Here is a 57,671-nt window from a genome sequence, read left to right on the forward strand (position 1 = left end):
AAGAAGAAGAGGAAAACCATCGAAATAAAAAAGAGATTACCACCAAATTTGACGAAGAACCGGCACATAAATTTCAATTCCGCCCCAACTGCAATCCAAGTCGATATATGTTTCTCCCGATGCAATATGGGTATGGCGCAAGTCAATAGTCGTTCCGCCGAATGAGGTACGTACTTCGGCTCCTTTGAAAAGTTCATCAAGCACTACGTGGCGTGCAGCACCCCACACATTTTCCGAACGCAAAAAGCCATCGACCGAATCGGACTGTTGTTGTTCACCCTCAATGTTAACATCGGAGCTGCTTTGTTTCATCTTCATCCCCATCAAATTCCGCTGGTGATGCATAGCATGATGACGTGCCCATTTCGCTCTCTTATCCCTGCTGGGTTTGAAGAAAAACAGAATACCCGCTATAATCAGCGCAAAAGGCCATACCATTGCCTGTGAATTCTCAGGCAACCATGAAAGTCCGCCTATCAAAAAATAAACACCTATTAATAAAAGGACGATTCCACCGATGAAATGACGCCGAATCATTGAATAGATACCTATTATAATAAGGAGGGAATGCCAGGAGACGATAATATCAAATACCTCATTAGTAATCCATCCCATATTACGGGCAAACAACAATACTCCGGAAATAATAAAAAGCGAAGCTATCAGTATTTTACCGGAAAAGCCTCTAGCAGGTGAAAATGTTTGTTTCTCTTCCATCGTCTTTATATTTAATTGATTGATGGTTCAAAGATACGCCATTTCCCAACGCTTCTACAGTCTTTTCTGCCGATTTAGGGTTAAAAAGCCGGTGAATACCGGATAAAAATCGATAAATTCAGCAATAATAATCTATCGTACTCAAAACATATTTCCACTAATATTCCCTCATCAGAAGCACCCACGGGTTATTTTAATCCCAAATTGTCTACCTGACGACACTAAAAAACAAAAAATACAAGGTGAAAAACAAATATTGCACATAACTATATCTACATTCTCATACTTTTGTAGCGATGAATAAACTCTTTTAAAAGATTTTAAAATAATAAATAATAACCATAAATTATAAACATTCAAAGTATGTCTAACAAAGTGAAAAACATGCGCTCTTTATTGCTCATATTATTCTCGGCAATATCGCTCAGCGTATCTGCGCAAACGATTACTGTCACAGGTAACGTGAAAGACACCAACGGAGAACCTATTATCGGAGCCTCTGTTGTAGAAAAGGGGAATACGACTAATGGTACGATTACAGACCTAGATGGCAACTTTTCTATCAAAGTCGATGGAAAAAAAACTCTTGTGATTTCATATATTGGTATGAAAACGCAAGAAATTGCTATCCAAGGAAAAAAATCTATTAATGTGACCATGCATGACGACTCACAAGCATTAGATGAAGTAGTCGTTATCGGTTATGGTACAGTAAACAAAAGAGATTTGACGGGGTCAGTAGCTTCAGTAAATTCTAAAGACCTAGCTGTGGTACCTGTGTCAAGTGCAACTGAAGCACTTACTGGTAAACTTGCTGGTGTCAATATCACGACAACGGAAGGTTCTCCTGATGCAGATATTAAAATCCGTGTACGCGGAGGTGGTTCTTTGTCACAAGACAACTCACCACTCTATATAGTAGACGGATTTCCAGTCTCAAGTATAAGTGATATAGCTCCGTCTGAAATTCAAAGTATCGACGTTTTGAAAGATGCATCTTCTACTGCAATTTATGGTGCCCGTGGCGCCAACGGTGTTATCATTGTTACTACCAAAAGTGGTAAGGAAGGCAAAACACAAGTAGATTTCAATGCATCTTTTGGTTTCAAAAAAGTAGCCAAAATGACTAAAATACTCAGTCCTTACGATTATGTGGCTTATCAACGTGAGATAGGCTCTACTGCAAATTACGGTAATTATGCAGACCTAGATCTTTGGAAATCTTTCCCGGGAGAAGACTTACAAGACGAGATATTCGGCCGTACTGGTAACCAGCAACAATACAATGTAAATATAAGTGGCGGTAGCAAACAAATTAAATATAGTGTAAGCTACGCTCACAATGAAGAAAAAAGCATTATGCTTGGTTCCGGTTTTAACAAGGATAATGTAAATGCTAAAATTAATGCAGAATTGAATCAATGGATGACTCTTGATTTCAATGCACGTTTCAGTTACTCTTCTATTGAAGGATTAAGCGGTGGTGCAGATACAAACGAAAGCAATGCCGCCAACTCAATTGTTGCAAATGCCATTACTTTTCGACCGATAGATGCTTTAAGCAATGGTGACTTGGAAGATGAAGAGAACAACTCAACAACAAGTGCAACACCATTAGAACGCTTATTAGCAACAGAGAAACAACGAAAGACATTCAACCAGAATTATAACATCGGTTTAAATTGGAAACCTTTCAAAAATTTCACATTCCGTTCTGAATTTGGTTATGGATGGAAATATGATGACACTGAGCAATACTGGGGTACAGATGCCGTATCAAATTCCAAATATGGATATAACGGACGCCCGCAAGCCTATTTATTGAGAGAGACATCTAAAAACTGGAGAAACGCAAACACCTTAACTTACGAAAATAAGAAACTTTTCAACGGTCGTGACCGCATGAATGTTCTGATTGGACATGAAGTAAGCAGTAGTTGGAAAAATTCCATTGAAAACGTATCAGTATCTTTTCCTACATCAATGGGGTTTGACGATATGAAAGCGAATATGGGTGCAGGTACTGCATTACCGACACAGTCGACTCTTGGTGCTAAAGAAAATATGCTCTCTTTTTTCGGACGTATCAATTATACCATGATGGACAAATACTTACTAACGGTTACAATGCGTGCTGACGGCTCCAGCAAATTTGGCAAAGGTAACCAATGGGGAATGTTCCCTTCTGCCGCTTTAGCATGGCGTTTATCAGATGAGACATTTATGGAAAGCACTAAAGATTGGCTTTCCGCATTAAAAATCCGTTTAAGTTTCGGTACTGCTGGTAATAATCGTATCAACTCGGGACTATTGGCTACTACTTTCTCTATGTCGGACAACTCTGCACGAGCCCCCTTCTTCGGTGAATCAATGGCTAACATGTTACAGCATACAACTACACTTTATAATCCTAATCTAAAATGGGAAACAACCGTTACGCGTAACTTGGGCGTTGACTATGGTTTTTGGAACAATCGCATTTCGGGTTCTCTGGATGTATATTGGAATACAACAAAAGATCTGTTGATGCAGGCGGAAGTACCCTCAAGTACTGGCTATTCATATCAATACCAAAACTTTGGTAAAACGTCCAACAAAGGTATCGAGTTCACAGCTAATGCCGTCCTGGTAGATCAAAAGAAATTTGGTTTGAACTTTAACTTTAATATCGCTTACAACCGTAGCCGTATCGATGAATTGAATACCGACAACCCGTGGCAAGATTATAAATGGGCAGGTAGCAATATTTCCAAATATGAAGTCTTCCGAGTGGAAGAAGGCGGACGATTAGGTGAAATCTGGGGATATCGTGCCAACGGTTTCTATACGGTGTATGACCCAAAAACCAATCCAAATGGTGATTTAGTGTGGAAAGGTGGAAACTGGGTACTACGAGACGGACTTAAAGACAACAGTGCTTCCGTAACAGGCGGTACTTACAAACCCGGGGGATTAAAGCTGAAATGTGATGAAGACGGTCAACCTATCAAAGAACGTCTGGGCAATACTATTGCTCCTGTTATGGGAGGATTCGGTTTTGACGGTCATATCGGAAATTTCGATTTCAACTTCTTCTTTAACTATTCGGTAGGTAATGTGATTCTGAATGGGACCAAACTTCTGTCATCTTTCCAGACGGGAAGCAAAAAAGGGTATAATCTGAATAATGATTTTGCTTTAGGCAATCGCTATTCCTGGATTGATCCTGCAACCGGATTAAATCTTTCAGCAGAAAGCACCGCCGTGAAAGAAGCATATGGTGACATGATGACTGCCGGATTACGTCTGAATGAACTGAACCGGAACGCACAAATCTACAACCCGGCTTCAATGACACAGGCACAAATATACGATTATGCAGTAGAAGATGCTTCTTTCCTACGAATCAACAATATAACAATAGGTTATACATTGCCCAAAACATGGGTGAAGAAAGCTTTCCTGCAAAATGTCAGAATATATCTGACAGGATACAACTTGTATTGTTGGACAAACTACAGCGGTTCAGATCCGGAAGTAGACACCATGAGCAAGAAAAATGCAATGAACCCCGGTATCGACTATGCAGCGTATCCTAAGAGCCGTACATTTGTTGGTGGCATTAACGTAACTTTCTAACTAAATCAAATTAACGAATTTATGAAACATATATATAAATCTGTATTTTTGGCTACCGGACTGTTGTCTTTGACTGCATGTTCCGATTTCCTTGACCAGTCATCTCCTTCTGAGATGAACGACAAAGTGGTATTCAACAACGAATACTACACAGAACTTACGTTGAATAAAGTATATGGCGGACTGACGCAAGACAAAACCTATTCTCAGTTCATGCCTATCCAAGCCGGACTAAACACCGACTGCGAATTAATAGACGGATTGGGGAGCGATGCTCAAAACACAACTCATCAACGTGGTGTGTTCAATTACAATGCTTCTCCCGGATTTGCAGATTTGGAAACCGTATGGAATAATATGTACGGAGTAATAGAAGATGCCAACCTAGTAATAAACGGAGTGGACAATAGCTCCCTTATTGAAGAGGGAAATGAATCAAGAGCTACCATGCTACGTTTCAGAGCAGAAGCCAAGACATTACGCGCAATGATTTACCTTGACTTGATCCGCTTGTTTGGAGACGTACCTTATAAAGTAGAAATCTCCAAATCCGACCTGAGTAATGCTTATTTAGGAAAAACGGATCGGGATGTTATTATGGAAAACTTGATTGCGGATCTGGAAGAATCTATTCCTGACCTGCCTTGGGCCGGCGAACAGACAACAGAACATGTCACACGTGGTTATGCACATGGTCTGTTAGCCAATATAGCATTAACACGTGCCGGCTGGTTTATCCGTGAGTCTGCTAAAGAGGGTTATATTACTGCGACAAAAAATTCGGATGACAACTATCCAACGCAACGTTGTGACGATGAAACCAGAAAGAAGATGTACGAATTGGCAGAGAAGCATTTATCTACTATTATCAATAGCGGAAAACATGCATTGACAAGTACTCCTGACCAATATTGGCTGGACATGAATGTGGGAAATTTACAAACCAGTACACCGGAAAATTTATTCGAGATTCCAATGGGTATTAATAAAAGCGGGGAATTAGGATATACTGTAGGTTTCCGCGTAAATGGTCCTACTCCCGATTATGGCAAGAAAGGAAATTCTACCGGTACTCTGAAACTGACAGCTCCCTATTTTTATTCTTTTGACAGAGACGACACACGCCGTGACTTAACTTGTGCCACTTATCAGTTAGAGAACAAAAGTTCATACACAGAAGCAATGTTAGGAAATGCCCCTTTCGGTATCTACTGTGGAAAATGGGATTATCGTAAGATGGCAGGTAACCCAACTTGGTTGGAAGCGGTGCTGGCCGGTGATGAAAAAGCTAAAATCAGCTCCGGAATCAATGTAGTAAAGATGCGTTATGCATACGTATTATTAATGTATGCAGAAGTAGTCAACGAGTTACATAAAACCCAGACTGCATACGGAACAGATTTAGACGGAAAGAATTGTACGTTATCTGCTTATGACGCTCTACTGCAAGTACATCAAAGAGCCTTTACCGACCAGAATGCAGCAGCAACAAAACTAAATCAACTGATTGCCGATAAAGGTTTCTTTGAAGCTATCGTACAGGAGAATGCCTGGGAACTGGCAGGTGAAGGAGTCCGCAAATTCGACTTGATTCGTTGGAATCTGTTAAGTGACAAGATTGATGAATTTAAATCAACTTATGAAGCCCACATCGGAAATGATGATGGAACAGGAACCAAGTGGCCGCAAAAGATTTACTTCAATTATAAGAAAAACAGTGATAAGGCTTATAAAGAAATCGACCTGTCTTCGATTACCTGGTATGAAACACCGGCAGATACAAAAGCTTACGAAGCCAACAAAGACAGTTTTGGTAAAATAGACACCAAACAAAAAGATACTAATCTGCCCTCTATCAGTAGCGGGTTGAATACACCGATAAAGAATCGTTATCTGTTGCCGCTTTATTCAAGAACCATATCTACATCAAACGGCACTTTGAAAAACTCCTACGGATATAACTAAAAAAGGAAAGAACATATGAAAAACTTAAAATATATCATTAGCGCAGGAACCTGTTTACTCCTGACAATATTCCTCTCTACATCTTGTACCGATGGTAACGACTGGGAGGTTATAGAAGCCAATCGACTGTTTGGTCCAACACAAGGCGATTTCAGCCTAACAGCCGATGACGAGATTGCCCAAATCGAAATAACGTGGAAAGGCGTAAAAGACGCACAAGGATACGTATTAGAAATCAGTACCGAACCATTGTCAAATGACATTGCATTGGGTGAAGCAGCCGGAAGTCAAGTTTTCGGCAATGATGGAGAAAAAATATCAAGTCCGTTAACGGTTAAGGAATTACTTCCGGAGACGAACTACTATGCCCGTATCAAAGCAGTAGGTTCAAATAAGGAATCCTATTGGGTTTACGCAGAAAAGTCCGTTAAAACAACAAAAGAGCAATTATTGGAAATACCGACTGAGGATGCGGGAGATATCACCAAGGAATCTATTCGCGTTTCTTGGACGGAAGGTTGTAATGTAACAGCATTACGCATCAGTTCAAACAGTGCCTCTGCTCCATACGAAGAAACTTTTATATTAGAAGAAGCTGACAAAGAGGCTTGTTCATTCCTTTTTGAAGGTTTATCATCTCTTACAGAATATACCATTGAATTGCTGAACAACGACATTATTCGTGGTACTATTAAAGTAACGACAGCACAAGGTGAAATGATTGAGGTCACAGTAGATGAACTCACTCATAATAGTGCTTCATTCTCATGGGCAGAAGCCGCAGATGCGTATACGCTTGTTCCGGGTGAAAGTCCGACGGCAGATGGTGCAGAAGCTTTCCCGGCAGGTTCGGCTACTACATTCACTGCTTCAAATCTGAAAGGTAGTACTACTTATACATTCTCGGTTATTAAAAATGGGGCGATTATCGGCTATGTTACTTTTGAAACAAGATATGAAGCTCCAGCAAATGCTATAGATATTGAATCTTTTGAAGCATTCAAAAACGCGATAACAAACGGAAACGGTGATATAGCTCTGAATCTCATTTCTGATATTACACTAAACGAAGAAGTTATCGTTCCTGCAACAACCACCTCGTTAACCATTTTCTGTACTAGTACAACTCCTATACGATACACAAAAGCAGATAAAGGAGACTTAGTTGTGGCAGCAGATGCTTCTTTGACAAAGATTGAGTTTTACAACATATACTGCATAGACGAAACGACTAGCGGTTATTTGTTGAATGTGAAAAACTCATTCCAAGTGAATGACATTACTGCCAATCGTTTAAGTTTGTCCAATTTCCGCGGCATTATCCGTACACAAACGACTGCTAATGCTACAAAATTCGGCACGATTACCTTTAACAATTGCGTTATCACCAATATCGGTAGTTATGGTATTCTTAATACAAAAGTGAGCGGAGTAGAACTGGCAAAAATCAGCATGGCTAACACAACAGTCAATCAAACATCTTCCGGTTCTATGTTTACATTACTACAAACACCAGAAATTACTATCGATCGTTGTACATTCTATAACTTAGCTAAAGGAAAAACTGTCATTGATACCAACAAAGTAAAGGCCGGTTCTATCACTATCACAAACACTCTTGTAGGTATGACTGAGGCTACTAAAGGATATGAAGGCCCAACTCTAAAATTCAGTGATTCTTTCACAACAAATGATTGCAGTTTTGGTTCTAAAAACACTTGGGGAACAGCCTTAGACATTTCATCTGCCGATCTGTTCACAGACCCAGCAAACGGTAACTTTACTGTGAAAGAGGCTAAATACAAAGTATACGGTGATCCCCGTTGGAATAAATAATAAACAAATTAATCTAAGAAAACATGAAAGATAATATATTTTCAATTTGTGAAAGTTTGGCAATAGGCGCATTTTTAATAACGTCTTGTGCTGACATAGATCCTAAAATGACAAATGATACATTACCACTACTTCCTAATGAAGTAGAACAAGGTACTATTGTCCAATTAGATTATGGTGAATTATTAGCTTTCCCTGGTGCAGAAGGACATGGAAAAAATACAGTAGGCGGACGTGACGGTTCGGTTTATCACGTAACCAAACTAACAGACGACGGAACAAAAGGCACATTCCGTTGGGCCGTTTCACAGAAAGACAAAAGGACAATTGTTTTCGATATAGCAGGTACCATCCATCTAACCAGTGAACTAAAGACAACAAACGATTATTTAACTATTGCCGGACAGACATCTCCAGGAGGTATTTGTATCGCAGGTTACCCGTTTATAATAAACTCAAATAATGTTATTATACGCTTTATCCGTTTCCGTCCGGGAAATGTCGACATTGACTGTGACGGTTTAGGAGGCAGTGACAAAGAAAACATTATTATTGACCACTGTTCCACCAGTTGGTGTACAGATGAATGCTTATCAGTATATGGTATGGTAAATTCTACCGTACAATGGTGTTTAGCTTCACAAGCTCTACGTGTCGTTCCCAGTAAGCAAGAAGGCGATAAAGTAAAAACACATGGATTTGGTGGAAACTGGGGTGGTCGTTTCGCTACTTACCATCACAATATGATTGCCCATTGTGAAAGCCGTGTTCCACGCCTTGGCCCGCGTCCTACCACATTGAAATTGGATGAAAAAGTAGACATCCGTAATAATGTATTCTACAATTGGGCAGGTGAAGGATGCTATGGTGGTGAGGCACAGAATGTAAACATCGTAAATAACTACTACAAACCGGGACCTGCAACAGCAAAAGCATCCGATAAAGTAAAATACCGTATTGCTAAAATTGGTATCTATGCAAAAGATTATGATAATGGAGCGGATTTTGAACCCTTCAAAGGAATATGGGGAACATTCTTTATTGATGGTAATCTCATGAATGGAAATGAAGAGGTTACAGCAGATAACTGGACAAACGGTGTCTACGCCCAACAACAATCAGACAAAAGTAACGACTTTTCATGGGATAATAACAAGGATAAAATCAGAAAAGAAACTCCCGTTACTAAGTCAAACGGTGTAACTACCCATAGTGCAGAAGTAGCCTATACCAAAGTACTATCGTATGTAGGAGCCTGTAACTATCGTGATGCAGTTGACAAACTAATCATAGATGACGTAAACAAAGGAGAAGCTACGCAAACATCAACAACTGACAGTAATGGAGAACCTACAGACAACAAACCGGGTTACATCAATGACCCGTATCAATTCTGGAATGGAAATCCATATCCTGCATTAACTATCGATACCAAACGTAGTATAACCGACACTGACGGTGACGGAATACCTGATGAATGGGAAATAGCCCACGGTCTAGATCCTAATTATGCTTTAGACGGAAATATGCGCACTATAGATATACATGGCAAATATTCTAATCTTGAAATGTATATGAACAGTCTGGTCAAAGATATTATGGACCAATGTATAGAAGGCGGTAATGTAGTTGAATAAACAACTAATGTCACCCCGTTAACATAAGACAAGAAGGAGAACCTTCGTCTGAAAAAGATGAAAAGAGAATGTGTTTACAGATTTACCACATTCTCTTTTCATTTTAAAGTAATTTTACAACAATTATATCATGAATAAAATATTACCAACAGTAATTCTAGGTCTTTTCGTAACAGCCTGTTCAAATACTGACCCAATAACGTCTCCCCTTCTGCCTGAACAAGAACCGGACAACAGCCAGCTAGAAAGTCAACTTCCCGACCGAAAACACACCCCAGCCTTTCCGGGAGCTGAAGGAGCAGGTAAATACACAACCGGCGGAGCAGGCGGAATTGTATACACCGTCACAAAACTCACCGATGATGGTTCAGAAGGAACATTACGTTGGGCGGTAGAAAAGAGTGGAACAAGAACAGTTGTATTTGCCGTAGGCGGAGTTATTCCGTTAAAAAAGAAATTATCTATTAAAAATGACAATATCACTATCGCTGGACAAACCGCACCCGGTGCAGGTATCTGCCTGAAAAACTATACACTTAATATTTCTGCAAACAATGTCATTATCCGGTTCATTCGTTCACGGATGGGGGCAGACATCCAGCAAAAAGGAGATGACGCAATGAACGGATTCCAGTCAAGCTACCCAGGCAAGCAAAACATTATTATAGATCATTGTTCCATGAGTTGGAGTACCGATGAATGTGCATCATTCTATGGAAATACCAATTTCACTCTCCAATGGTGTATCATCAGTGAAAGTCTTACGAACTCTATTCACGAAAAAGGAGCACATGGCTATGGAGGAATATGGGGAGGCACTCCGGCAACTTTTCATCACAATCTGATAGCCCATCACAGCAACCGCACTCCACGACTTTGTGGAAGCCGTTATTCCAACCGTGAAGACATGGAAAAAGTTGACATATGCAATAATGTCATCTATAACTGGACTAATGAAGGAGCTTATGGAGCACAAGGCGGCTCATACAATATTGTAAACAATTACTACAAACCCGGCCCTGTCAACGTAGCGGAGAAAGTACATTGCCGCATTTTCACAGCTTATATAGACGATGGAACAAATAATCAGAAAGCAGGAACCTACGGAAAATTTTACTTGAACGGAAACATATATGATTCTTCCCTAAGTGATTTATCAACCAGCCAATTAACAGAAATTAAGAATGCCAACAATGACAATACTTCTCCTACTGCTTTCTATGTAAAAGATAACGTATATAAAGTTCCGGCTGAAAAGTTGCTGGTTTCTTCCCGTTTTAATATTTTAGCAGATTATTCTTTCATTCAATCTGCTAACGAAGCTTATCAGGCTGTTTTAAAATATGCCGGTGCCTCTAATATCCCAGACATAATAGACAAACGAATTGTAAAAGAAGTGAAAGAAGGCAATTATACATATAAAGGTTCCAATGGTGGAATATACGGCCTGATAGACACTCCAGCTGATGTAGAAGGATGGAATGAATATGTAGAAACCCATTCACCGCTAAAAGATACTGACGGTGACGGAATACCCGATGAATGGGAAAAGAAGAATGGTTTAAATTTTAATGATAAAAAAGATGGTAACCAATGCGTTCTTCACGAAAAGTATACGAATCTGGAAGTATATCTTAATAGTTTAGTCAACACATTATACCCGACACCTAATAACTAAATTACAAAATGAGAAAATTCATTTTCAAGCCCTTATTATTAATTGCTCTATTTTTATCTCCTCAGATAATAAATAGTCAAAGTAAAGGTTATCCTACCCCCGACCGTTCTAAAATAATAGCTTTCCCTGGCGCAGACGGCGCCGGGAAATACACCACCGGCGGAGCTGGTGGTGCAGTCTACACAGTAACTTCACTAGCCGACGACGGTTCCGAAGGAACCTTTCGCTGGGCTATCGGTAAGGAAGGCTCCCGCACCATCGTCTTTGCCGTAAGCGGAACCATTGAACTTCAGCAACCATTAAGAGTCAATAATGGCGATGTCACCATAGCCGGACAAACCGCTCCGGGTGATGGCATCTGCCTGAAAAACTATACTTTCTCTATTCAGGCAGACAACGTAATTGTTCGTTTTATCCGATCACGTATGGGAGCCGACATCAAACAAAAAGGTGATGATGCAATGAATGGCACAAAAGCTCACAAGAATATTATCATCGACCATTGTTCTATGAGCTGGTGCACAGACGAATGTGCGACTTTCTACGGTAACAGCAACTTCACTCTTCAATGGTGTCTTATCAGCGAAAGTCTCGCCAACTCCATCCACGAAAAAGGAGCACACGGCTATGGTGGTATTTGGGGTGGACAGCCTGCCACTTTCCATCATAACTTATTGGCTCATCACACCAACCGCACTCCCCGCCTTTGCGGAAGCCGCTATACCGGCAGACCGAAAGATGAAAAGGTTGAATTATTCAACAATGTGATTTACAATTATGGCAGTGACGGTGCTTATGCTGGTGAAGGTGGTTCTTACAACTTCATCAATAATTACTATAAGCCCGGCCCTTTCAGTGCAACAAAAGCCTCTTTCAAACGTCTGTTCACTGCCTATGCAGACGATGGCAAGAACAAAAACGCAGCAGGTGTTCACGGTGTATTCTATTTCAACGGCAACTATATGGATCCAACTTGCTCAAAGCTGACGGACAAGCAAAAAGAAGCTCTATACAAAGTGAATATGGACAACTCTTACGGTCTGGTCATCAAAAAAGACTTTGCAACCGAAAAAGAAGTACTATCCAAAAAAGCATTTGATATAGCGGAACATACTTCCCTGCAACCGGCAAAGGAAGCCTACAAAGACATTCTCCTGTTTGCAGGCGCTTCCTATCGCCGTGACGCCGTAGACCGGCGTATTGTAGAAGAAACCCGTAAAGGAACTTATACCCATGAAGGTTCTCACGGAAGTACAAACGGAATGATCGACCAACCGTCCGATGTGGGCGGATGGCCTGAATACAAATCAGAACCGACTCCTCTAGATACAGATGGTGACGGCATACCCGACGAATGGGAAAAGAAACATAATCTGAATCCCAACGATTCGTCTGACGGTTCCAAATATACTTTAAGTCAAGAATATACAAACCTGGAAATATATATGAACAGTCTGGTCAATCATTTATATCCTAAAAAATAGAATAAACAAGCATATAAGAGGGGGAAACTTTTAACTGAGTTTCCCCTCTTCTTATACCATATATTATTATCTTCCCACCTTTTCCTTATACTCCGTCGGCGTCATCCCCACCTGCGCCTTAAAGCACTTACTGAAATAACGCGGGTCATTGATTCCGACCATATACGAAATCTGCGTCATATTAAACTCTCCGGTCTCAATCAGTTGCGTAGCACGTTTGATACGGATTTCCTTGATAAACTCAATAGGTGCCAGTCCGGTAAGCGTTTTCAGCTTTTTGAAAAACACCGAACGGCTGACAGCCAGTTCGCGCACCAAATCATCCACCACCAGTTCGCCATTATCCATGTTCTGCTCCATCAATTCCACCAGCTTATCCATAAACTTACGGTCATTGGGAGACATATCGGACACAGTCGGTTGAGCTTGCGATTGCGGTTGAGATGTCGGTTGCGGTTGAGCTTGCGATTGGGATTGCAGTTCCTGCCCCGTTCCAACTTTACTTTCTTCTCCAGATACTTCACTCGAAGATGCAGGCAATTCCTCGGAAGCGGCAGCCATATTGATATGCATCAGGCTCTCCCGATAGAAAGTTTGCAGCTTCTTCCGCTGCATCAGCAAGTTTTCCACACGGGCTTGCAGATACGTGGCGCTGAAAGGCTTCGTTATATAATCATCCGCGCCATACTCCAACCCTTCCAGTTTGCTTTCAATCGTTGTCTTGGCAGTAAGCAGAATAATAGGTATATGGCTCGTCGTCATATCCGCACGTAGTTCCCTAGTCATCTCGATACCGTCTTTCTCCGGCATCATCACGTCACTGATAATAATATCCGGCAAATACTTCAATGCCTTGCTCCAGCCTTCCAGTCCGTCGGCAGCCTCCACCACCCTGTACATCGGACTGAATATACTACGCAGGAATTGACGCAATTCCTGATTATCTTCCACCAGCAGCATTAACTCCTTGGAGTTATCTTCCGCCACCGGTTCCTCTACCGAAGACGATTCTTCAGTTCCCGGCCCGTCTGCCGACACCAAGGTTTCAGACTGAAGTGACGCATTGGCTATATCCACCACCTGCCCCATTCTAACCGGAGTTTCCGCATCCTCAAGGATAAATTCCACTTCTTCGTCATAATGCTCTTTCCCTTTCAGGAAATCAACCTTGAAACAACTTCCTTCCCCCAGACGGCTATCAACGGAAATTGTGGCTTTGTGCATCTCCACAAGCTCCTTCACCAGCGAAAGCCCGATTCCTGTGCTAGCCTGATTGAAAAGATTCCTGTCCACCAGATTCTCAAAACGGACAAACAACGATTTCTTCTTATTCTCCGCAATGCCGATACCCTGATCCTGCACACCGACAGAGACGGTATTCTCATCTTCGCGGATAAAAACCGTAATCATCTTCCCGTTCGGCGTATACTTAAAAGCATTGGAAAGCAGATTAAACACAATCTTCTCCAATTTATCCACATCCACCCAAAGATAAAGATGCTGTTTCTCCGTCTCGAACAGAAAATCAATCCGGTGTTCCTCGGCAACGGCTTCAAAGTTATCCATCACCTTACGAATAAAAGGCACCACATCCACACGCTGTACCTGCATCTTCATCTTCTTGTTCTGAATCTTGCGGAAATCCAGAATCTGATTGACAAGACGGAGCATACGGTTCGTGTTCCGCTCTACCACCACCAACTGCTCACGGGCATCCTCCGGCAGTCTGTCATTCTTCAGGATTTGTTCTACGGGGCCGGCTATCAGCGTAAGCGGAGTGCGGAGCTCATGAGAGATATTAGTAAAGAAACGCAGCTTTATATCCGAAATCTGTTGCTCTACGGACACCTCATGTTTCAACCGATAAATAGTAAACAGGATATAAACAGCCACAAGAATGATAATCAGAATAAACAACACATAAAGCACATAAGCCACCGGAGTTTCCCAGAAAGAGGGAAGAATGACAATACCCAGCGTACGCTCATTATCCACCCACACACCGTCGCTGTTCGTAGAACGGACACGAAGCACATACTCCCCTTTCGGAAGATTCGTATAAGCCACATTACGCTGCTTGTCGGCAAATGTCCACTGTTTTTCAAATCCGTCCAGAATATATGCATACTGCACATTCTGCGGGTTGGTATAATCGAGTGCCGCAAACTGAACGGAGAAGATATTCTCTTTGTGCGAAAGCACCAATTGTTCCGTATCATCAATATCCACCTGCAACAGCGATTGCCTGCCGGGCACAATTTCCTCATTGGATACCATCAATTTGGAAAACACGATAGGCGGGACATAACTGCTCTTACGAATAGAATCCGGATTGAAGATAAAGACTCCGCCACTGGCTCCGAAAAGCATACTGCCGTTCGTTATCAATGCGGAAGCCGCCTCGCTAAAGCGTACGGGGAAAGTAATACTACGTTCATCATAGCTCTCGAACCGTTCTTCGGACGGAATGAACTTACAGATGCCATTCTCCGTACTTATCCACAAGTTCTGTTTATTATCCTCGCGGATAGAAAGCAACACATCCGAAGGAAGTCCGTCCTGCACCGAATAAGATTTAAACGTTCCGTGACCGTCCTCACTGATAGAAACCAATTTGTTGAGTCCACCGCCAAAAGTAGCCAGATAAAGTTCTTTATTCTTAGTCGGAATAACCCAGTGCACATCATTATTACTCAGACTTAGCGTATCATTCGGCATACGGGAGAAGTGGTAGAACTGTACATCTTCCGGCTTCTTGAAATTCTCGTCGAAGGCGACAGCACCCGTCGTCGTTCCCACCCACAGGCGACCGTTATTGTCGGAAGTGATAAAACGAGCCTTGTAGCAAGGATCGATAGGATACCCTTTCAGGTTGTTCCGATGATTGATAAACAAGACCTTACCGTCCTCATTCTCCGTGATATAATTGATACCGCCTGCAAAAGTAGCCGCCCAGATTCGTCCGTTATGGTCTTCGTACACGCAATACACATTGTTGTCACTCAAACTATACACATCATCTTCATGGTGAAGATAACGGGTCAGCTTATACGACATTCCCGAAGGAGAAGTTGCATCGGCACGGATAAGCCCGTCCCCTTTTGTCGCAATCCAGATACTCCCTTTCGAATCCTGAATGACAAAATAGGCCGTTCCCTTCATGGGAGTGCCGGTAGTGGAGACAATGCCGCTTTCCGTCAGATATCCCTTATAGATTCTGTCGGCATCATACAAACGGAGTATACCGTCCTTCACACCTACCCAAAGATTTCCCAACTTGTCTTCACAAAGGGCACGTATCTCATTATGAATCGACTCGTATTCCTGCGGCACGGGAGTCATCATCGAAAAAGGTACATTGCGGTAAGTCACCTTTTCCAAACCTTTGGAATGGGTACAGAGCCACAGATTGCCTTGCTTGTCGGAGAAGGCCGAATGAATCTTATTGGAGAAACGCCAGTCACGGCTGCCCAGCCCGTTATAAAAAGGAACCAGCCGCTTCTTTTGAGGATCGAAATAAGAGAAACCACCCCCGTAAGGATGCACCCAAAGATAACCGTTCACATCTTCATGAATATGAAAAGCCGGACGGGAACGTTCGGGATTACTGTATTCGATAAGAATCCGCTCACACGTCACCACCCCGGTGGCCGGATTGAAATGAGCCACCACGCCCGGTTCTTCCTGCTCGAACCAGACTTCCGAGGAACGGTCTACATAAGCGGAGAGAATCGGTTTTGCCGGTAAATCCCTGCAAGTCAAAAATGAATAATGTACCGTTGCTTTCGTTTTCAGATTATAAGTAAAGAAACCGTCCGAATCGGTAGTGACCACCGACAGTTCCGGTGCAACCATATGAATGGAAGTGATCCGTCCTTTGGTTGGAAGCTCAAGCAGTGTAAATTCTCCGCTTCCTTTCCGGTATAGCCAGATACGACCGCGATCCGAAGCAAAGCAGATATCCTCATCACGCTCTTGTACGGCATAAAAGGCCTGGTTCATTCCGCCGAACTTTCCTTTAGTCTCCGTAAAATAAGAAACAGGTGTTTTTTCTCCGGGACAAATCATGCCGAGTCCGTTGTCTGTCAGCAACCAGTCATTACCGGCTTTATCCTGATGAACTTTAAAAACGTGTGAGGAAGGAAACAATTCCGTTTTACCGGAATAAATATCCCATGTCAGACGATTATTCTTGTCCGGATGGGTAAGGATACGAATCGCCCCGTCGTTTTCAGTCAACAGCCAGACGGTTCCATTCGGCATCACTTCGATAGTATGTATGTTGAATGCGCTCCCCTCCTCACCGGTAGCCGGCACTTGTTCGAAAGTTTCCGTTTTGGGGTCGAAACGATGGACACGATTATCATAAGTCAACAACCAGAGAAAACCGTAACAGTCCTCGTACATACGGTCTACACGATTATTGGTCAGACTGATGTAATTTCCCTGACGTGCCTTGTATGTCTTGAATGTATATCCGTTGAAACGGTTGATTCCATCCCAGGTGGCAAACCAAAGGTTGTCTTTATGATCCTGAAGGATATTCATCACCGTATTCTGTGACAATCCGTCTTCTGTGGAATAATGGGTAAAAAAACTGTTTGTCTGCGCCTGTACGGCCGTCCAGACTAGTAAACTCGAAATAGCCAGATATAAGATTCTTTTCATCATCGATTATGCCCTTAATAATTAATGGTGCTTATAACGAACGGACAAATATAAGAAAATAACAATAGTTTGGCATTATCTTTATCAGCTATTTAACAGAATCGGAGGAGATTACTTAGATGAGAAGCGCCTTCTCCATCCCCGTACTACCCAGTCAGTTATTCGGGATGCCAGCGACTCGTCCAAGTTTGAAATGATTACTCTCTCAATGGCATGAACCCGCTCCAGTTCTACATCAATCACTTCCGACATCTTTTCTAATTCGTTAATCCTTTCTTGTTGTTGATTGATTTGTATTTCCTGCAATTTGATGACTTCATGATATATTTTGTTCATTGCAGTCTGATTATAACTAAACATTTCCAAATCGTCCAGATAATCTGCCGAAATCCGACATGTCTTTCGCCAAATCAAATATTCTTCAAGTATCTTACCGTCTACCAAAACTTCGTCCCCTCTTTTACGAGTTCCTTCAAATTTTTCCAATTCTATCCAAAGGCGAATGGTTTCTTCCTTTATTCAAAAGTTTCGTGACAACTTCCGCAAGTGTGTATCCGATAAAACCCACACTTAAAGAAAAAAAGCAATAGAAAATAATATCCTTTCGGGTACAGTCAACGTTTTACATCCAGCAACTTATTTCCATCTTCCGCAGGATTCCAACCATCATCCCCTGCCAGAACTGTTTTTATCTCATATCCCTTCAGATTCTTCAACTGACGGGCGAAAGCAGCACGCGCTTTTGGATTGGCTCCCTCGCCACGGCTCTCATATTCGGCGTAAAAGGCAGTTTTCTCGTTCTCCTTTTTACCCCAGTTATTCCAACCTTCGGGAAGAATGTGTTTTCCCAGTTCGCAACGGATAAATACAGCCTGAGCATACGGACGCCAGGGACGGGAAAGATATACTTTTGTAGCTTCCGGTTCTGCGGTGAGCTTGCAGTCGTAAAAGACGTAACCATACTTTTTCCCTTTGTCGGTAGAAGGAGCAGTCACATAGCCGTCACGCTTGCTGTGAATATGGCAACGGTTGAACACAGCAGTAGACCAGCCGAAGATAAAATCGACGGTTCCTTCGATGTAGCAGTCCTCGTAATATTGGCGGCTTTGTTTGCTGTAAGTGTAGAGGGTATCCTGAAAACCTAAGAAGCGGCAATTCTTGAAATATGCACGGTCGGCAGAAACAAAGCAGGCAACGGCTTGCCCTACGGGACCGGATGAGTTTTCGAATGTGATATTCTCGGCATAAAAGTCCGGAGCATAGATATAGCAACCGGACGAACCGGAAGTTCCCATGTTTTCACCGAATATGTTTTTCTTATTGGCGAAATCGTCATTAGTCAGTACTGCGCCATCCTCTCCTATCAAGGAGATATTAATCTTGCTTTCAGGGATGATAATCTTTTCTTTGTAAGTGCCTTTGCGGACCAGAATCGTGGTACGGATATTTTTACGGAAGTCGGGGACGGCATTGATTGCTTCCTGCACGGTAAAGAAATCACCGCTGCCGTCTTGGGCTACCACATATTCGTAATGACGGATATATTTTGCCAGTTCGGGGATTTCCCTGCCGATGGCATCAACAGCCAAACCTGCGATGATTCGCGCTCCGTAGACATTCAAATGAGTATTGTCTTCGCGGCCTTTCGGGAAAGCCGGAACCTGATTGGGAGCGACAAACATAAACAGTTTTTTCGATTCTACCGGTCCAAGCTCTTGCACCAGGTCATGAGTGATTTTATTCATATCAACAAATACAACTCCGAGTTCTTTCGCAACATTACGGGGAGAATCCAGATAAGCACCATGAGTATCGAACAAGACCGTTCCTTCTTTGGGTTGCTCTTTTTCCCCCGGTGTCCGGCGGACATCTTTAGTGATGGAAGCATCTTGCGGTTGGACGAAGTTACGACGGACGATGGAATTGAACAATACGGGGATACCGCCTTTCGCACGGGTTTCGTTTACATAACGACGGAGATTGTCGTCGAAAGTAGTTCCCGGCTCGGTGTGACGGGTAGAGTCCGCTTTTTCATCGTTATGTCCGAACTGGATAAAGACATAATCGCCTTTTTTCACTTTGGAGATGACTTTTGCCCAACGTCCTTCGGTAATAAAACTCTTGGAACTGCGTCCGTTGGCGGCATGATTGTCTATTTTTATGTCTTCGGAGAAGAATCCGGGAAGTACCATTCCCCAGCCACGCTCAGGATTTCCGCCGTCCAACTTCTTGTTTGCCATAGTCGAATCCCCTATCATAAAGATAGTTACGACAGGTTTGTCCGCACGAAATGCAGAACAAAGAACAAAGGCAACCGCCAGTAATCCCAGCATTTTAGCCCTGAGTGTTTTCATATTCTTCATACCTTCTATAAGTTTTATTTTTCATTTTTATCTGCCATCTGCAACATTTTGCTTATATCTCACTTGCTATCAACCCATTGCAGTGTTGCAGATACCTGTTGCAGATACCGTTGCAGATGTTTATCTGCAACACTTCACGTCCGCCTGTTTTGCACGCATCCAATTCAGTTTCCACGTAGAGAAATTCCGGTTTCCACGTAGAGAAACGAGAGTATCCACGTAGAGAAACGCGAGTATCCACGTAGGGAAACTACAGTTCCCAGCCTGGAAACGGGAGTTCTGTGCCTGGAAACAGGAGTTTCGTGCTTAGCTACTGGAAAGTTCAAGCTACATAAGCAGTCGGTAACCTTATTTATTTCTACTTATAAGGATACCAGTTACTGTTTTCTTTAAAGATATTCTCCGGTGTGTACCTCAATGCTTCCTTTTTTGTGAGTTGTTTTCCCCATCCGACACGTCCCGATGTACCTGCACCTTCGCCAGTATTTCCAAATTCGGCATAACGGGCTGTCTTTTCATTCTCCGGATTCTTCCAATTATGCCATCCTTCGGGGCGGATATGACTGCCAAACTCACAATTAAAAAACACCGTAGCGGCGTAAGGACGCCAAGGGCGACCTAAATACACCTTTTTCACTCCCGGAGCAGCGGTCAGTTTACAGTTTTTGAAGACATAGCCGAACTCTTCATTTTGAGGAGTCGAAGCGGCGGTAATATACGAATCACGTTTGCTATGCAGTTCGCAATATTCAAAAAGTGCCGTAGAAGGACCGAATATAAAGTCGGTAGTACCTTCTATATAGCAGTTGGTGAATAAAAGACGGGCTCCTTCCGAACCGGTATAGACAGTATCCTGATTGCCGAGGAAACGGCAATTGACGAACATCAGCCGGTCGCCTTCGGTATGAAGGGCCACTGCCTGCCCCAAAGGAGCCGCATTATTCTCAACCGTCAAGTTCTTGAAAGTGATGTCATTGCCTTCCACCTTGACGGTATAAGTGCGGAATGTTCCCATTTTGTTGATATTGGCATGGTCATCATACGTGATAATCGTCTTTTCTTCACTCTCGCCTACCAATTGCACGTTTTTCACCCAAGAGGGAATCACCAGTTTTTCTTTGTACGTGCCATTCTTGATATAAATAGTCACCGTGTAGTCCATAAAAGCGCGGACGGCTTCCACTGCTTCCTGAACAGTACGGTAATCTCCTGTGCCGTCACGTGTCACGACCAACGTATCTTTGCGTTGCTGTTGCTGCGAATAGACCGATGTCCCCCCTGCACTCAACAGTAGAAACAACATCATTCCTTTAAAAAATGCCCTTTTCATCGGTAGAAATTATTTTTGTAAACGTTCATACTCCAAGCTCGCCATGATAAAAGGCCCCACTGCTTTGGGGTCGTTATTGCGGATAGTTTCGTTAATATAATACTCATAATCTCCGGAACGGTAGACCTTTCCACCCAGTCCGGCTACGGCACAGGCCTTGGTGATGGTCACCAATCCATCCTTATCCACTTCGATAAAGTTTTTCAGGAAACCTTTGTACCCTTTCAGCGCCACATCAAGGTAAGACTTATCAATATATCCCAGACGGACTGCCTTGAATAAGGAATAAACAAACATGGCGGAACAGGATGACTCAAGATAATTTCCCTTCTCACCACTCTTGTCGAGCACTTGATACCATGCTCCGGTCTTCGGGTCTTGCAGTTTCTTCACCTGAACGGCAATGTTATCCAAAATAGCGAGCAGGGAGTCCCTTCCGGCTTCATGCTTCGGAATAAACTCCAAGGCATCTACCAATGCCATGGCATACCATCCCATAGCACGTCCCCAACTGTGTTTGGACTGTCCGGTCACCGGATCTGCCCAACGCTCGGTGCGGCTTACATCGGCAGCATGACGGTACAGACCGTTTTTCGGATCGTACGTATGACGGGCACAGGTGACAAATTGGTTGATTACGTCTGCATAATCCTGCGGAAGATTGTTGCGGAACGCATATTCCGCATAGAAAGGAGCCCCCATGTAAAGTCCGTCCAGCCACATCTGATGCGGATAAATCTTCTTGTGCCAGAAGCCGCCGTCCTCATTGCGCGGCTGTCCTTCGAACTGGCTGTAAAGCAAATCGAGCGCTTTCTTATATTTGGGATTCTTCGTCTGCTCATAGATACGGAAAAGAATCTTTCCGGAGTTGATGCGGTCGAGACTGTAATCGGTTAATTTATAAGCAGTAATCGTTCCGTCTTCATGAACCATTGTATCTGCGTAGGCGATGGCGTAATCGCGAATTTTCTTGTCGCCGTAAGTGTCGTAAACGTCGAGCATGGCTCCCAGTTCCAGTCCGTGGCAATAATCCCACTTCAACTTCGGCTGGAAGTCGAGCTGCCAGGATTCGGGATAACGGATTATCTCCGATTCAGTCATCCGTACAGACCAGGGCAGCTTGCTGTCTACCTGCTGAGAGGATGCCGGAAGGGCGATTGCGACCAGTAGAGCCAATATAAAAAAATTATAAAAAGAGGTTCGTCTCATGGTTTGTCATTTTAAGGATTAAACATACGAGTCTTTCACGGTACGAAAGTAGTGTTTTTCCGTTAAAGCCAGTGGGATTTTTTAATCAAGTAGGTGCATTTTTTGTTTTTCGTGCACGGAAACGACTAATTTTGTGCACGTAAACGTCAAAAATGTCCATTTTTGACGTAATATCTGATAAATTAATTGTTTCGTCTTGGAAGAAAGCGGAAAAGGTCGTACTTTTGGCACGGTTTACAACTAATACCCTCTGGGGGAAACACAGGTAATTTATCATTAAAACAGAGAAAAAATAGAACAGAATGGAAGAAGTATTCAAGTACATTATCGGTCTTGGAGCGGCAGTGATGATGCCGGTCATTTTCACAATTTTAGGAGTATGTATCGGTATTAAATTAGCCAAAGCGCTGAAAAGCGGTTTATTAGTCGGTGTCGGTTTCGTCGGTTTGTCGGTAGTCACAGCGTTGCTTACCAGCAGCTTGGGCCCTGCACTGAGTAAAATGGTAGAAATCTACGGATTGGAGCTGGGTATTTTCGACATGGGTTGGCCGTCTGCGGCAGCAGTAGCCTACAACACATCTGTCGGTGCCTTTATCATCCCGGTTTGTCTGGGTGTCAACTTGATTATGCTGCTTACTAAAACAACACGCACTGTCAACATCGACCTTTGGAACTACTGGCACTTCGCATTTATCGGAGCGATTGTCTACTTTGCTTCCGACAGTATCCTTTGGGGATTCTTCGCTGCTATCATCTGCTATATCATCACGCTGGTAATGGCTGACATGACTGCTCCCGCTTTCCAGAAGTTCTATGATAAAATGGACGGTATCTCCATTCCACAACCGTTCTGCCAAAGTTTTGTTCCGTTTGCTATCGTTATCAACAAACTGCTCGATATGATTCCCGGATTCGACAAGCTGAATATTGACTCGGAAGGTATGAAGAAGAAATTCGGCCTGATGGGTGAGCCGCTGTTCCTGGGTATCGTAATCGGTTGCGGTATCGGAATATTGGGCTGCGGAAGCTGGCAGGAAGTGGTAGACAATATTCCCAGTATCTTGGGACTGGGCATCAAGATGGGCGCGGTAATGGAATTGATTCCCCGTATCACAAGCCTTTTCATCGAAGGTCTGAAACCTATCTCCGACGCTACCCGCGAGCTTATCGCTAAAAAATACAAGAGCAACACAGGTCTGAGCATCGGTATGAGCCCTGCATTGGTAATCGGTCATCCGACTACGCTGGTGGTTTCACTGCTTTTGATTCCTGTCACTATCTTCCTCGCGGTAATCCTTCCGGGCAACCGTTTCTTACCGCTGGCCTCTCTGGCAGGTATGTTCTACTTGTTCCCGATGATTCTGCCCATTACGAAAGGTAACGTAGTGAAATCATTCATTATCGGTCTGGTAGCCTTGACGGTCGGTCTGTATTTCGTGACGGGACTTGCAGGTTACTTCACACTGGCTGCGAAAGACGTGTTTGCCGCTACGGGCGACCCGACAGTGAATATTCCCGCAGGTTTTGAAGGCGGCGCGCTCGACTTTGCTTCCAGCCTTTTCTGCTGGGGTATCTTCCACCTGACTTACAGCCTGAAGATTATCGGTCCTGCCATCCTCGTGGCACTCGCACTCGGAATGGCAATCTACAACCGTATCCGCATGACCAGAAACGATGCTAAAAATGCATTGGACAGTAATAAGGAATAAGTCGAAAAAAACAGAACTGATAATAAGTAGTATATAATATATAATCCAAATAAAAATTCGAAAGATGAAAAAATTAGCAATTGCAATGATGTTGGGTATCGCAGCCATGTCTGCTTCTGCCCAGGTGAATTACAAGATGCAAGTGGCTTGCAGTCCGCAAGACGTGAAAACGTATGATACAAACCGCCTGCGTAGTAGCTTCCTGATGGAAAAAGTAATGGCTCCGAACGAAATCAACCTTACTTATTCCATGTATGACCGCCTTATCTTCGGTGGCGCTGTTCCTACCACTAAGGAACTGGTATTGGAAACTATCGACCCGCTGAAAGCTAAATTCTTCCTGGAACGCCGCGAGCTGGGTGTCATCAACATTGGTGGCGAAGGTATCGTAACCGTTGACGGCAAAGAATATACGCTGAAATTCAAGGATGCCCTGTACGTAGGTAGAGGCAAGCAGAAAGTGACTTTCAAGAGCAAGGATTCAAGCAATCCTGCTAAGTTCTATATCAACTCCGCTACTGCTCACAAGGAATACAAGACTCAGTTGATTACTATCGACGGACGCAAAGGTTCTTTGAAAGCCAACTCTTTCGCAGCAGGAAAGATGGAAGAAAGCAACGACCGCGTTATCAACCAGTTGATTGTGAACAACGTACTTGAAGAAGGTCCTTGCCAGTTGCAGATGGGATTGACAGAACTGAAACCGGGTAGCGTATGGAACACAATGCCGGCTCATACTCACAGCCGTCGCGTAGAAGCCTACTTCTATTTCAACGTGCCTGCCGACAACGCCATCTGTCATTTCATGGGCGAACCTCAGGAAGAACGCATCGTATGGATGCAGAACGAACAGGCTATCATGTCACCGGAATGGTCTATCCACGCTGCTGCCGGAACAAGCAACTACATGTTCATCTGGGGTATGGCTGGTGAAAACCTCGACTACGGAGACATGGACAAGCTCAAATATACAGAAATGCGCTAATCGTTGCGCGGCTCTGCATTACATATATAAAATCCGAGAAACTTCATCCTTTCCTCCCGCCGGAGAGAAGGGATGAAGTTTTCCGGGTTTTATGCATTCCGACACACCCCCCGAAATCACATACTATTTGTGTCATGAGGCGATGAATATGCCCTTTGAAACAAATAGCATATATAATGTAACGAATAATACATGAATTCGACCAATTTTTACAAATAAAATCCAGTCGAAATCCCGACCTTTGTCAACGAATCAAAATCTATTTAAATCCATTATCATGAATGCATTTCAAAAAACAGGCGAGAAAATGACAAACTACAGATGGACTATCTGTGCTATGCTATTCTTTGCTACTACAGTTAACTATCTCGACCGCCAGGTGCTTTCCCTTACCTGGGATGAGTTTATTAAACCGGAATTTCATTGGAACGAAGTTCACTACGGTACGATTACTTCCGTTTTTTCTATTGTATATGCAATATGTATGTTGTTTGCCGGCCGATTTATCGACTGGATGGGTACGAAGAAAGGGTATCTCTGGGCAATCGGCGTATGGTCGGCAGGTGCTTGTATGCACGCACTTTGCGGAATCGTGACCGAACAGTATGTAGGTATGCACAGCGCAGCCGAACTGATGGCTGCTACGGGTGACGTAGTGGTGGTGCTGGCTACCGTAAGTATGTACTGCTTCCTTGCCGCACGCTGTATCCTGGCTCTCGGTGAAGCGGGTAACTTCCCGGCTGCCATCAAAGTAACGGCGGAATACTTCCCCAAGAAAGACCGCGCTTACGCTACTTCCATCTTCAACGCCGGCGCTTCTATCGGTGCCTTGATTGCCCCGGTTTCTATCCCGCTGATTGCGAAAGCATGGGGATGGGAAATGGCGTTTATCGTTATCGGTGCCCTCGGCTTCGTCTGGATGGGTATGTGGATATTCATGTATGATGCTCCGTCGAAGAGCAAGCACGTCAACAAAGCCGAATTGGATTATATCGAACAGGATAAATACGAGACAGGTGCCGCTCCTGTAGCTGTTGAAGAGAAAGATGAGAAGAAGATGAGCTTCCTTCAATGCTTCACTTACAAGCAGACATGGGCTTTCGCTGCCGGTAAGTTCATGACGGACGGTGTATGGTGGTTCTTCCTGTTCTGGACTCCGTCTTACCTGAACACCCAGTTCGACATCAAGACTTCCGACGGACTGGGGATGGCACTGATTTTCACGCTTTACGCCGTGACTATGTTGTCTATCTATGGTGGTAAACTTCCGACTATCTTTATCAATAAGACAGGTATGAATCCGTATGCCGCACGTATGAAGGCGATGTTGATTTTCGCGTTTTTCCCGTTGGTAGTATTGTTGGCGCAACCGTTGGGTACGTTCTCTCCGTGGTTCCCTGTTATCCTAATCGGTATCGGTGGTGCTGCCCACCAGTCATGGTCGGCTAACATTTTCTCTACCGTAGGTGATATGTTCCCGAAAACGGCGATTGCAAGTATTACAGGTATCGGCGGTATGGCGGGTGGCGTAGGTTCTATGCTGATGCAGTTCGGCGCTGGTCTGCTGTTTGTTCACGCTGACGAAACGCACATGACATTTATGGGATTTGAAGGCAAACCTGCCGGATATTTCATCATGTTCTGTATCTGTGCCGTAGCTTATCTGGTGGGCTGGGTAATCATGAAGGCATTAGTACCGAAGTACAAACCTATCGTATTGGACTAAGCAATCCAATCTCAATATTATTATAACAATGCAAGAGGGCGACTCATCACGAGCCGCCCTCTATTAATTACAAATAATTCTTTCAATGAAAAAAAACAAAAAAGCCTCTTCTCACGAAGAAGGCTTTTTAGGTTTACTTACTCTGCATCATCATCCTGCAACTATTAAATGAAATTGACATACTAAAAAAGCAGTGTCTTTGCATTCCAATAATGAAGAATAGTAAACGTTAAGATGAAAAAAAGGGAAGTCTCACGACTTCCACAATTCTTCTAACCTTAAATCTAAATCTCTATGAAAAAAACGTGCTGCAAATATAGGCGTTTGTTCATTATAGAGGTGTTAATGAATCGCATAAAGAGAGAATAAAAACTAACATCTGCAAAAATTAGCGAATTACCCCCTATTCTCTATTAATTTTAATAAACTTTGGTAAAGCGGACTAGATTCCAAGAACTTTGGTACACCCGTTATAAACATCTGTTTTCGTGCACGGGTAAGGGCTACGTTCAGTTTCCGGTCTATCAGTACCCCATCCTCTTCTGTTAAATTAGAGACAAATTTTAACTGATAATAACTATTAATGCAACAGGAATAGATAATAACATCCCGTTCGCTGCCTTGAAAACGCTCGACAGTATCTACCAATATCCGGTTGAGTGCCGGAATACCCAATGTTTCTATTTCTTTTTTAATAAGAGCAATCTGACTCCGGTAGGGAGTTATGATTCCTAACGTGCGGGATTCGTCAAAACTCTTCTGATTACTTTCGTAAATACGGACAGCGAGACCGGCAACAATCCGGGCTTCCGAAGAGTTTATCTTGACAGACGTTCCTGCCTGTTCCGGCACGGAAGGATAAAAAGCGACACGGGAAATATGTTCGGAATCCTCCAGTTGGTGAGGTAATCCGACGGGAATCAGACGCCCGCCATAGAAAGCACGGTTGGCAAACAAGGCTACTTCGGGATGCATACGCCCTTGACGGCAAAGCATATCGAATGAACGACCAGTAGCCGACGATGCGTTACCGGCAATAACGGGCGACACGCTGCCGTTGCCAGAAGAACAATTCCGGTAAAGACGTTCGAACAGCGAGTCTTTCAGGTTTGCCAGCCCAATCGACAGTAACGCTTCATCATAGATAGCAGATTGCTCCGTATTTTGCAGCACAACGGCAGGAAGCTGTTTATGGTCGCCAATCAGGATAAACTTATCAATAGCGTTCCGGTCATCTTCGCCACGGGCACAAAGAATACCTAATAATTGCGGTTCGAGTATCTGGGTAGCCTCATCTATGATGGATACATTGAAATGTTTCAGACGGAATAGTTCCGGTTTGCCGGAAATAGCAGCGACTGTTCCCACAATAATGCGGCAATTCCGGATACGTTCGTAAACTTCCGAACGACGGTTGCAGGACGACAGTTCGTTTTCTATCAGATGGTCGCGGTAGTTCTCGTCACACGATAATTCGCTTCCGACACGGATAAAATCGACAACCGGGCGGATAGAAGCCAATGACTTGCATATCTCATCAACGGCACGGTTGGTATATGAAAGCAACAGAATCTGAGTATCCTTGTCGGTGTGGAACGTCTCTACCATTTTCTTTAGTGCGCAGGAAGTCTTGCCCGTTCCCGGCGGACCGACGAGAAGGAAATAATCCTGTGCGGCTTTGGCTTTCAGCGCAACACGGGTGAAATCGTCTTCTGCCCGGGAGATAAGGGTATCCAACGATTCATCAAACTTCGGCGGACGTTGCGAAAGTAATAAGTCACGGCGGTCCTGTGTAGCAGAGAGATAAGCATATAATCCCTGATACATGGAACGAAAGGTAGTGTCCATCGTATCGTGCTCTATGGCATAAAGACTTTCTGCAGGAAGCACAGAAGGGTTCTGCTGCGTAGAGCGCAGGCGGATACCGATTTCATTATCTGCCAGGGACTCGATATTTCCCTTGAATACCATTTTATTGGTTACGTTATCCGTCGGATGGTTGCGTTCATAGAGGATGATGGCATCGCCCTGGCGGAAGTTGGGAAGTACGTTTTGTATTCCGTCGTCTATATTTTCTTTTTGCGAAAGCTCTTGTGGCAATTCTTGCGAAGATTCACAATTTCGTGAGCGTGTCAGCAGCAAATGAGCTTTATACTCATCAGCAGCATGATTTTCCTTTATCCTCAAATCATAGATAATCTCCCCTGCCTCACACTTCTCGGCCAATGTGGAAAGCCATAAAGAAGCGGCTCCCGTGCGTCCTTCATAGTCTACATCTCCGGACTTGGAAGTATAAAGTTCTTTGGTAAGGAAGTTATATACGGCATAGAAATATTTTTTCTCCAGTGGCGAAAGAGCTTTCAATTTCTCTTGGAAGCTGTCGATAGACGGGCGCAGCCAGGTTTCCCAAAAGCGTCCTTTCAGCCCCCGTTCATTCAAGGTGGCGGCGTTGATTTCTTCCAGTTTCTGTTCCGTATATTCCAGGCTGTTCCGTAATTGAATACCATATTCATTGGCAACAATCCGGTTGCGCAAGTCAATCACCCGGCGCACCATTGCCCAGGAAGGACGGGACGGATAGAGAAGCGGGTAACGGGTATAGAGCAGATAGGCTTTTACCTTCCGGTGGTCCATCCCCATAGAGTATTGAAGAACAGCCTGATAGAGAAGCATCTGCACTTTATTGTTCTCCTTGGGTTCTACTTTGCCACGGATGGCGTACTCGTCGGCTTTGCCCGACTTCATTTCTATGAAGGAAGACATATCCCGTTGCATATAGTCGAGACGCCCTTGCAGGCCGAGTGCCTCGCAGATATAAGAGGGTTCGAGCACTGCGTCTGTCTTATCGAGTTCGTATCCGGCGGCATGAAAAGTATCATTCACCGTTTCGCGAATATGCTCAAAGTGCAGTTTGCAGTCGTCAAAGAATTGGCGTTCCTTCTCCCTGTCCCGCAAATCGGGACAGGCTGCCAACTCAATAGGATAGCGCCGGAAGGCTTTTTGCATACAAGTCCGGTAGTCAATGTCTTCGTCCTGCGCGTGAATCCATTCATCGAGAAAAAGATTGGCTATATTTCCCAGCAACAGGGGACGCGCATTCTCAATCGGCTGAAGACGGGAAAGGTAATAATTTGCCGGATGATGCCCGTAGTCGCGGAAACACTCGGCAAGGGAACTGATGTCAATCAGATAATCCGGTTCGAGAACAATAAACGAGGGGGTCAGTATTCCTGCTTCATCAATTGCGGTATCCAGCAGGTTGAGTTGGGCATGACGCCAAAGCAGTTTGCACGTTTCTGCAAATTCTTCGTTAATTTGAGGTATATTATAGCGGACAAGATAAGGTTTCTCCGACACTTCATCCAACGGGGTCACATACAAATACTGTTCATCCGCATACTGAAAGCATACGCGCATCCGTTGCACCCGTTCACGGGCGGGGGGAGCAACCAAGTAAGTAGCATCCGCTTTCGGAAACAACCGGTACAGTTCTTCCGGTATGTCTTCTCCGGAAAGTTTGCGGATAAAGAAAGCTATTGTTTTTGCATCCCGCAAAAGATGCTCCCTCACCGGTTCCTGTTTACGGTTCAGAATGGCATTCGAAGTCAACCGGAAAGTATGCAGCCTGTTCTGTTCCACAACAGAAATCCCCACTTTGGCAGCTACAAAACTAATCCGCGCAGAAAGGTCGGTCATCTGCAGGCTTTCATTGTGCATATAAAAGCGGCAGAACCTTTCCAACAAATCCCGCATCTGCTTGTACCCGACCGCCAGATACGAATCATCCGCCCGACAGACAGCTAAAAGTAACTCATAAGATTCTATCGCTTCACTCTTCCGACAGGGCAACTTCATCTTCAATCTCTTCTTCTGTGTTTTTCTTGTCCTTTATCATCAGAATGCTCATTTCGTAGAGCAGATAAAGCGGAATAGCAACGACGCTCAACGTGAACGGGTCGCCCGTCGGAGTGATTATGGCGGCTGCTATCACAATGACAACAACGGCATGGCGACGGTATTTTCGCAAAAAGGACTTATTGACTATTCCCAGCAATGAAAGCAGCCACGTCACCAATGGCAGTTCAAAGGCCAGCCCCATGCAGAGAATCAGCATCATGAAATTGTCAATATAGGAATTGAGTGACAGGATGTTCTCCACTTCCGAACTTAGCTGATAAGTGGAAAGGAAACGGAGAGTTAACGGATAAACCATAAAATACCCCAGCAAGACACCGATGAAGAACATCACTGTTCCGATGGTTAATGCCTTGCGCACTCCTTTCTTTTCGTTGGGATAAAGAGCGGGGCCGATAAATCGCCACACTTCAAAGAAAAGATAAGGCATAGCCGTCACAACCGACATCCAAAAAGCTGTCGACATATGTATAAAGAAAGGAGCGGCCAAATTTATATTGACCAGCTTCACCTGAAATTCTTGTGTGAAAAAGTCATCGGTCAGGTCGAATGTCTGTCCGATATGACGTAATAAATCGTAGAATATGAAATCATTATGGCATGGCGCCAAAATCACATGATCAAAGAGATAGGGCATAGCAATAAAATAACCTACTGCCAATACAAACCAGACTCCGATCACCCGAAAAAGTACCTTGCGCAGTTCATCCAAATGATCCCAAAAGGTCATTTCTGCCATTCGTACTTACTTTTACTTACTTGAGTCCGCCGGTTTGTCCAAGTCTTCTTTCGCCTTGTTTATTTCTTCTTTGGCATCGTTCACCCCATCCTTGAAGCTCTTCACGCCTTTGCCCAAACCACGCATCAGTTCAGGAATTTTCTTTCCGCCAAAAAGCAGGAGAATAACCAAAGCAATAATAATCCACTCGGAACCACTAGGCAAGAAACCTAATAATAATAAGTTTGTCATACGTTTATCTGATAAAGAGGTTTTTATTAGTTGGTGCAAATATAAAGAAAAACGGCAAACTGTAAACGGTAAACGATGAATTATTTATGTTAGTTCACTTTCATTCATCATTTACCGTTTGCTGTCCACCGTTTATCATTAACGGATTATCGTTTGCCGGTCTTTCTGTTTTCGCTTATCGCCAGACCTTATTCCTGGTAATAGACCCGTTTCACCCGCGTCGAAATGCTGGTAAGGACTTCGTAAGGAATCGTATCCAACTTGTCGGAGAGAACCGTTATCGGCAGGTCGTCACCGAAAATAATCGCCTGGTCACCTTCGCGGCAGTCGATGTCGGTCACGTCTATCATACAGACGTCCATACAGATATTGCCCACATAAGGCGCTTTCTTTCCGTTCACCAGGCAATAGGCATTTCCCCGTCCCAAGTGGCGGTTCAGTCCGTCGGCATAACCGATAGGAATGGCGGCGATACGTGAAGGACGCACCAGATGCCCCATCCGGCTATACCCTACCGTATCTTCTTCGGGCACATCACGTATCTGAAGTATCGTTGTCTTGAGGGTACTTACATTATGTATAATCGAATTGTCTATCGGGCTGACTCCATAAAGCCCGATTCCCAAGCGCACCATATCAAACTGCGCACCGGGAAAACGTTCAATTCCCGCCGTATTGCAGATATGACGGAGAATCTTATGAGAGAAAGCGGCCTGCAATTCCTGCGAACCTTTTTCAAACAGCTCTATCTGCTGGCGGGTAAAGGCATCGAACTGAGGAGAATCGCTTCCTACAAAATGAGAGAATACCGAACGGGGAATCACCGCGTTCTGATTCTTCAGACGACGGATAAGCAAAGGTATATCTTCGATGGCAAAACCAAGACGGTGCATCCCCGTATCCAGTTTTACATGAATCGGGAAGTTGGTGATTCCTTCTTTTTCGGCAGCTTTGATAAGTGCATCGAGCAGATGGAAATTATAAACTTCCGGTTCCAGTTTATAGTCGAACATGGTCTTGAATGCCGTAAGTTCCGGATCCATAATCATGATAGAGGAAGTGATGCCCGCTTTGCGAAGTTCGGAACCTTCGTCGGCAACGGCCACTGCCAGATAATCGACATGATGCTCCTGCAAAGTCTTGGCAATTTCATACGAACCGGCTCCGTAAGCAGAGGCTTTCACCATACATATCATCTTCGTCTCGGGATGGCGGAGCATGGAACGGTAGTGGTTCAGATTTTCAACCATCGCATGCAGGTTTACTTCAAGGATGGTTTCATGCACTTTCAATTCCAGTGCTTCGGATACTCTGTCGAAGTTGAATATACGCGAACCTTTTATCAGAATGACTTCCGAATGAAGGGATTTAAGTATGTCTGACGCCAGAAGGGCTTCGGTATTTGGGAAGAAATAGCGTTCGATATCATCATTAAACCGGGCGGCACACGAAGAAATCTCCGGTCCTACACCAATCAGTTTATTGATTCCACGACTTTGAACCAGTTGGGCTACACGCCGGTAGAGCGTTGCCGTGCTTTGTCCGGTTTCCAGTATATCCGACAGGATAAGCGTCCGGTTCAATCCTTTCTTTTCGGAACGGCGGACAAGAAAGTCAAGAGCGATATCCAGAGATGCCAGATCTGAATTATAACTATCGTTTATCAAGACACAGTTATTCTTTCCTTCTTTTACTTCCAGGCGCATGGCAATCGGTTCGAGACGTGCCATTCGTTCTGTAATCTGGTCGGCAGGAGTCATCAGATAGAGACAGGCTGCCAGGCAGTTCAGCGCATTTTCTATGGAAGCATCGTCGATAAAAGGAATACAGAAAGTATTATCCATATCCAGATAACGGTAGGAAATAACAGTGTGGTCTTCCTTCTTTGTCACGCGACTGATATGTAGCGGACGTTCGATGTCGGTACGGCTCCAGGCAATTTCACGGGCTGTCAGCATTGATTTTGCAACGCAATTGCTGATTAGCTCATTATCACCGTTGTAGATTACGACATCACAGTCTTTGAAAAGTGTCAGTTTCTCCATGCACTTTTCCTGCAATGAGAAGAAATTCTCCTGATGGGCACCGCCGATATTTGTCAGAATACCGATAGTGGGCTTTATCATTCGCTTCAAGGCTCCCATCTCTCCCATTTCGGAGATGCCTGCTTCGAAGATTCCCAATTCCGCTTCCTCATCCAGTTGCCATACAGAGAGCGGAACGCCAATCTGAGAATTATAGCTGCGCGGAGAACGGACGATACAACGATCCGGACTGAGCAACTGATGCAGCCATTCTTTCACAATCGTCTTTCCATTGCTGCCGGTAATACCTATTACGGGTATTTTGAAATTCTCACGATGCACTTCGGCCAGCTTCTGCAAAGCTTTCAAGGGATTGGGGACAATGAGGAAGTTGAGAGTGGAGAATTGAGAATTGAGGATTGGCTGCGCACCATCATGCTGCACAGATTTCTCCACTCTCCATTTTCCATTCTCAATTTGTTTAAAGTCTTCTTCGGAGACAACAAAATTACGGACTCCCCTGTCATACAAATCAGGGATATAGCGTGCGCCACTATTTCGTTTGGTAGCTAAAGCAAAAAAAAGAGTTTCTTCAGGAAAACTCAGAGAACGGCTGTCTGTTAACAGCCAATCAATAGTCGCCTCGTAGTCGCCCACACGGCGGGCACCGATACTTTGGGCTATGGATTTAATCGCATATGACATAGTTCTGTTTCTTTTTGAAAATCTAAGTACGGGTATTTTCCGATAAGTCGTTCTATTTTTAACACTATTTGTCCTAAAAAGCGTTGATACGCCACTGAACCGGGATGAAAGGGTTTATGAACCAGATCGCGCCGGATGTCTTCGACTTCTTTCATAATCTGCTTTGTCTCAGCAAAAAAGAATGTTTCGGAGAAGCGTTCCCACAAGTAACGGATTGCCAATGGAGACGGATGCAGCATATCGTCCGCATAAAAACGGTAATCACGCAATTCGTCCAATACTATTTCATAGGAAGGGAAATAGAAGACGTGTTGCGGGAAGAGTTGCTGCAAGCGGTCGATGGCGAGTAATAAAGTGGATTTACTTAGTTGGTTGGCGTGCATCCCGTCGCGGATATGACGGATAGGACTTACCGTAAACAGAATCTTCATATTCGGATTACGGGCTGCCAGGCCGGTAATCAATGAAGTATATTCGTCTACTATTTCATCTACAAGAAGAAGCCTGCGGTTAAAGTTATTTTCGGGCAGTTTATGGCAATTGGCAACAACCTTTCCCGTTTCTTTTTGTTCATAGACGTAAGCCGTACCGAAAGTCAGCATCAGCCAATCAAGTTTCTGCATAGTCCGGTGGGCTTGCTGCAGGCGGCTGTTGATATTCTGTAATGTATCTTCCGGAGCAGATGCGGAAAAAGAGCCGTGATGCATCGGGCTGTGCCACAGTCCTCTATAAACAAACAGGTCTTCTTCTGTATATTTCTTTTTCGTTGCAATCTCCCGCAAAGCGGATAAGATAGATAAAGGATTATAAAGAATACCGAAAGGATTCAGGTCCAGCCGGAATTTGGCATCTATCAGCAAGGCACCTATATTCTCGGCAAAACAAGACCCCATCAAAAGGATATGGTCTGCATGGCTGACAGACGGAAGTCCGCCGGGCAATTCCACAGATGTTTGAAAGTTCATACGATTTTCCATCACTTTATTACATTTCGTATGCAAAAGTATACTTTCTTTTCGTACTTTTGCACTAAATTTTCTCGAATCATGAATAGTGAACCGATATATAACTTGCTAAACGCTATTAATTACCCCGAAGACCTACGAAAACTAAACGTAGAGCAACTGCCGGAAGTATGCGATGAACTGCGGCAAGACATTATTAAAGAACTCTGCTGCAATCCGGGACATTTTGCCGCCAGTTTGGGGACAGTGGAACTGACGGTAGCCTTGCACTACATCTACAATACGCCCTATGACCGTATTGTATGGGATGTGGGACATCAGGCATACGGCCATAAGATTCTGACAGGACGTCGTGAAGCCTTTTCCACCAACCGGAAGTTTGGCGGAATCCGCCCTTTTCCATCACCGGAAGAGAGCGAATACGACACTTTCACGTGCGGACACGCCTCAAATTCTATCTCCGCCGCTCTCGGTATGGCTGTCGCCGCCGCCCAGAAAGGAGACTCCCAACGTCATGTAGTAGCTATCATCGGTGACGGTTCCATGAGTGGCGGGCTGGCTTTCGAAGGGCTGAACAATGCATCTGCTACACCAAACAACCTGCTTATTATCCTGAATGACAACGATATGGCTATCGACCGCAGTGTCGGCGGCATGAAACAGTATCTTTTCAACCTGACGACTTCCAACCGTTACAACCAGTTACGTTTCAGAATGTCACGGGTGTTGTTCAAACTCGGCATCCTGAATGAGGAACGCCGTAAGGCACTGATACGTTTCGGCAACAGCCTGAAATCGATGGCTGCACAGCAACAGAATATTTTCGAGGGAATGAATATCCGTTACTTCGGCCCGATAGACGGGCACGATGTAAAGAATCTTGCCCGCGTCCTGCATGATATTAAAGATTTGCAAGGACCGAAAATCCTGCATTTGCACACTGTAAAGGGAAAAGGGTTCGCCCCAGCAGAAAAACATGCTACCGAATGGCACGCTCCGGGCAAGTTCGACCCTGTCACCGGCAAACGTTTCATTGTCAACACGGAAGGAATGCCGCCTCTCTTTCAAGATGTATTCGGAAATACATTGGTAGAACTTGCCGAAGCCAATCCGAACATTGTCGGTGTGACTCCTGCCATGCCCAGCGGCTGTTCGATGAATATCCTTATGGAGAAAATGCCGAAACGTGCATTTGATGTCGGCATCGCCGAAGGACATGCCGTTACTTTCTCCGGTGGTATGGCGAAAGACGGATTGCTGCCGTTCTGCAATATCTATTCTTCTTTTCTGCAACGGGCACATGATAATATCATCCATGACGTAGCGATACAGAATCTTCCTGTGGTATTGTGTCTCGACCGTGCCGGACTTGTCGGCGAGGACGGGCCTACGCATCACGGAGCTTTCGATATGGCTTGCCTGCGTCCGATACCCAATCTGACCATTTCCTCGCCAATGGACGAACATGAGTTACGCCGGTTGATGTACACGGCGCAACTGCCGGACAAAGGCCCGTTCGTAATCCGTTATCCACGGGGACGCGGCGTGCTGGTGGACTGGAAATGTCCGTTGGAAGAAATCCCGGTAGGGAAAGGAAGGAAGTTGAAAGACGGTGACGACCTTGCGGTTATCACTATCGGACCGATAGGAAACACGGCTGCCCGCGCCATCACCCAGGCAGAAGCCGAGCTTGGCAAATCCATCGCTCATTACGATTTGCGTTTCCTGAAACCGCTGGACGAGGAGTTATTACATGAAATAGGCCGCAAATTCGAGCGTATCCTGACTATTGAAGACGGTATCGTCAAAGGTGGTATGGGGAGTGCCGTCCTTGAATTTATGGCGGACAACGAATACAAGCCGACAGTGAAGCGTATCGGTATCCCCAATATATTTGTGGAACATGGTTCAGTAACTGAACTTTACCATATCTGCGGCATGGACGAGGAAGGTATTCTGACTAAAATAAAAGAATTTATCTATTGACATGAAGATTATTATTGCCGGTGCCGGCAACGTAGGCACCCATCTGGCCAAACTGTTATCGCGCGAAAAGCAAGATATTATCTTGATGGATGATGACGAGGAGAAACTAAGTGCTCTCAGCGCCAACTTCGACTTACTGACAGTAGCCGCCTCTCCTTCTTCCATCTCCGGTCTGAAAGAGGTGGGTGTCAAAGAAGCCGACCTGTTTATCGCAGTCACCCCGGACGAAAGCCGCAACATGACTGCCTGTATGCTGGCTACCAACCTGGGAGCCAAGAAGACAGTGGCACGTATCGACAACTATGAATATCTTCTGCCCAAAAATAAAGAGTTCTTCCAAAAGCTGGGAGTGGATTCGTTAATCTATCCCGAGATGTTGGCTGCCAAAGAAATCGTATCCTCCATGCGTATGAGCTGGGTACGCCAATGGTGGGAATTCTGTGGCGGAGCTCTCGTACTGATAGGTACAAAGATGCGCGAAAAAGCGGAAATACTGAATATACCTCTTTATGAACTGGGCGCACCGGATATCCCTTATCACATAGTAGCCATCAAACGCGGAACGGAAACCATTATCCCGCGTGGAGACGATGTAATAAAACTGCATGATATCGTTTACTTCACCACCACCCGCAAATATATTCCTTATATACGCAAGATAGCCGGCAAGGAAGATTATGCCGACGTACGCAACGTGATGATTATGGGCGGAAGCCGCATCGCAGTCCGTACCGCGCAATATGTGCCGGACTATATGCAAGTAAAAATCGTAGATAACGACATCAACCGTTGCAACCGATTGACAGAACTGTTGGATGACAAAACAATGATTATCAATGGCGACGGCCGTGACATGGATCTTCTTATCGAAGAAGGACTGAAAAATACCGAAGCCTTTGTTGCCCTGACCGGAAATTCCGAAACCAATATACTGGCCTGCCTTGCCGCCAAACGCATGGGCGTGAAAAAGACTGTGGCGGAAGTGGAGAATATCGACTATATCGGCATGGCGGAAAGTCTTGACATCGGTACGGTCATCAACAAGAAGATGATTGCCGCCAGCCATATTTATCAAATGATGCTGGATGCCGACGTGTCCAATGTGAAATGCCTGACGTTTGCCAATGCGGATGTCGCAGAATTTACCGTACCTGCCGGAGCAAAAATAACAAAGCATCTGATCAAGGACCTGGGACTTCCGAAAGGAACAACTATCGGTGGCATGATTCGTAACGGAGAAGGAGTACTGGTTACCGGTGATACGCTGATTCAACCGGGCGACCATGTCGTCGTATTCTGCCTGAGCATGATGATAAAAAAAATAGAGAAATTCTTTAATTAGACAGTAAGTAGCAGGAATTTATTTATGATTAACTCTAAGATGATATACCGGATTCTGGGTTTTCTGCTGCTCATAGAAACAGCAATGTTACTATGTTGTGGCGGTGTCTCTCTTTTCTACAAAGAGGGTGACTTTCAAAGTTTCCTGATTTCATCGGCTATTGCAGCCAGCGTAGGCATCCTATTGCTCGCCATCGGCAAAGGAGCGGAAAAATCACTCAACCGTCGTGACGGATATGTCATTGTCAGTGTGGCATGGGTCACGTTCTCTCTTTTCGGAATGTTACCTTATTATATAGGGGGATATATTCCAAGCGTCACCGATGCATTCTTCGAAACCATGTCGGGGTTCAGCAGTACGGGCGCTACTATCTTAAATAATATTGAATCAATGCCGCACGGAATACTTTTCTGGCGTGCCATGACACAATGGATTGGCGGTTTGGGAATTGTATTCTTTACCATTGCCGTCCTGCCTATTTTCGGTGTCGGTGGCATTCAGGTATTTGCGGCAGAAGCCAGCGGCCCGACTCACGACAAGGTACATCCCCGCATTGGCATTACCGCCAAATGGATTTGGGGTATTTATGCCGGAATGACGGGAACTCTCATCGTGTTGTTAGTATTTGGCGGTATGAGTGTTTTCGACAGTATATGCCATGCTTTCACAACGACCAGTACCGGTGGTTTCTCTACCAAGCAGACTAGTATTGAATACTATCACTCTCCTTATATAGATTATGTAATCTCTATTTTCATGTTTATGTCAGGGATCAACTTCACGCTGTTACTGTTAATGTTCAATGGTAAGATAAAGAAGTTTATCCATGACGCGGAACTGAAGTTCTATTTTATATGCGTTTCCTTCTTCACTCTATTTATCGCTGCCTGGCTCTACCAGACATCTTCGATGGGAGCAGAAGAAGCATTCCGCAAATCACTTTTCCAAGTGATTTCATTGCAGACTTCCACGGGATTCGCCACAGCCGACTATATGCTCTGGCCTTCCATTCTTTGGGGCTGTCTTCTCATCGTGATGATTATCGGAGCCTGTGCCGGCAGTACGACAGGTGGTATCAAGTGTATCCGCATGGTTATCCTGTTTAAGGTAGTGAAAAATGAATTCAAACATATCCTGCACCCCAATGCCGTGCTTCCGGTACGTGTTAACAAGCAGGTTATCTCCCCTTCCATCCAGTCCACAGTACTGGCTTTCACCTTTTTGTATGCAGTGATTGCTCTTATCAGCATACTTATTATGATGGGCTTGGGAGTCGGTTTTCTGGAATCGGTCGGAACTGTTATCTCAAGCATGGGTAATATGGGACCGGGACTCGGCACATGCGGCCCTGCTTTCTCATGGAGCGCATTACCTGTTCCCACCAAATGGCTGGTTTCTTTCTTAATGCTTCTGGGACGTCTGGAATTATTTACGGTACTGTTGCTTTTCACTTCCGATTTTTGGAAGAAAAACTAAGTAAGGAGTTGATATAAATCAAGTCGAGTGCTAAAAAAACCTTTTTTGCCACCCGGACTTTGCAAAAAGTATAAATATTAGTCCTATATTTGCAGCCGTTAAAAGAGAAAGATGAAACAAAGCTTAAAATTCGGACTACTTTTAGTACTGACTTTGCTTATTCATTGCACTACAAATGGAGCAATAGAAAATATCTGCAAGGTTTCTTCCCCGGCTTATCGTCAGGAGAGGTGCTATGTGTCCCAAGACCGTCCGGTGCACAACGCTTTGGAACGTCTCTATAACTTTTATTCTACCCAATCCTGCGATATGAGCCATACGGACGTTACACATGTTCCGGCAGATAAAAGTATGCTATTGCTGATTGCTTATTTCTGCGAGCATTACAAACTTCAAAGTCCGCCCGATTCCGCATCGCTTCACACTCCTACTTATTACCACGATCCTATCTCCTATTATATATATGGGTTAAGAAAGATTGTGGTTTAGACGACAGTACAGTCGGCCTTTTTGCCCGTCACTTATATTACAGTTGGTTTCATCCCCCGGAGGGTGGATAAGCCGGTTGTTGATTTCTATAATATTCAATCTAAACAGCTATTGAATTATGAATTTTACATTTTTAGTTGTTGTTTTACTGACAGCGCTTGCTTTTGTCGGTGTAGTGATAGCCCTCTCACGAGCTATTTCACCTCGTTCGTACAATGTACAGAAGTTTGAAGCTTACGAATGTGGTATACCGACACGTGGTAAATCATGGATGCAGTTCCGTGTAGGTTACTACCTGTTTGCTATTCTGTTCCTGATGTTCGACGTTGAAACAGCTTTTCTGTTTCCGTGGGCGGTGGTCATGCGTGAAATGGGACCGCAGGGACTTATCAGTGTTCTCTTCTTCTTTATTATTCTAGTTCTGGGTCTTGCTTATGCCTGGAGGAAAGGAGCTTTGGAATGGAAATAACCAAAAAGCCAAAAATAAAATCAATTCCGTATGAGGAGTTCGTCGACAATGAATCATTGGAAAAGTTGGTCAGGGAACTTAATGCCGGAGGGGCAAACGTCGCTCTCGGAGTTCTCGATGACTTTATCAACTGGGGACGCAGCAACTCGCTGTGGCCGCTTACCTTCGCTACCAGTTGTTGCGGTATCGAATTCATGGCACTGGGTGCCGCGCGTTATGACATGGCCCGCTTCGGGTTTGAAGTAGCCCGTGCCAGTCCGCGCCAAGCCGACATGATTATGGTATGCGGAACAATCACGAACAAGATGGCTCCTGTATTGAAACGACTCTACGACCAGATGCCCGACCCGAAATATGTGATTGCCGTAGGTGGATGCGCTGTCAGTGGCGGTCCTTTCAAAAAGTCCTACCACGTAGTGAACGGAGTGGACAAGATTCTTCCGGTAGATGTATATATCCCCGGATGCCCGCCGCGTCCCGAGGCTTTCTATTATGGCATGATGCAGTTGCAACGCAAAGTGAAAATAGAAAAGTTCTTTGGTGGAGTGAACAGGAAAGAGAAGAAACCGGAAATTAATGATTAATGTAATAGTGATTAACGATTAACTGTTGATTGATACACTGTTGTATTCAAAAGACGTTCATCACTAATCGTTCATCACTAAACACTATATAAACATGCAAGAAATACAATTTATAGCCCCTGCAGCATTACACGACGAGATGTTGCGCTTGCGAAATGAAAAGCAGATGGACTTTCTTGAAAGCCTCACCGGTATGGACTGGGGAGTAGCGGATGAGAAAGACGCTCCGGAGAAGCTCCGCGGTTTAGGCGTAGTCTATCATCTGGAATCTACCGTCACAGGCGAACGGCTAGCACTGAAAACTGCGACAACCAACCGTGACCTGCCGGAAATACCATCTGTCAGTGATATTTGGAAGATAGCCGATTTCTACGAACGCGAAGTTTTCGATTATTACGGCATCACCTTTGTCGGTCATCCCGATATGCGCCGCCTTTATCTGCGTAACGACTGGATAGGTTATCCGATGCGCAAAGACAACGACCCGGAGAAAGACAATCCGCTCTGCATGACCAATGAAGAAACGTTCGACACGACTCAGGAAATTGAGTTGAACCCGGACGGAACAATCAAAAGCAAAGAGACGAAACTCTTCGGAGAAGAAGAATACGTAGTCAATATCGGTCCGCAACACCCTGCGACTCATGGTGTAATGCGTTTCCGTGTTTCCCTTGAAGGTGAAATCATCCGTAAGATTGACGCAAACTGCGGATATATCCACCGGGGTATCGAAAAGATGAATGAAAGTCTTACTTATCCTCAGACGCTGGCTCTGACAGACCGTCTCGATTATTTGGGCGCACATCAGAATCGTCACGCATTGTGTATGTGTATCGAGAAAGCGATGGGTATCGAAGTAAGCGAACGTGTGCAATATATCCGTACGATTATGGATGAGTTGCAACGTATCGACTCCCACTTGTTATTCTACTCCTGCCTCGCTATGGACTTGGGAGCACTGACCGCTTTCTTCTACGGCTTCCGCGACCGTGAAAAGATTCTGGACATATTTGAAGAAACGTGCGGTGGACGTTTGATTATGAACTACAATACAATTGGCGGCGTACAGGCTGACCTCCACCCGAACTTCGTCAAACGGGTGAAAGAATTTATCCCGTATATGAGAGGTATCATTCATGAATATCACGATATATTCACAGGCAATATCATCGCTCAAAGCCGTATGAAAGGCGTGGGTGTATTGAGTCGCGAAGATGCTATTTCTTTCGGCTGCACCGGTGGTACCGGTCGTGCCTCGGGTTGGGCTTGCGACGTACGTAAGCGAATGCCTTACGGTGTATACGACAAAGTAGATTTCAAAGAAATCATTTATACCGAAGGTGACTGCTTCGCCCGTTACCTGGTACGTATGGATGAGATAATGGAAAGTCTGAACATCATCGAGCAATTAATAGACAATATCCCCGAAGGGCCATATCAGGAAAAGATGAAGCCAATCATCCGTGTTCCCGAAGGCAGTTACTATGCTGCCGTGGAAGGAAGCCGTGGTGAATTTGGTGTCTTCCTCGAAAGCCAGGGCGACAAGATGCCTTACCGCCTGCACTATCGCTCTACCGGTTTGCCACTTGTTGCGGCAATTGACACTATTTGCCGGGGAGCCAAGATAGCCGACTTGATTGCTATTGGCGGAACAATAGATTATGTGGTTCCGGATATTGACCGATAAGTTAACGATTAACGTTTAGTGATGAACGATTAACGGAAAAGAATGCATCAATATGTTAATCACTAATCATTAAACACTAAACACTAATTAAATATGTTCGACTTTAGTATAGTAACAAATTGGATACATGAGCTGCTTCTCTCCATTATGCCTGAGGGAGTGGCTGTATTTATAGAATGTGTGGCTGTCGGCGTGTGCATTGTTGCACTGTATGCCATTCTCGCTATCATATTGATTTACATGGAGCGCAAGGTCTGCGGGTTCTTCCAGTGCCGTCTCGGCCCGAACCGTGTGGGCAAATGGGGTTCTATCCAAGTGGTATGCGACGTGCTCAAAATGATGACTAAGGAAATCTTCATGCCGAAAGGCGCCGACCATTTCCTCTACAACCTGGCCCCGTTCATGGTGATTATCGCCTCGTTCCTTACTTTCGCTTGTATTCCTTTTAATAAGGGAGCGGAAATTCTGAATTTCAACGTCGGGGTATTCTTCCTGTTAGCTGCTTCCAGCATCGGAGTTGTCGGCATTCTGCTTGCCGGCTGGGGTAGTAACAACAAGTTCTCCCTGATTGGTGCCATGAGAAGCGGCGCGCAGATAATCAGTTATGAACTTTCCGTTGGCATGAGTATCATGACGATGGTCGTGTTGATGGGAACCATGCAGTTTTCTGAAATCGTGGAAGGGCAAGCCAACGGCTGGTTCATCTTCAAGGGACATATCCCGGCTGTGATTGCTTTCATCATCTACCTGATTGCCGGAAACGCCGAATGTAACCGCGGCCCGTTCGACCTTCCCGAAGCGGAAAGTGAGCTGACTGCCGGATACCACACCGAATATTCCGGTATGGGTTTCGGATTCTTCTATCTGGCAGAATATTTGAACCTGTTTATCGTAGCCAGTGTTGCCGCCACTATCTTCCTGGGAGGATGGATGCCGTTGCACATTGTCGGCCTGGACGGATTTAATGCCGTAATGGACTATATCCCCGGATTCATCTGGTTCTTCGGCAAGGCATTTTTTGTGGTATTCCTGCTGATGTGGATTAAATGGACTTTCCCACGTCTGCGTATCGACCAGATACTGAATCTGGAATGGAAATACCTGGTTCCTATTTCTATGGTGAATTTATTAATCATGGCTTGTTGCGTAGCCTTCGGCTTTCATTTCTGATAAATGAGAATTATGGAATATAAAGATAAGAAATATACGTACTTAGGTGGTCTGGTGCACGGCATCAGCACACTGGCAACGGGTATGAAAACCAGCATCAAGGTGTACTTCCGCAAGAAAGTGACCGAGCAATATCCCGAGAACCGGAAGGAACTGAAGATGTTCGACCGGTTCCGCGGAACACTGAACATGCCCCACAATGAGAATAATGAACATCGCTGCGTAGCCTGCGGATTGTGTCAGATGGCTTGTCCGAACGATACGATCAAAGTGACCAGCGAAACGATCGAAACCGAAGACGGCAAGAAGAAGAAAATCCTGGCGACCTATGAATATGACTTGGGAGCCTGTATGTTCTGCCAACTTTGTGTAAATGCTTGTCCGCACGATGCTATCACGTTCGACCAGAATTTCGAACATGCAGTATTCGACCGCTCCAAGCTCGTCCTGAAACTGAATCATGACGGTAGTAAAGTAATAGAAAAGAAAAAAGAAGTTTAGATATGGGATCAACACTTGAAACAGTAGTATTCTACTTTTTGGCAGCATTTATTATTGCTATGTCCATCATGACGGTGACTACCCAACGGATTGTCCGCTCGGCTACTTACCTGCTCTTCGTGCTCTTCGGCACGGCCGGCATCTACTTCTTGCTGGGCTACACCTTTTTGGGCTCCGTCCAGATTATGGTTTACGCCGGTGGTATCGTCGTGCTTTATGTATTCTCCATCCTGCTGACCAGTGGCGAGGGAGACCGCGTCGAGAAACTAAAACGGAGCCGGTTCCTGGCAGGGCTCTTTACGATGGTTGCCGGACTGGCAATTATCCTGTTTATCACACTGAAGCATAATTTCCTGCAAACCAAGAATCTTGCCCCACTGGAGATAAACATCCACACCATCGGACACGCCTTGCTGAGTAGTGACAAATATGGTTATGTATTGCCTTTCGAAGCTGTCAGTATCCTGTTGCTGGCCTGCATCATCGGTGGTATCATGATTGCCCGCAAGAGATGAAAATAACGGGGTAGTGGTGAGTGATAAGTGATTAACACTTTGCATTACCCCCTTTCAGTTATTAATCATTAATCACTAAACACTAAAGCACTATATATGATACACATGGAATATTATCTGGTAGTCTCTACCATCATGATGTTTGCAGGAATCTATGGATTCTTTACCCGCCGTAACACGCTGGCTATCCTGATTTCAGTAGAGTTAATGCTGAACGCCACGGACATCAACTTTGCCGTGTTCAACCGTTTTCTCTTCCCGGAAGGAATGGAGGGCTATTTCTTTGCACTGTTCTCCATCGCCATTTCGGCCGCGGAAACTGCAATAGCTATCGCCATCATGATCAATATCTACCGTAATCTCCGAAGCATCCAAGTCCGCAACCTCGACGACCTGAAATGGTAAAGGTGAAGCGGTGCCAAGGTGCCACTTCCAGGTTTCCATTCGGATAAACAGATGAGTTTATGATAAATATAAGTAATAATAAAACAAGTAATTAAATAAAACTGTATGGAACTAACAATTCTAATACTCCTTCTTCCTTTCTTCTCCTTTCTCATACTGGGAATCGGGGGAAAATGGATGTCACATCGGACGGCGGGTATCATCGGTACTCTGGTACTGGGAACGGTAGCGGTACTGTCTTATGTGACTGCTTTCCAATATTTCTCCGCCCCGCGGCTGGAAGACGGAACATTTGCCACATTGATACCTTATAATTTCACGTGGCTTCCTTTTACAGAGACATTACACTTCGATCTGGGCATCCTGCTCGATCCCATATCTGTAATGATGTTGATTGTCATCTCTACCGTGTCGCTGATGGTACATATCTACTCCTTCGGCTACATGAAAGGCGAGACCGGCTTTCAACGTTATTACGCTTTCCTTTCCCTGTTTACTATGTCAATGCTGGGATTGGTAGTAGCGACAAATATCTTCCAAATGTATCTCTTTTGGGAATTGGTGGGTGTAAGTTCTTATTTATTAATCGGATTCTACTATACAAAACCTACAGCAATCTCCGCTTCCAAGAAAGCATTTATTGTCACTCGTTTTGCCGATTTAGGCTTCCTGATTGGTATCCTGATTTACGGATATTATGGTGGAACATTCGGTTTCACTCCGGATACGGTATCACTGGTCAGCGGTGGAGCTGCCATGCTTCCGTTAGCCCTCGGCCTGATGTTCGTGGGTGGTGCCGGTAAGAGTGCGATGTTCCCATTGCATATATGGTTGCCCGATGCAATGGAAGGGCCTACTCCGGTCAGTGCCCTGATCCATGCGGCAACGATGGTAGTTGCCGGAGTTTATCTCGTGGCACGTATGTTCCCGCTCTTCATCGCATATGCTCCGAACACTTTGCATATGGTAGCCTGGGTAGGTGCATTCACTGCCTTCTATGCTGCAAGTGTAGCTTGCGTGCAATCGGATATCAAGCGTGTACTCGCTTTCTCTACTATCTCACAGATTGGTTTTATGATGGTAGCTTTGGGCGTTTGCACTTCCATGAACCCGCACGAAGGCGGATTGGGATACATGGCATCCATGTTCCATCTCTTCACACATGCCATGTTCAAAGCACTGCTCTTCCTTGGTGCAGGTAGCATTATCCATGCGGTACACTCCAATGAAATGTCCGCAATGGGCGGATTACGCAAATATATGCCTGTCACTCACTGGACATTCCTGATTGCCTGCCTTGCCATTGCGGGTATTCCCCCGTTCTCCGGCTTCTTCTCGAAAGACGAGATTCTGGCAGCCTGCTTCCAATACAGCCCTGTAATGGGTTGGGTGATGACGGTAATTGCCGCGATGACTGCTTTCTATATGTTCCGTTTGTACTATGGTATCTTTTGGGGCAAGGAAAACAAAGAATTGCACGCTCACCACACGCCGCACGAAAGTCCGTTAGCGATGACATTCCCCTTGATGTTTCTGGCAGCGATAACCTGTGGAGCCGGCTTTATTCCTTTCGGACATTTCATCAGTTCGAACGGAGAGTCTTACTCTATCCATCTCGACCTGTCGGTAGCTGTCACAAGTGTGGTTATTGCCATTATTTCTATTGCCATCGCTACCTGGATGTATAAGAATGCCAAACAGCCCGTTGCCGATTCGTTGGCAAAACAGTTCAAGGGATTGCACAAGGCTGCTTACAATCGTTTCTATATTGATGACATATACCAGTTCATTACGCACAAGATTATCTTCCGCTGCATCTCTACTCCTATCGCATGGTGGGATCGTCATGTAGTGGACGGATTCTTCAACTTCCTGGCATGGGCTACCAATACTACAAGCGATGAAATCCGTGGTTTACAGAGCGGTCAAGTACAGCAATATGCATATGTGTTCCTTTGCGGTGCACTGGCACTTATCCTACTGTTGATTCTCTAAATAGTAAATAGTAAATCTTTAAATAGTAAATTATAAAGATGAATTTCTTATCAATATTCGTACTTATCCCCCTCCTGATGCTGGCCGGACTCTGGGCAGCAAGAGGAATAAAAGCGATCCGCGGGGTTATGGTTACTGGCGCATCGGCACTTCTGATTGCATCTGTCGTACTTACATTCATGTATCTGGGAGAGCGTAGTGCCGGAAATACAGCGGAAATGCTTTTCCGTGCAGACACCCTTTGGTATGCACCGCTTCATATCTCCTATTCGGTCGGCGTCGACGGAATCTCGGTAGCCATGCTGTTACTGTCCGCCATCATCGTCTTCACCGGAACATTCGCTTCCTGGCGTCTGCAACCTCTGACAAAAGAATATTTCCTTTGGTTCACCCTATTGTCAATGGGAGTATTCGGATTCTTTATATCCGTAGACTTATTCACCATGTTTATGTTCTACGAAATAGCCCTGATACCTATGTACCTGCTGATCGGCGTATGGGGTTCGGGACGCAAGGAATATGCAGCCATGAAGCTGACACTGATGCTGATGGGCGGTTCCGCCTTCCTGCTGATCGGAATCCTCGGAATCTACTTCGGCTCGGGAGCAACGACAATGAACCTGCTCGAAATCGCACAGTTACACAATATACCGTTTGCACAACAATGCATCTGGTTCCCGCTGACTTTCCTCGGCTTTGGTGTACTGGGTGCCCTCTTCCCATTCCATACCTGGAGTCCCGACGGTCATGCTTCCGCCCCGACAGCAGTATCCATGCTCCATGCCGGAGTATTGATGAAGCTGGGTGGTTACGGATGTTTCCGCATCGCCATGTACCTGATGCCGGAAGCCGCTAACGAACTTTCATGGATATTCCTGATACTGACAGGTATCTCTGTGGTCTACGGAGCCTTCTCCGCTTGCGTACAGACTGACTTGAAATATATCAACGCCTACTCTTCCGTATCTCACTGCGGACTGGTTCTCTTCGCCATCCTGATGCTGAATCAGACGGCTGCAACGGGAGCTATCCTCCAAATGCTGTCCCACGGATTGATGACAGCCTTGTTCTTCGCCCTTATCGGTATGATTTACGGACGTACACACACCCGTGACGTTCGCGAGCTTGCCGGTCTGATGAAGATTATGCCGTTCCTCAGTGTATGTTACGTGATTGCCGGTCTTGCCAACCTCGGTCTTCCGGGGCTGAGTGGTTTCATTGCCGAAATGACCATCTTCGTCGGTTCTTTCCAGAACAACGATGTATTCCACCGCACACTGACTATCATCGCCTGCTCTTCGATCGTGATTACAGCAGTCTATATCCTGCGCCTGGTAGGTAAGATTCTGTATGGAACCTGTACCAACAAGCACCACCTCGAACTGACCGACGCAACGTGGGACGAACGTGTAGCCGTTATCTGCCTCATCGTTTGTGTAGCCGGACTGGGTATGGCTCCTTTTTGGATCAGCCACATGATTGGTGAAAGTGTATTGCCGGTTGTCTCACAACTGATACCCTAAATAGTAAATTGTAAATCGTTAAATAGTAAATTACAATATGGATTATTCACAATTTCTACATATGCGAGAAGAGCTGTCGCTCGTAGTTGTTCTGCTACTACTGTTCTTGGCCGACCTCTTCATGAGTCCGGACGCACACAAAAATGACGGAAAAGCACGACTGAACACCATGTTACCCGTCATTCTGATGGCGATTCATACAGCTATCAATCTCGTTCCGGGAACTGCTGCCGACGTATTTGGCGGTATGTACCACTACGTACCCATGCATACGGTTGTCAAGTCAATTCTGAACGTAGGTACACTGATTGTCTTCCTGATGGCACACGAATGGATGAAACGTGAAGATACCTCTTTCAAACAAGGAGAATTTTATGTACTGACACTCTCCACTCTGTTTGGTATGTATCTCATGATTTCCGCCGGACACTTCCTGATGTTCTTCATCGGACTGGAAACGGCATCCATCCCGATGGCTGCCCTGATTGCCTTCGACAAATACCGTCACAACTCTGCCGAAGCAGGAGCCAAGTATATTCTTACCGCCCTCTTCTCCAGCGCCCTGTTGTTGTTCGGCTTGTCCATGATTTACGGTTCCACCGGAACGTTGTATTTTGAAGACCTTCCCGCCCATATCGACGGAAATCCGTTGCAAATCATGGCATTCGTATTCTTCTTCACAGGGATGGCATTCAAGTTATCACTCGTTCCGTTCCACCTTTGGACAGCAGACGTATACGAAGGTGCACCAAGTACGGTCACCGCTTATCTGAGCGTTGTTTCAAAAGGTTCGGCCGCTTTCGTGCTAATGGCTATTCTTATCAAAGTATTCGCTCCGATGATAAACGACTGGCAGGAAGTGCTTTACTGGGTGATTATCGCCTCTATCACCATTGCCAACATATTCGCTATCCGCCAGCAGAACCTGAAACGTCTGATGGCATTCTCCAGTATCTCACAAGCCGGATATATCATGCTGGGCGTTATCGGCGGCACCGCACAGGGAATGACAGCGTTAGTATATTACGTACTTGTATATGCTGCCGCCAACCTCGGCGTATTTGCCGTAATCACTATCGTGGCACTACGCAGCCAGAAGTTCACACTCGAAGATTATGCGGGACTTTACAAGACGAATCCGAAGGTAGCGCTCCTTATGACCCTGTCTTTATTCTCATTGGCAGGTATCCCTCCTTTTGCCGGATTCTTCTCGAAGTTCTTTATCTTCATGGCGGCTTTCGATGCAGGTTTCCATCTGCTGGTATTCATCGCATTGGTCAATACAGTGATTTCACTGTACTACTATCTGCTGATTGTGAAGGCAATGTATATCACCCCTTCCGACGATCCGATTCCCACATTCCGCAGCGACCGCTGTACAAAATGGGGACTGGCGCTTTGTACGCTGGGCATTATCGGACTGGGTATCGCAAGTATCGTATATCAGTCTATTGATAAACTCTCGTTCGGTATATAATAAAAAACAATCGACCGGAACTGTATAACAGAAAAAGGCAGTAGCCTCCCATCAACGGGAGCAGCTACTGCCTTTTCTCTTATTATCGTTACAGTCTGAATGCCTGAAAAGCCGTACATTCCCAATATACTCATTCCGTCACAATCACCCCTGGCAGCCTGAACCAGAACCGTGAACCCCTGCCCGGTTCGGAGTCAACGCCTATCCGTCCGCCCAGTTGCTCTACGATACTCTGACAGATGGAAAGTCCCAGTCCTGTGCCGGGCACGAAAGAGTTGAGCTTGACAAAACGCTCGAAGATATGCGACTGATGTTCCTCGTCAATCCCCACTCCCGTATCCTGTACATAAAATTCCAGTTCTTCGCCCTTTATCTGATACCCCACACGGATACTTCCGTGCGAAGTAAACTTAATCGCGTTGTTCACAAAGTTGGAGATAACCTGATGCAGACGGTTGCGGTCGCTGATAATATGGCATTGCGAAAGACACGAGTCAAACAGAAGTTCCACTCCTTCCTTCGTTTTCATCTGCAAGGAGCGGACAATATCTTCGCACAGTGCGTTCACATCGACATCTCCGATAGAAAATTCGAACGTACCGGCTTCAATCTTCGAAAGGTCAAGTATATCCGTAATCAGTTGCAGCAGCAAGTCATTATTGTCACGGACTATTTTAACATATTCTCTCCGTTCCTCAAGATTATCCGCTTCAACCAGCAAGTCAGAGAAACCGACAATGGCATTCAACGGAGTGCGGATCTCATGGCTCATATTGGCAAGGAAAGCACTCTTCAGACGGTCGGCCATTTCCGCCTTGTCACGTGCCAGAATCAGTTCCGCCTCCGTCTCCTTCAACTCCGTGATATCGTAATTGATGCCTATGATTTCTATCTCATCCTCTTCCGGCTTGTAGGTAGTCACTACGATGTTGGAGCGTACCCAGTTCCACCGGTCTGTCGTCCCCACACGGCGGACACGCATTTCCTTCTGGAAATGACGTCTGTTACCCTTCTTCACTTCTTCGAAGAAATCAAGAATACTTTGCCGGTCGTCCGGATGCACATGGCGGTAAACGCCTACGACTTCACTCAACGGAGTATCTTCATCCTCTCCCATATTCTTATACCATTGCTTGATGGCATATCCCTTCCGGTTCATGAGGTTCAACTTGGCATAACCCACTTTGGCATAGTCTGATATCAACAGGAAGAAGTTCTCGAAATCACGGACACGGTTCAGCGTGTCAAGACGTTCGGTGTTATCAATGCTAATAAGAATATATCCGTTAAAGTTGCCCTCGTTGTCGTAGAGTTTGCTGACCTTGGTATAGATATCTATCGACTTTGAAAGACTGGAAGTATAATAACCTTCAGCCCGTTCGAAAGAATAGTTGAGACGGAAATCTACCATATCTTCATTCTTCACGCGGTCACGGATAACCTGTGAGACATTCGGGTTTTCAAAGAAATTCACCCCTATCACTGCCGATTTGTCCAGCACTCCGAATATCTCCAAATCCATATTGTTCATATCGACCAGATAACCGTCCTTGTCGTAAATTTCCACTCCCGCCGGAATATTGGCAAAGATATTCTGAAATAGTTTTTCGCTGCGGTCCATTGCCCGGTTGGCTTTCACCGCCTGCGTAGTATCGAGGAACAGGGCAACCACTTCATCTTTCTCCGGTGAATAAACAATCCAATGGGTATAAGTCCCGGTTTTGGCGAAGTACTCATTCCCTTCCTTATAAGTATTATCACGCATCACACTTATCAAAAGGTCGAGTTTAGAAACATAGTCGGGATGTATATCCGAAGCCAGACATCCCTTGTATTCTTCTATCGGCCTGCCGAAAAACTTAACGACCAAGCTATTCCCATCCGTTATCTTATAATCACAAGGCTCATTCCTCTCGTCCCGGACTATCGACAACCGAATATACCCCATCGGCATAAAGCGGAACAAGTTGTTCAGGAAGACCTGTTCACGGATTACATCATCCTTGGCCTTACGCAGTTCGATACAGATGCCGATAATATTGGCTAATGAAGAAAACCACTGATAATCTTCATTGCTCCATTCGTGATAGGACTTGACTAAATCAATGCCCATATATCCCCAGATACGGTCGTTTGCCATCAAAGGAGTCACCATCATCGACAGGATGCCTTGCGCATCAAGGAAATGAAATTCCTCGTCCGCCTCTGCGGGCAACTGATTCAAGGAATTCAGCACAATAGGCTTGCCGGAAAGAATCTGCCGGCTCCACCATCTTCCCTGATCGATAGGAATATCTTGCAGACTGCCTTTCTCGGACGATACGCCTTCGGAGACGACTTCGTAGGTACAACTCTGATGAGTGTGATTTTCATCATATTCGAAGATATAGACACGCCCTTCACCGTAATAGAGATTCAGGATATCATTCAAAATCTCCATGACACAAGAGTTTACTTCTTCATCGCGAAGGAAACGGAGTAAAGACTGGGAGATAAAATTCTGACGGCGAAGCAGACTGTTCACCCTTCTCAATGCGTCTCTTTGTTCGGTTTCTTTAGGAGCTTCCACCCGCTGGATGACTCCGAAAGATTTATCACCATCATTGGTTCCCGTGCCTTTCTCACGGTGAGCCAGACGAGTATGCAACCAGATTTCACCATACTTGGAATGAACAGGAAAAGTCTGTTCATAAAAGTTCCGGTGTATATTCGCATTTGCACGAAACTCTTGAATGATTTGCTCACGGTAATCCTCGCGTATCAAATTCTGAAAATCCTGAAAGGAAATGGTATCCCCCTCCAATCCGAGAAGGTCACAAAGGAAATCAGAGCACAAATAATGTCCTGCGGCAAAATCGGCTTCCCACCACCCTATCTGGGCTAGAGAAGCCATCTTGATATACCGCTCGTAGTCTGTTTGCATATTTTATTTCATTAAATGAAAATGAATAGCAAAGATACGAAAAAGGAATAAAGAGATACTATAAAGCCACTAATAATTATATAGCGGAAAGTACGTGACAGAGACGACAATACCCTGTATCTTATTCCACCGCTATTCAGCTTAAAGTGCCGGAAAAGTATAACCTGTCCACCCCATAACCGAAGTATCCGCACCGGTATTGGAAGCTCCTTCTGTAAGCGTGATGCTTCCCTGGTTCTCTACATTCTTGCCTGGGTCACTGCTGTCTTCATAATCTACTCTTTCCTTTTTGCTGTATGAGAAAGAAGAAAGGTTGCAAGTCACGTTGATTGTCACCGTACCACCTCCTTTGGAGTCGGTTGCGTCCACCAAGTCCTTGGCTTTCAATCCCGTCAGATTCAATGTCGATGTCACCAGAGCGTTCTTGATAGTGGCAGTTGCTCCACGGCGTATTTTAATCACATCGTCCATAGCATTCTTCTGTCCGGTGGTAGTGTTGCCGCCTACGGTATTGTTGATGATAGTCATGCCATCTACGATAAAGTTCGACTGATTCTTATGCTCCGGCCCTTTTCCGTCCAGGTTACCGTCGGCTTCGATACCGCGCGGGTCTTCTTCCGTACTGGTATATCCTTCTTCCCAAATACCGTAGCAGTTTTTCAAAGTACCTGTATATCCTTGTGTGAAGTCGAACATATCATCATCCGGGTTCACAGCCAGAAGATTGGTTACGTTGACCGTACCGCCAAAAAACTCGATGGCATCATCCGCACTCTCAAGGATATAGATGTTCTCAACTTTCGTTCCGTTTCCCACACCGTTCAGTGTCAATCCGTTGTGCTCGATGTCGGCAGTGTTGCGCGCACCTGCATAGAAGATATTGACGTAAGTAAGCGCCCCAGAATTGTCCGACGCGTTGTCACCACCATATTTATAGGCATTGTTCACTTCGGCATTGGCAGTATTGCCGCTTTCGTTCGCACCGGAGATAGGCGCTTTTCCGTTCAGGATGATTCCGCCCCAGTCGCCGGACTTCGGAGTAGTTTCTCCGGAAGTGAAGGTTACAGGAGCGGCAGATGTACCGTTCGCATAAAGCTTTCCACCCTGTGCCACGAGGATATAACTGCTGAATCCTTTTGCTGCCTTGATGGTGGTTCCGGCAGGAATAGTCAGTTCACCGCCGTTTTCGATAATGACAGTTCCGCCCAGCACATAGTCGCCGGCTTCCAGTGTCTGCTTGCCGATAAGATTTCCTTTCAGAGTTTTTCCGTCTGCTGCCAATATGGACGAGTCGCCCGGAATGTTATCTCCATCATTATCACTTCCGCAAGAAGTCAGGGTCAAGGTTGTTGCCATGGCTGCCATAGCCATCATGCTTAAAAATAGTCTTTTCATTTCCTTTAAATATTTAAATAGTTTATATGTAAGAGCCTAAAATGTGCACGACACTCCCAAGCTCACGTTTATTCCTTTCTTATAATCGCCCAACACTACTTTCCGGTTGTTGCCGCTGGCTTCCCGCCTCAACCGGTAGGCCGGATTGAGCAGGTTGCGTGCCTTGAGACTGAACAAGAAATGCTTGCCGAACTTGGCCTGCGATACAAAATCAAGTGTGGTTACTCCTTCTTCCATGATGTTCCGGTATCCTTGCGTGCCGAGGGTATATACTTTCTCGCCCACATATCCCCAAACAAGAGTGTTGGTAAATGAGTGCCTACCGGTAGAATAGGTATGCGACAAATCAAAGTTTGCAATCCACGGCGCTGCCCCTTCGAGCTGGGAGCCTTCCTTGTCGGTAGCCGCGATGTCGGGGTCATCTATTATGGCGTTAGTGTAGATGTATGAGCCGTTGAGCCCTGCCGAAAGCCTGTTCGTGCCGTTTTTCCCTGCCGGACGTACGAGAAGATTCTTGCGTATTTCCAGCTCGATACCTGCTACGGTAGCCTGGCCGGATATGTTCTCATAAGAGAGGAATCCGCCTGCGCTCGGAGTTTCGATACGTGAAATAGGGTTCTTTATCATTTTGTAGAAGGCGGTAAGCGAGATAAGTTCCGTAGGTGTGGGGGTAAAGTCCCATTTCAAATCCAGGTTGTAGTTGTCCGACGGTTTCAGATTCGCGTTACCCTGGCTCTTGAAGTTGACTCCTACATAGCGGTAAGGTGAAATCTCTTTTGATTGCGGCAATGTGTATGTCTTACTCGCCCCCAGTCGCAATGTATGTTTGTCCGTCAGGTTATATCTCAGATTCAGGCTCGGAAGAAAATAGTTTTCCCTGATGCTGTTCTTTCCTTTGGAGTTGCCTTTGTCTACGTTGTAATCCACGGTCATATCAACGTTATCATACTTCACTCCCAGGTTTGCCACCCAGCGGGATGAAAACTGGTAGACGGCTTCCGCATAAACGGAGTGTATATTCTTTTTCACTGTATATTTGTCTACGGCATTGTCTACGTTAAAGCGGGTCCCGAAATTGGCGGATGTATAAAAGTCATCCAGTGCAATATCATTCAATGAAGTGAACGACGGCCCGTTAAGAGTTATCAGGTTGTATTCCGTCTGTTCAAAATCATCATTTACGATGCGTCCCGTATAGCCTATGCGAAGCTGCGATATTTCTTCCTGACTGTCCTTTAGCCGATATACCAGTCCACCGCGAAGATTCAGGTCGTTCTCCGTCAATGCGGCAAAAGTGCGGAACTGCGTATTTCCTCCTACCAGCCCGTAACCTGTATCATTCTTCGTTATCTCGTTGATGCGGCGATCCGGTTCGTATCCGCGCACCATATTATAAGAGACTCCCGCGTCGAAACTCAACGCGTCTGTCAGTCCCCAGTTACTCGTCAGTTGGTTGACAATAAGCAGGTTGTCATTCACTTGTTGGCGGCGGGTCATCCCTTGATTACCGTAATCATCGCTGAAGGTATCATTTTTGCCTTCATAATTTCCAACAGACTGGGTACTGTTGTGCACCAGCATAAGATTGTATGCCAGGTGGTGACGGTTCTGCATATCAAAATCCACGTTGGCCAGTGCCAGTTGACTGATATTGACGGCGGACTTATGCCCTGTCATGTCCTTGTAGACGGTTCCGTCGGTTGTGGTATTACGTATGGTTTCATCTGTGTAGCGATAATCCGTGGTATGCCCTGCAGTGGCGAAAAAAGAGAGAACGTTACGTTCTCCGCCTACGTAGAATCTCTTTCCGCCGGATATATTGTAACTGCGGTCTATCTGGAAATTCTGTGCTGCCGGATCCAGCTTGTTTTCAAATCCCCATGCGTTACCCAACGGTTGCGTACGGTTGGCAAATCCGAAGGGGTTCGTTCCGTCCGGTTTCAGGAAGTCGGCGGTCATAGTCTGTGTATTCACTCCTGCAGAAACGCCTGCGCTGACATATCCGCTGCCGACCAGTTCTTTGGAAGCAATATCAATATTGGCCCCTCCCACATCACCGCTTCCACCGGCGGTAAAGGCTTTGTTTACTCCGACAGACTGTATGATGTCTGTCCCGAAGAAATCGAGTGAGATATTCTTGTATTCCGGATCTTCCGACGGTACCGGAAACCCGTTGAAGGTGGTGGTATTATAACGGTCGCCCAGTCCACGGACAAAGACGTTTTTTACT

At 45.1% G+C, this 57,671-nt stretch carries 37 protein-coding genes and 1 pseudogene (1 of these 38 running past the window's edge); 23 read left to right on the forward strand and 15 right to left on the reverse strand.

Annotated features, from left to right (window positions below):
* Positions 1–60: 60 nt before the first annotated feature.
* A pseudogene (locus RDN93_RS06000) lies at positions 61–717 on the reverse strand (hypothetical protein); the annotation flags it as partial.
* 363 nt (positions 718–1,080) lie between these two features.
* Between RDN93_RS06000 and RDN93_RS06005 the strand changes: the two are divergent.
* The 6 genes from RDN93_RS06005 to RDN93_RS06030 all read left to right on the forward strand — a co-directional run bounded on the left by RDN93_RS06005 (position 1,081) and on the right by RDN93_RS06030 (position 12,935).
* Positions 1,081–4,335, forward strand: coding sequence for a TonB-dependent receptor (locus RDN93_RS06005; protein ID WP_308744655.1), 3,255 nt, complete (start codon positions 1,081–1,083; stop codon positions 4,333–4,335).
* A gap of 21 nt (positions 4,336–4,356) precedes the next feature.
* Positions 4,357–6,300 (forward strand): RagB/SusD family nutrient uptake outer membrane protein, encoded by a 1,944-nt coding sequence (locus RDN93_RS06010; RefSeq protein ID WP_308744656.1) that lies wholly within the window; start codon positions 4,357–4,359, stop codon positions 6,298–6,300.
* A 15-nt stretch (positions 6,301–6,315) separates the two neighbouring features.
* Positions 6,316–8,136, forward strand: coding sequence for a DUF5123 domain-containing protein (locus RDN93_RS06015; protein ID WP_308744657.1), 1,821 nt, complete (start codon positions 6,316–6,318; stop codon positions 8,134–8,136).
* A 23-nt stretch (positions 8,137–8,159) separates the two neighbouring features.
* Positions 8,160–9,773, forward strand: a complete 1,614-nt coding sequence (locus tag RDN93_RS06020) for a pectate lyase (RefSeq protein ID WP_308744658.1) — start codon at positions 8,160–8,162, stop codon at positions 9,771–9,773.
* Between the two features lie 130 nt (positions 9,774–9,903).
* The gene (locus RDN93_RS06025; RefSeq protein WP_308744659.1) at positions 9,904–11,451 is read left to right on the forward strand and encodes a pectate lyase; all 1,548 of its coding nucleotides are present in this window, start codon (positions 9,904–9,906) and stop codon (positions 11,449–11,451) included.
* Positions 11,452–11,459: 8 nt separating this feature from the next.
* Positions 11,460–12,935: a pectate lyase gene (locus RDN93_RS06030; protein WP_308744660.1), complete on the forward strand. Its 1,476-nt coding sequence runs from the start codon at positions 11,460–11,462 to the stop codon at positions 12,933–12,935.
* A 66-nt stretch (positions 12,936–13,001) separates the two neighbouring features.
* Here the strand turns inward: RDN93_RS06030 and RDN93_RS06035 are convergent, their stop codons facing one another.
* From RDN93_RS06035 to RDN93_RS06060, 6 genes are all read right to left on the reverse strand, one after another.
* Positions 13,002–17,606 (reverse strand): two-component regulator propeller domain-containing protein, encoded by a 4,605-nt coding sequence (locus RDN93_RS06035; protein ID WP_308744661.1) that lies wholly within the window; start codon positions 17,604–17,606, stop codon positions 13,002–13,004.
* Positions 17,607–17,714: 108 nt separating this feature from the next.
* Entirely contained in the window at positions 17,715–18,089 is a 375-nt protein-coding gene (locus RDN93_RS06040; protein WP_308744662.1) for a hypothetical protein, read from the reverse strand.
* Positions 18,090–18,217: 128 nt separating this feature from the next.
* On the reverse strand, positions 18,218–19,966 hold the full coding sequence (locus RDN93_RS06045; RefSeq protein ID WP_308744663.1) for a pectinesterase family protein: 1,749 nt from the start codon (positions 19,964–19,966) through the stop codon (positions 18,218–18,220).
* Between the two features lie 52 nt (positions 19,967–20,018).
* Positions 20,019–20,207, reverse strand: a complete 189-nt coding sequence (locus tag RDN93_RS06050; RefSeq protein ID WP_308744664.1) for a hypothetical protein — start codon at positions 20,205–20,207, stop codon at positions 20,019–20,021.
* Positions 20,208–20,324: 117 nt separating this feature from the next.
* Positions 20,325–21,296: a pectinesterase family protein gene (locus tag RDN93_RS06055; protein WP_308744665.1), complete on the reverse strand. Its 972-nt coding sequence runs from the start codon at positions 21,294–21,296 to the stop codon at positions 20,325–20,327.
* Between the two features lie 9 nt (positions 21,297–21,305).
* Complete coding sequence (locus RDN93_RS06060) at positions 21,306–22,505, reverse strand: glycoside hydrolase family 88 protein (RefSeq protein ID WP_308744666.1); 1,200 nt, start codon at positions 22,503–22,505, stop codon at positions 21,306–21,308.
* Between the two features lie 302 nt (positions 22,506–22,807).
* On the opposite strand from RDN93_RS06060, the gene RDN93_RS06065 reads away from it, so the two are divergent.
* The 3 genes from RDN93_RS06065 to RDN93_RS06075 all read left to right on the forward strand — a co-directional run bounded on the left by RDN93_RS06065 (position 22,808) and on the right by RDN93_RS06075 (position 26,925).
* Positions 22,808–24,214: a PTS transporter subunit IIC gene (locus tag RDN93_RS06065; protein WP_308744667.1), complete on the forward strand. Its 1,407-nt coding sequence runs from the start codon at positions 22,808–22,810 to the stop codon at positions 24,212–24,214.
* 64 nt (positions 24,215–24,278) lie between these two features.
* Entirely contained in the window at positions 24,279–25,199 is a 921-nt protein-coding gene (gene kduI / locus RDN93_RS06070; protein ID WP_175631182.1) for a 5-dehydro-4-deoxy-D-glucuronate isomerase, read from the forward strand.
* 277 nt (positions 25,200–25,476) lie between these two features.
* Positions 25,477–26,925 (forward strand): MFS transporter, encoded by a 1,449-nt coding sequence (locus RDN93_RS06075; protein WP_308744668.1) that lies wholly within the window; start codon positions 25,477–25,479, stop codon positions 26,923–26,925.
* Positions 26,926–27,321: 396 nt separating this feature from the next.
* On the opposite strand, the gene RDN93_RS06080 is transcribed toward RDN93_RS06075, so the two are convergent.
* The 5 genes from RDN93_RS06080 to RDN93_RS06100 form a co-directional block, all read right to left on the reverse strand.
* Positions 27,322–30,780 (reverse strand): DEAD/DEAH box helicase, encoded by a 3,459-nt coding sequence (locus tag RDN93_RS06080; RefSeq protein ID WP_308744669.1) that lies wholly within the window; start codon positions 30,778–30,780, stop codon positions 27,322–27,324.
* The gene (tatC, locus tag RDN93_RS06085) at positions 30,755–31,579 is read right to left on the reverse strand and encodes a twin-arginine translocase subunit TatC (RefSeq protein WP_308744670.1); all 825 of its coding nucleotides are present in this window, start codon (positions 31,577–31,579) and stop codon (positions 30,755–30,757) included. Before tatC ends, RDN93_RS06080 begins: the two co-directional genes overlap by 26 nt.
* Before the next feature lie 12 nt (positions 31,580–31,591).
* Positions 31,592–31,810, reverse strand: a complete 219-nt coding sequence (locus RDN93_RS06090) for a twin-arginine translocase TatA/TatE family subunit (protein ID WP_007751163.1) — start codon at positions 31,808–31,810, stop codon at positions 31,592–31,594.
* 188 nt (positions 31,811–31,998) lie between these two features.
* Positions 31,999–34,539, reverse strand: coding sequence for a bifunctional UDP-N-acetylmuramoyl-tripeptide:D-alanyl-D-alanine ligase/alanine racemase (locus tag RDN93_RS06095; RefSeq protein ID WP_308744671.1), 2,541 nt, complete (start codon positions 34,537–34,539; stop codon positions 31,999–32,001).
* Complete coding sequence (locus RDN93_RS06100; protein WP_308744672.1) at positions 34,515–35,504, reverse strand: GSCFA domain-containing protein; 990 nt, start codon at positions 35,502–35,504, stop codon at positions 34,515–34,517. Before RDN93_RS06100 ends, RDN93_RS06095 begins: the two co-directional genes overlap by 25 nt.
* Positions 35,505–35,585: 81 nt before the next feature.
* Here RDN93_RS06100 and dxs point away from each other — a divergent pair, with 81 nt between their 5' ends.
* The 14 genes from dxs (at position 35,586) to RDN93_RS06170 (ending at position 51,123) form a co-directional block, all read left to right on the forward strand.
* A complete protein-coding gene (gene dxs, locus RDN93_RS06105; protein ID WP_308744673.1) occupies positions 35,586–37,490 on the forward strand; it encodes a 1-deoxy-D-xylulose-5-phosphate synthase in 1,905 nt (634 codons plus the stop codon).
* A 1-nt stretch (position 37,491) separates the two neighbouring features.
* Positions 37,492–38,832: a Trk system potassium transporter TrkA gene (gene trkA / locus RDN93_RS06110; protein WP_308744674.1), complete on the forward strand. Its 1,341-nt coding sequence runs from the start codon at positions 37,492–37,494 to the stop codon at positions 38,830–38,832.
* 24 nt (positions 38,833–38,856) lie between these two features.
* Positions 38,857–40,308 (forward strand): TrkH family potassium uptake protein, encoded by a 1,452-nt coding sequence (locus tag RDN93_RS06115; protein ID WP_308744675.1) that lies wholly within the window; start codon positions 38,857–38,859, stop codon positions 40,306–40,308.
* Positions 40,309–40,419: 111 nt separating this feature from the next.
* On the forward strand, positions 40,420–40,797 hold the full coding sequence (locus RDN93_RS06120) for a hypothetical protein (protein ID WP_308744676.1): 378 nt from the start codon (positions 40,420–40,422) through the stop codon (positions 40,795–40,797).
* A 118-nt stretch (positions 40,798–40,915) separates the two neighbouring features.
* Complete coding sequence (locus RDN93_RS06125; RefSeq protein WP_191032095.1) at positions 40,916–41,266, forward strand: NADH-quinone oxidoreductase subunit A; 351 nt, start codon at positions 40,916–40,918, stop codon at positions 41,264–41,266.
* Positions 41,257–41,850, forward strand: a complete 594-nt coding sequence (locus RDN93_RS06130; RefSeq protein ID WP_308744677.1) for an NADH-quinone oxidoreductase subunit B — start codon at positions 41,257–41,259, stop codon at positions 41,848–41,850. Before RDN93_RS06125 ends, RDN93_RS06130 begins: the two co-directional genes overlap by 10 nt.
* A 94-nt stretch (positions 41,851–41,944) precedes the next feature.
* On the forward strand, positions 41,945–43,537 hold the full coding sequence (locus tag RDN93_RS06135) for an NADH-quinone oxidoreductase subunit D (protein WP_308744678.1): 1,593 nt from the start codon (positions 41,945–41,947) through the stop codon (positions 43,535–43,537).
* A gap of 93 nt (positions 43,538–43,630) precedes the next feature.
* Positions 43,631–44,707, forward strand: coding sequence for an NADH-quinone oxidoreductase subunit NuoH (nuoH, locus tag RDN93_RS06140; RefSeq protein ID WP_308744679.1), 1,077 nt, complete (start codon positions 43,631–43,633; stop codon positions 44,705–44,707).
* 12 nt (positions 44,708–44,719) lie between these two features.
* Positions 44,720–45,208: a 4Fe-4S binding protein gene (locus RDN93_RS06145; RefSeq protein ID WP_308744680.1), complete on the forward strand. Its 489-nt coding sequence runs from the start codon at positions 44,720–44,722 to the stop codon at positions 45,206–45,208.
* Positions 45,209–45,210: 2 nt separating this feature from the next.
* Entirely contained in the window at positions 45,211–45,723 is a 513-nt protein-coding gene (locus RDN93_RS06150) for an NADH-quinone oxidoreductase subunit J (protein WP_308744681.1), read from the forward strand.
* Positions 45,724–45,819: 96 nt separating this feature from the next.
* Entirely contained in the window at positions 45,820–46,128 is a 309-nt protein-coding gene (gene nuoK / locus RDN93_RS06155) for an NADH-quinone oxidoreductase subunit NuoK (protein WP_242357440.1), read from the forward strand.
* A 105-nt stretch (positions 46,129–46,233) separates the two neighbouring features.
* Positions 46,234–48,123, forward strand: coding sequence for an NADH-quinone oxidoreductase subunit L (gene nuoL / locus RDN93_RS06160; protein WP_308744682.1), 1,890 nt, complete (start codon positions 46,234–46,236; stop codon positions 48,121–48,123).
* Between the two features lie 38 nt (positions 48,124–48,161).
* Positions 48,162–49,646: an NADH-quinone oxidoreductase subunit M gene (locus RDN93_RS06165; RefSeq protein ID WP_308744683.1), complete on the forward strand. Its 1,485-nt coding sequence runs from the start codon at positions 48,162–48,164 to the stop codon at positions 49,644–49,646.
* 37 nt (positions 49,647–49,683) lie between these two features.
* On the forward strand, positions 49,684–51,123 hold the full coding sequence (locus tag RDN93_RS06170) for an NADH-quinone oxidoreductase subunit N (protein ID WP_308744684.1): 1,440 nt from the start codon (positions 49,684–49,686) through the stop codon (positions 51,121–51,123).
* A gap of 130 nt (positions 51,124–51,253) precedes the next feature.
* Here RDN93_RS06170 and RDN93_RS06175 read toward each other — a convergent pair whose 3' ends face one another.
* The 3 genes from RDN93_RS06175 to RDN93_RS06185 form a co-directional block, all read right to left on the reverse strand.
* The gene (locus RDN93_RS06175) at positions 51,254–54,046 is read right to left on the reverse strand and encodes an ATP-binding protein (RefSeq protein WP_308744685.1); all 2,793 of its coding nucleotides are present in this window, start codon (positions 54,044–54,046) and stop codon (positions 51,254–51,256) included.
* A 141-nt stretch (positions 54,047–54,187) separates the two neighbouring features.
* The gene (locus tag RDN93_RS06180; protein ID WP_308744686.1) at positions 54,188–55,441 is read right to left on the reverse strand and encodes a hypothetical protein; all 1,254 of its coding nucleotides are present in this window, start codon (positions 55,439–55,441) and stop codon (positions 54,188–54,190) included.
* A 36-nt stretch (positions 55,442–55,477) separates the two neighbouring features.
* Positions 55,478–57,671 carry the 3' portion of a TonB-dependent receptor domain-containing protein gene (locus RDN93_RS06185; RefSeq protein ID WP_308744687.1) on the reverse strand. 521 nt of this gene lie beyond the right edge of the window, so 2,194 of the gene's 2,715 nt are visible here — the last part of the coding sequence; the start codon falls outside the window, past its right edge; it ends in the stop codon at positions 55,478–55,480.

This window comes from uncultured Bacteroides sp. (assembly GCF_902491285.1).
In the GTDB taxonomy this organism is placed as follows: domain Bacteria; phylum Bacteroidota; class Bacteroidia; order Bacteroidales; family Bacteroidaceae; genus Bacteroides.

Coding starts and splice junctions, on each gene's coding strand:
- dxs (WP_308744673.1), top strand. CDS start 35,586: ATGAATAGTGAACCGATATATAACTTGCTAAACGCTATTAATTACCCC.
- RDN93_RS06025 (WP_308744659.1), top strand. CDS start 9,904: ATGAATAAAATATTACCAACAGTAATTCTAGGTCTTTTCGTAACAGCC.
- RDN93_RS06165 (WP_308744683.1), top strand. CDS start 48,162: ATGAATTTCTTATCAATATTCGTACTTATCCCCCTCCTGATGCTGGCC.
- RDN93_RS06035 (WP_308744661.1), bottom strand. CDS start 17,606: ATGATGAAAAGAATCTTATATCTGGCTATTTCGAGTTTACTAGTCTGG.
- trkA (WP_308744674.1), top strand. CDS start 37,492: ATGAAGATTATTATTGCCGGTGCCGGCAACGTAGGCACCCATCTGGCC.
- RDN93_RS06135 (WP_308744678.1), top strand. CDS start 41,945: ATGCAAGAAATACAATTTATAGCCCCTGCAGCATTACACGACGAGATG.
- RDN93_RS06130 (WP_308744677.1), top strand. CDS start 41,257: ATGGAAATAACCAAAAAGCCAAAAATAAAATCAATTCCGTATGAGGAG.
- RDN93_RS06125 (WP_191032095.1), top strand. CDS start 40,916: ATGAATTTTACATTTTTAGTTGTTGTTTTACTGACAGCGCTTGCTTTT.
- RDN93_RS06095 (WP_308744671.1), bottom strand. CDS start 34,539: ATGTCATATGCGATTAAATCCATAGCCCAAAGTATCGGTGCCCGCCGT.
- tatC (WP_308744670.1), bottom strand. CDS start 31,579: ATGGCAGAAATGACCTTTTGGGATCATTTGGATGAACTGCGCAAGGTA.
- RDN93_RS06015 (WP_308744657.1), top strand. CDS start 6,316: ATGAAAAACTTAAAATATATCATTAGCGCAGGAACCTGTTTACTCCTG.
- RDN93_RS06005 (WP_308744655.1), top strand. CDS start 1,081: ATGTCTAACAAAGTGAAAAACATGCGCTCTTTATTGCTCATATTATTC.
- RDN93_RS06030 (WP_308744660.1), top strand. CDS start 11,460: ATGAGAAAATTCATTTTCAAGCCCTTATTATTAATTGCTCTATTTTTA.
- RDN93_RS06120 (WP_308744676.1), top strand. CDS start 40,420: ATGAAACAAAGCTTAAAATTCGGACTACTTTTAGTACTGACTTTGCTT.
- nuoK (WP_242357440.1), top strand. CDS start 45,820: ATGATACACATGGAATATTATCTGGTAGTCTCTACCATCATGATGTTT.
- RDN93_RS06115 (WP_308744675.1), top strand. CDS start 38,857: ATGATTAACTCTAAGATGATATACCGGATTCTGGGTTTTCTGCTGCTC.
- RDN93_RS06080 (WP_308744669.1), bottom strand. CDS start 30,780: ATGAAGTTGCCCTGTCGGAAGAGTGAAGCGATAGAATCTTATGAGTTA.
- RDN93_RS06170 (WP_308744684.1), top strand. CDS start 49,684: ATGGATTATTCACAATTTCTACATATGCGAGAAGAGCTGTCGCTCGTA.
- RDN93_RS06075 (WP_308744668.1), top strand. CDS start 25,477: ATGAATGCATTTCAAAAAACAGGCGAGAAAATGACAAACTACAGATGG.
- kduI (WP_175631182.1), top strand. CDS start 24,279: ATGAAAAAATTAGCAATTGCAATGATGTTGGGTATCGCAGCCATGTCT.
- RDN93_RS06090 (WP_007751163.1), bottom strand. CDS start 31,810: ATGACAAACTTATTATTATTAGGTTTCTTGCCTAGTGGTTCCGAGTGG.
- RDN93_RS06020 (WP_308744658.1), top strand. CDS start 8,160: ATGAAAGATAATATATTTTCAATTTGTGAAAGTTTGGCAATAGGCGCA.
- nuoH (WP_308744679.1), top strand. CDS start 43,631: ATGTTCGACTTTAGTATAGTAACAAATTGGATACATGAGCTGCTTCTC.
- RDN93_RS06150 (WP_308744681.1), top strand. CDS start 45,211: ATGGGATCAACACTTGAAACAGTAGTATTCTACTTTTTGGCAGCATTT.
- RDN93_RS06010 (WP_308744656.1), top strand. CDS start 4,357: ATGAAACATATATATAAATCTGTATTTTTGGCTACCGGACTGTTGTCT.
- RDN93_RS06180 (WP_308744686.1), bottom strand. CDS start 55,441: ATGAAAAGACTATTTTTAAGCATGATGGCTATGGCAGCCATGGCAACA.
- RDN93_RS06100 (WP_308744672.1), bottom strand. CDS start 35,504: ATGAACTTTCAAACATCTGTGGAATTGCCCGGCGGACTTCCGTCTGTC.
- RDN93_RS06060 (WP_308744666.1), bottom strand. CDS start 22,505: ATGAGACGAACCTCTTTTTATAATTTTTTTATATTGGCTCTACTGGTC.
- nuoL (WP_308744682.1), top strand. CDS start 46,234: ATGGAACTAACAATTCTAATACTCCTTCTTCCTTTCTTCTCCTTTCTC.
- RDN93_RS06175 (WP_308744685.1), bottom strand. CDS start 54,046: ATGCAAACAGACTACGAGCGGTATATCAAGATGGCTTCTCTAGCCCAG.
- RDN93_RS06145 (WP_308744680.1), top strand. CDS start 44,720: ATGGAATATAAAGATAAGAAATATACGTACTTAGGTGGTCTGGTGCAC.
- RDN93_RS06055 (WP_308744665.1), bottom strand. CDS start 21,296: ATGAAAAGGGCATTTTTTAAAGGAATGATGTTGTTTCTACTGTTGAGT.
- RDN93_RS06045 (WP_308744663.1), bottom strand. CDS start 19,966: ATGAAGAATATGAAAACACTCAGGGCTAAAATGCTGGGATTACTGGCG.
- RDN93_RS06065 (WP_308744667.1), top strand. CDS start 22,808: ATGGAAGAAGTATTCAAGTACATTATCGGTCTTGGAGCGGCAGTGATG.